We start from the raw sequence: 53,900 nt of genomic DNA on the forward strand, positions 1-53,900 counted from the left end.
GGGCCTCCGCGCCCCCGGCCGTCGACCCGCCGTCACACCGCGGCCGCGCCGCCCCGCGCGTCAGCCGGGCCCGCGGCGTCGGGGTCGCCCCCGGGAGCCCCGTTCACGTACTCCTCGCTGATCTCCTTCGGGCCGAACGGCCACACCTTCTCCGCCCGCGCCCACAGCACGAACGCCACGCACCCCGCCGCGACCCAGGCCAGCGACCATTCGATGGGGTGCCGCCCGGGGGAGTTCTTGTCCGCGTAGCCGTAGATGACCAGCCAGCCCACCAGCGCCACCACGCTCGGCACCGGATAGAGCCACATCCGGTACGGCCGTCGCAGCGTCGGCTGGCGGCGGCGCAGCACGGTGACGGCGAGGACCTGGGCCAGCGCCTGCACGATCACCATGACCGTCGTCAGCAGCTGGATGAGCGTGGCGAGATCGGTGTGGCGGCCGATGAGGAATCCGGCCGCGGTCACCACGCCCATCGTCGCCAGCCCCAGCACCGGGAAGCGGTGCCGCGGGTGGAGCGTGCCGTACGGGCGGAAGAAGACGCGCTCGCGGGCCGCGTCGTACGGCACCCGCGATCCGCCCAGCAGCCCGGCGAAGACGGACGCGAAGGCGGTGATGAGGATGAGGACGGTGACGACGTCCGCCGCGCCCTTCCCCCAGGTCTCCTCCAGCACCGCGGAGGCGACGGACTGGGACGCCACCGAGTTCGGGTCGAGCATCCGGTGCCAGTCGACGACGCCGAGCGTGCCGATCTGGAGCAGCAGGTAGATGCCCATGATGCCGAGGATGGAGGCGACGATCGCGCGTGGCAGGGTGCGGCCGGGGTCCTTGATCTCGGCGCCCATGTACGCGGCCGTGTTGTAGCCGAGGTAGTCGTAGATGCCGATGGTCAGCCCGGCCGCGAAGCCGGTCCAGAAGGCGCCGCTGCCCAGGTCGAAGGCGTGCGCGGGGTACGTGAACGCCTGCCCCGGGTCGAAGTGGCTGAACGCGGCGGCGATCACCAGCACCACCGAGGTGATCATCACGCACCACATCACGGCCGTGATCCGCGCGATGTGCTCGACCCCGCGCCACAGCAGCCCGACGACGAGCGCGATGACGCCGAGCCCGACCAGATCGCCCTGCGTCTGGCTCATGCCGTGCCACAGATAGCCCAGGTACTGCACGAGGCCGACCACGCCCGTGGACATGATCAGCGGGATGAACAGCATCGCCGTCCAGACGAAGAGGAACGGCATGAGCTTGCCGCTGCGGTACTGGAACGCCTGGCGCAGATAGACGTAACTGCCCCCGGCCCCGGGCAGCGAGGCGCCCAGTTCCGCCCAGATCAGCCCGTCGGCGAGCGCGAGCACGGCGCCCGCGACGAACCCGATGATGGCCTGCGGCCCGCCGAAGGCGGCGACCATGAGCGGGATGGTGACGAACGGCCCGATGCCGCACATCTGGCTCATGTTGATGGCGGTGGCCTGGAAGAGGCCGATGCGGCGGACGAAGCCGCCCTCGGTGCCGGACATGTCCACCTCCGTAGGATGGATTAAGTTAAGGAGCCTTACTTGATGCCGTCAAGGGTTGGGGAAGCACCCGAAGGGGGGCCGCGATGACCGATGTGGCCGGTGACGACGCCCGCCGCTGGAACCGGCAGCGACTGCGCAGCAACAACGAACGCCTCCTCCTCGCCCGGCTCCGCGCCGACGGCCCCGCCTCCCGCGCCCAGCTCGCCCGGGACACCGGCCTGTCCAAGCCGACCGTCTCCACCGCGCTCGCCGCCCTGGAGGAGGCGGGGCTCGTCCGGGAGGCGGGGCGGCAGGCGCCGCCGGACCGGGGGCGGGTCGCGGTGCTGTACGAACCGGACCCCACCGCCGGGTACGTCCTCGGCCTGGACATCGGCCGTTCCTGGCTGCGGGTGGCCGCCGCCGACCTGGACGGGACCGTCGTCGCCCGGTCCGACGTCCGCAACCGCGGCCGCAGCGCCGCCGCCATGGCCGACCTCACCGTCGCCGCCGCCCGCCAGGTCGTCGCGGACGCCGGGGTCGACCCGGCGCTGGTCGCACACACGGTCGTCGGCGCGCCCGGCGTGTACGACCCGGAGCGGCGCCGGGTGCGGTACGCGGTGAACCTCCCCGGCTGGGGGCGGGCGGGCCTGCTGGACCGGATGCGCGAGGAACTGGGCACGCCGCTGTCCGTCCACAACGACGCCAACCTGGCCGCGCTGGGCGAGTACACCTTCGGCGCGGGCCGGAGCAGCAGGCTCTTCGTCTTCGTCATGGTCGGCACGGGCCTCGGCATGGGGGTCGTCGCCGACGGCCGCCTCTTCACGGGCGCGCACGGCGCGGCGGGGGAGATCGGCTTCCTGCCGACGCTGCCGAACGGGGGGCGGGACCTGGAGGACGCGGTGGCGGGCGGCGCGGTCGTCCGGGCCGCGCGCGAACTGGGCATGGACCGTCCCGGTTCCGCCAAGGACGTCTTCGACGCCGCGCGGGAAGGCGTCGAACCGGCGGTGGCGGCCGTACGGCAGGAGGCGGAGCGGCTGGCCCATGTGATCGCCGCCGTCGCGGCCGTACTCGACCCGGACCTGGTGGTCCTGGGCGGCGGCCTCGGCGGCGGGGCGGACCTGCTGCTGCGCCCGGTGACCACGACCCTCCACCGGATCGGCCCCCTGCGCCCGAGGGTCCGCGCCAGCACCCTCGGCGAGGACGCGGTCCTGATGGGCGCGGTGGCGACGGCGACGGAAGAGGCCCGCGAGCGCGTCTTCACCCGCTCCCGCGAGACCCCCTGACGGCGCCCGGCCGCGGCGCGTACGGAGACCTCCGTAGGCGCCCGGCCGGCGCGTACGGACCGGTTCACCCGCCGCGCGGGGCCACCGCCTCCCAGCGCACCGTGATCTCGCCCTGGCGCCAGCGCCGGGGGCCGTCCGTCAGGGGCCAGCCCGCCGCGCGCAGCGCCTGGGCGCTGCGGATCCACCGCTGGCGGGCGCCCAGCGTCGCGTAGGGGGCGGCCGCGGCCCATGCGCGGTCGAAGTCGCGGAGGAAGGTGTGCACCGGTTCGCCCGGGACGTTGCGGTGGATGAGCGCCTTGGGGAGTCTTTCGGCCAGGTCGGAGGGGCGTTCCAGGGACCCGAGCCGGGCGGCGAAGGTGACCGTACGGGGGCCCGCCGGGCCGAGCGCGACCCAGACGTGCCGCCGCCCGATCTCGTCGCAGGTCCCCTCCACCAGGACGCCCCCGGGCGCCAGCCGGTCGCACAGCCGCCGCCAGACGTCGGCGACCTCGTCCTCGTCGTACTGCCGCAGCACATTGGCCGCCCGTATGAGCACGGGCCGCACCCCGCCCGGCAGCGGCACTTCGAACCCGCCGTGCGCGAAGGCGAGCCCGTCCCGCTCGTACGGCCGCGCGGCGGCGACCCGCACCGGGTCGATCTCCACCCCGACCACGAGGGCCCCGGGCCGTACGGTCCGCAGCCGGTGCAGCAGTTCCACGGCGGTCCAGGGCGCGGCCCCGTACCCGAGGTCGACGGCCACCGCCGTCTCGGCGCGCCGCAGCGCGGTGCTGTGGACGGCGGCGATCCACCGGTCCATGCGCCGCAGCCGGTTGGGGTTGGTGGTCCCGCGCGTGGCCGTTCCGATGGGGCGGGTCGGCGGAGGCACGCGGGCAGACATGGCGAGCAGCCTAGAGGGTGCGCGACCGCGCCCCGACCACACAGCGACACCACACAGCGACACCAACAGCGACACCACACAGCGACCCCCAGGCGATCTCCGCGCGAATCCCGAACGTCACACTTTGGCAAAGCGGAAATGGGAATGGCTGGTTCCGATGTTGTGGCCTCAGAGGGGAAGCAGGGAGAGAAAGCTCGCCCCGAAGAAGGAGGTATCGCGCGGTGAGCCAGTACGCGTCCCGGCTCGGCCTGCGTGGCCGGTCCCATACGCCCTTCGGCGGCCCGTCCCACCAGCGCCTTCGGCGCCTCGCACACCTACGGCGTCCACGGCGGATCGCCATGCTCAGCGTGCACACCTCGCCCCTGCACCAGCCGGGCACCGGCGACGCGGGCGGCATGAACGTGTACATCGTCGAGCTGGCCCGCCGCCTCGCCGCCATCGACATCGAGGTGGAGATCTTCACGCGGGCCACCACCGGCACCCTCCCCCCGACCGTCGAGCTGACGCCGGGCGTGCTCGTGCGGCACGTGGACGCGGGCCCGTACGAGGGGCTGGCCAAGGAGGAGCTTCCGGCGCAGCTGTGCGCGTTCACGCACGGGGTGATGCAGGCGTGGGCCGGGCACCGGCCCGGCTACTACGACCTCGTCCATTCCCACTACTGGCTCTCCGGCCACGTCGGCTGGCTGGCCGCCGAGCGGTGGGGGGTGCCGCTCGTCCACGCCATGCACACCATGGCCAAGGTCAAGAACGCCGCCCTCGCCGCCGGTGACACCCCCGAACCGGCCGCCCGCGTCATCGGCGAGCAGCAGATCGTCAGCGCCGCCGACCGGCTGATCGCGAACACCGCCGAGGAGGCCGAGGAACTGGTGCGCCACTACGAGGCGGACCGCGACCTGGTCGCCGTCGTCCACCCCGGGGTGAACCTGGACCGGTTCCGCCCCGCCGACGGCCGCGCCGCCGCCCGGGCCCGGCTCGGGCTGCCGCCCGACGCGCTGATCCCCCTCTTCGCGGGCCGCATACAGCCGCTGAAGGCCCCGGACATCCTGCTGCACGCGGTCGCCCGCCTCCTGGAGGAGCAGCCGTCGCTGCGCGAGCGGATCGTCGTCCCCGTGGTGGGCGGGCCGAGCGGCACCGGCCTCGCGAAGCCCGAGCGGCTGCACAAGCTCGCGGCGCGCCTGGGCATCGGCGACGTCGTCCGCTTCCAGCCACCGGTCGCACAGGACCAGCTGGCGGACTGGTACCGGGCGGCCTCGGTGCTGGTGATGCCGTCGTACAGCGAGTCGTTCGGCCTGGTCGCGGTCGAGGCCCAGGCCTGCGGCACCCCGGTCGTCGCGGCCTCGGTGGGCGGCCTTCCGGTGGCGGTACGGGACGGGGTGAGCGGCACCCTGATCGACGGCCACGACCCCGCCGACTACGCCCGCGCCCTGCGCCCCTTCGCGGACGACCCGGGGCGCGCGACCCGCATGGGCGCGGCCGCCGCCCGCCACGCCCAGTCCTTCGGCTGGGACACGGCCGCGGAGGCGACGGCGGAGGTCTACACGGACGCGATGCGCGAGCGGCGTCTCCTGCGGGCGGCCAACGGCTGACACCGTGGTCCCGCCGCGGTGCGTGGTCCGCCGTGGTCCGCCGTGGTCCGTGCGCGGTGCTTCGCGGTCTGCCGTGGTCCGCGCCGCCGCGCCGCGCGAGCGGCGTCGCCTACGATCGGCCCATGGCTGACACCACCCCCCAGGCCGACTCCCACGCCGTCATCGAGCGCACGCTGAACGACGCCGAGCTGGAGTGGGAGAGCCCGGAGGACGGCACGTACGTCGTCAAGCTCCCCGGCACCCGCAAGCTGTCGACGACCTGCTCCCTGCGGGTCGGCCGCCACTCGCTCTCCATCAACGCCTTCGTCGTCCGCCACCCGGACGAGAACCACGAGGCCGTCCACCGCTGGCTGCTGGAGCGCAACACCCGCCTGTACGGGGTGAGTTACGCGATCGACCAGCTCGGCGACATCTACCTGGTGGGCCGCCTCCCCCTCGCCGCCGTCACCCCGGACGAGCTGGACCGCCTGCTGGGCACGGTGCTGGAGAACGCGGACGGCAGCTTCAACACCCTGCTGGAGATGGGCTTCGCGACCGCGATCCGCAAGGAGTACGCCTGGCGCACCTCCCGCGGCGAATCCACCCGCAACCTCGAGGCATTCACCAACCTGACCCGCGACGTCGCCGCCGAGTGACCGTTCTCCGGTCCGAATGACCGGCTTCGTCCCGACCCCTTCCGCGCCGAGGGTTGCCGTGGCATGCTCACGCCCGTCGCTCATCTGAACGGCGTTCACATCCATGGAAGGTGTGGGCCTCATGGACAGGGAAATCGACAGACGCACGGTCCTCGGCGCGGCGGCGGGGGTGGCCGCGGGCACCGCGGCGGGCGTGCTGGGCGCGGCACCCGCGGCCGCGACATCAGGCCGACCGGCCTCCTCCGCGCTGTGGCGCGAGTTCCGCGCCGACCCGTACCGCCACCCCCAGATCCCCTACGTCGGCCGCGCCGGATTCCGCGGCGGGCGCGCGGAGCTGCCCCGCTACCCGGTCGCCGCCGACGTGCGGCGCTACGGCGCCCGGCCCGACGGCTCGGCCGACGCCGCCCCCGCGATCAACCGCGCCGTCGAGGCCGTCGGGCGGCGCGGCGGAGGAACGGTGGTGGTGCCGCCCGGGACGTACCGCGTCGACGGCGTCATCCGCATCGGCTACGACAACGTCGTGCTGCGCGGCGCGGGCAGCGGGCGGACCACGCTGCACGCGACCCGCAACCTCACCGAGCTGATCGGGCCGTACGGCAGCCGGTACGGCGGCACCAAGTCGTCCTGGTCCTGGGCCGGTGGCCTCATCTGGGTGTGCCCGGACGCCCGCTGGCGGTCCCTCACCGCCGCGATCAGGGCCCAGGCGTGGCCGTTCGAGGGCTGGACCGGCAACCGGCGCGACGAGTGGCGCACCCTGACCGCCGTCGACCGCCCCGCCCGGCGCGGCGACTGGACCGTGCCCGTCGAGAGCACCGCCGCCCTCCGGCGCGGCGACCGGGTGCTGTTCCAGCTCGCGGACGACGGCACGCACTCCCTGCTCCAGCACATGGCCGGGGACGTGGCGGGCGCCGCCGGGTATCCGTGGGCCGACAAGACCAAGCTGACCTCGTACGTCCCGTACGAATGGCCGTGCCGCATCACCGCCGTCGACCGGCGCCGCCGCCGGGTGACCCTGGACCGTCCGCTGCCGCTCGACGCCCGGCCCGCCTGGAAGCCGCGGTTCACCACCCTCGTCCGGCCGGTGACCGGCTCGGGAGTGGAGGGCCTCACCCTGGACTTCGATGCGACGCCACAAGCTCCGCACCTGCTCGACAAGGGCTACAACGGCGTCGCGCTCCAGTGCGCGTGGGACTGCTGGGTCGACGACGTGACCGTCAACAACGTCGACAACGGCTTCCTGCTCGTCGCCGCGAAGGCGTGCACCCTGCGCCGGGTCACCGTCTCGGGGCGCGGCAGCCACCATCCGTACTGCTGCCGCGAGGGCTCGCACGACAACCTGGTCGAGGACTTCGTCCTCGCGCAGCGCACCGTGCCCGCGCCCGCCGGGACCCAGCTGCACGGCATCAACGTCGAGGGCCTGTCCAGCTACAACGTCTGGTCACGCGGCCGGATGGAGATGGGCACCTTCGACACCCACCGCGGCATGCCGTTCGCCAACGTCCGCACCCAGATCACCGTGGACAACACCGGCGCGCACGGCGGAGACGCGGTCGCGGGCCCGCTGTACGGTGCCCGGTTCACCCACTGGAACGTCACTGTCACCAATCAGCGCGCGGGCTGCGTCAAGATCGACGGGGTCGCCCCGTACAGCGCGACGGTCGGCATCAGCGAGGTCCGGGAGTTCGGCCAGACCGACGTACCGGACTTCAGCGGTCCGCTCCACTCCCGCATCGAGTCCTACGGCCACCCCGAGGCCGTCCACCCGCGCAACCTGTACGAGGCGCAGCGCGCGCTGCGGTGACGCACGGGCGCGGTGCGCGCTGCGGTGACGCACGGGCGCGGTGCGCAGACCCCCGCCCTGCGCACCGCGCCCGTACGACCCCGCCGATCAGCCCGCCACCGCGGCGCCCTCGACCTGCGCGCCCTTCGTCCCCGCCGCTTCCACCGCTTCCGTTTCCACCGTCTCCCTCTCCACCGCCTCCGGTGCGTCGTCGGCCCGGAGCCGCCGCCCCATCACCGCGTAACCGACCGCGGCCACCGTGCCCACCACCGCGCTCGCCGCCCACAGCGTGGGCGCCCCGTAGCGGTCGATCACGGCGCCGCCCGCCAGCGGCGCGGTCAGCGAGGCGAGCGACCACGCCAGCACGTTCATCCCCTGGTAGCGGCCCCGCCCGTGGACCGGTGAGAGCCGGGCCACCAGCCCCATCTGGGTCGGCGAGCTGATGATCTCGCCGAGCGTCCAGACGGCCACGGCCAGCGCGTACATCCCCACCGATCCGGCGAAGGCGGTCAGCCCGAAGCCGTAGCCGGTGAGCAGCGAGGCGATGACCAGCAGCCGCGCCGGGTCCCGGTGCTCGATGTACCGCGTGACGGGGAGCTGGAGGACCACGATCAGCACCCCGTTCGTGGCGATCGCGAGCCCGAAGTCCGCGCTGGACAGCCCGTCCGCGCCCATCGCGACCGGCAGCGCCACGTAGCCCTGCTGGAAGAGGGTCGCGAGCAGGTACGTCAGCGCGACCAGGGCCATGAACCGCCGGTCCCGCAGCACCGTCCCGAGCCCGACCGCCTTTCCGCCCGCCCCGCGCGCCGCGCTCTCGCCCTCCGGGCGGGACTCCGGCAGCTTGGCGAAGATGATCAGCGCGCACAGCAGCGTCATCCCCGCGTCGGCGAGGAACAGCGTCAGATAGCCGTGCCGGGCGATCAGCCCCGCCGCCATCGCTGAGAACGCGAAGCCCAGGTTGATGGCCCAGTAATTGAGCGAGAACGCCCGCACCCGGTCCTCGGGGGCGACGATGTCGGCCATCATCGCCTGCACCGCGGGCCGCGACGCGTTGGTCGTCATGCCCACCAGGAAGGCCACCGCCGCGATCGCCACCGGATCCTGTACGAAGCCCAGCACGGCCACCGTGACCGCCGTCGACACCTGCGCCACCAGCAGCGTGGGCCGCCGCCCGAGCCGGTCGGTGAGCACGCCCGAGACCACCGCCGACACTGCCCCGCCCAGCCCGTGCAGCGCCCCGACCAGCCCGGCGAAGGTAGCCGAGTAACCGCGCTCCACGGTCAGGTACATGGCAAGAAACGTGGCCACGAATCCGCCCAGCCGGTTCACCAGCGTGGACGTCCACAACCACCAGAACGCCCGGGGCAACCCCGAAACGCTCTCCTTCGCAGCCAATCTCCACCCGGCGACGGACATCGCGAACCCCCCACGGTCACGCGCCCCCATGTAAGAGGCGCTAGCGGCATCCGCAACTTACGACCGCTCACCCCTCGCCCGCCACTCAATTGACCAGGTCCGTCAACCGACCGCCCCGAACCCGTCCAGTAGGCTCGACCGCATGGCCGACGCACCGTACAAGCTGATCCTCCTCCGCCACGGCGAGAGCGAGTGGAACGCGAAGAACCTGTTCACCGGCTGGGTGGACGTGAACCTCAACGAGAAGGGCGAGAAGGAGGCAGTCCGCGGCGGTGAGCTGCTGAGCGACGCCGGCCTGCTCCCCGATGTGGTCCACACCTCCGTCCAGAAGCGCGCGATCCGCACCGCGCAGCTCGCCCTGGAGGCCGCCGACCGCCACTGGATCCCGGTCGCCCGCAGCTGGCGCCTCAACGAGCGCCACTACGGAGCCCTCCAGGGCAAGGACAAGGCCCAGACCCTCGCCGAGTTCGGCGAGGAGCAGTTCATGCTCTGGCGCCGCTCCTACGACACCCCGCCGCCCCCGCTCGAGGACGGCGCCGAGTGGTCCCAGAGCGCCGACCCGCGCTACGCCACCATCCCCCCGGAGCTGCGCCCCCGCACCGAGTGCCTCAAGGACGTCGTCGTCCGCATGCTCCCGTACTGGTACGACGCCATCGTCCCCGACCTCCTGAGCGGCCGCACCGTCCTCGTCGCCGCCCACGGCAACTCCCTGCGCGCCCTGGTCAAGCACCTCGACGGCGTCTCCGACGCCGACATCGCGGGCCTCAACATCCCCACCGGCATCCCGCTCTCCTACGAGCTCGACGCCGACTTCCGCCCCACCAACCCGGGCGGCACCTACCTCGACCCGGAGGCCGCGAAGGCCGCGATCGAGGCGGTCAAGAACCAGGGCAAGAAGAAGTAACCCGCACTGAAGAAGCCCCCTACCTGCGGTTCCTCCGCGAGTAGGGGGCTTTCGCTGCCCTGGCCCGCGAGGGCCTTACGCGTGCGCTCCTGGCTGGCCGGGACCGGTGTCAGAGACGATGAATCCCCGGACCGGCCGGGCCTCGGACGGGTCCTGTTCGGAGGCGTCCGCCTGGGCTCGTCGCATGGTTGCGACCAGCTCGGCGTACTTCGGGTCGATCCACTCCATCGGTGTCCTCCTTCCGGCCCGCAGCCTACGCGGGTCAGCCCTTGGGCTTGGGGATGATGACGATCGGCCCGCTGTCGTCCGAATGCTGGCAACCGGCGGCGACCGGGATGCTCTGGTCGGCGGGCGCCAGCCACAGCGCGTCGTCCACGGGGAACCCTGCCTCGGCCATGCGCTGCCGGGTCCGCGTGAGCGCTTCGGGGTCTCGCCGATCCGGGTGCGGTGCCTCCGGGACGTGGTGGACGAAGGTGCCGATCCGCTCGCACAGTTGGCGGTATGTGTGTGTGCAGGATCAGGGCGTGCCAGCCTTCGTCCACGACTCGGGACGGGGCGAGTGGCCGGGAGGCCCCGGCCACCGCGGCGAGGAACTTCACCGCCTCGTCGACGATCCGGCCTGCCATGTCCTCGTCCATGCCGGGGTTGTTGCGCAGGATGGTTCCGATGACCTCGGCCCGCTGTGGCCGGTCGAGTAACGCAGTAACGTCTCGCATGTGCCTGCCTCTCTCTGAGTGGGGTGGTGCACGGTCTCCGTCCCGGTCGCCAGCCGTCCAAGCGCGCGAACCGGGGCGGGGCTTTGAGTTCGACGGCAGCGGCAGCTCCGCCGGCATGGGGCGGCGGTGAGGGCCTCCCGTACCGCGTGGTGCAGTCCGTTCCCGGCGGCGCAGCGCTGGCCCGCCCGGCAGTCGACGCAGCCCATGGCGTGGTCGAGGAACCGGCCCCAGGGCGTCGGCTCGGGTGGTGCGGGGCGTACGCCGCAGGCGGGCTCGCATGCCCAGACCTCGTACGTCGCCCGGGTCGTCCCGTGGTCGATCGTGACGGTGCCCAGCGGCCGGTCGATGGTGAGGTTCTCGCCGCAAAGTGCGCAGGTCCAGCCCTGGAGCTGTTCGCGGGTGAGCGCGGCCGGGTCCAGGTCGGCCGCGGCCGTCATCGCTGCCGCCTGGCGGGATGGGTCTGTTCGAACGGGTCGCGTTGCTTGGGGAAGCTGTCGGCGCACTGGCCCGGACAGGCGTAGACGGTGCCCCCGCCACCACTCGCACCATGCCCGATCGCGACGACGACCGGCTGCTTGGTGGTCGTCTGGCAGCGGGCGCAGATCTGAGGCGTCACCGGTCGCCCTCCTGGCCTTCCCCCGGCTCGGCGAGCAGGACGCTGATCAGCGCCTTGTACAGCAGGTGCGAGTCGGTGAGGTACCGGCCGCGGATGAACGGGACCCGCCAATACGTGCCGGGCGGGGTCAGCCGTTCCGCCGGAGGCACACCGAGATAGGTGGCGACGCCCTCGGTCTCGGCGAGGACGCAGACTCCGCGCAGGTTCCAGGACACGGCTGTACCGGGCGCGATGAGCCAGTACAGGGTGCTGCAGCGGTCTTTGATGACGGCACCGGACTGCTCGCCGAGAATGCCGAGGACGCGCTCGCCGACGCTCTCCTCCACCCGGACGGCATCCCACCACCTGCCCATCGGTAAGGCCGTGGGCTCCGGCCCGTTCGGCGGTGTCCACTGCTCGGCTCTGATCGTCATGAGCGCCCCTTGCGTCGTGCGGAGCTGGCTGCTGCCAGCGAGGCGCAAACTTATGGGCGCTGTGAGTGACCGGACAGTGACGTGCTGTCCCAACCTTCCGGTGAGGTAGGACGCCGCGTCCTACCCGTCCAGGCGCAGCCGGTCTGCGAGTTGGGTCACCGGGGAGGTGCGGCGGCGTTCACGGCCGCGCAGTTCGGCTACCAACTGGCGCGTCGTGGCGTGGTATCGCATCCACTCCGGTGCGTCCTGTTCGGCCGCCAGCAGGGCCCTTGTGGCCGGTTCGTCCCGTTGGAGATCGGCGTACGCGAGGGCGCGGTCCACATGGAACCTGGCCCGCCATGTCGGAGGCAGCGACCCGATGTCCGGCACCGTGCGCGCCGCGGCGACCGCCTCAGCACTTTTCGCCATCTCCACCAGGAAGTTCACCTTCGCCACCCCGGCGTTGGTGGGGCCGAACGGGGTGGCGTAGTCGAGCCGGTCGGTTCCGATGCTCGCCGCCGCGCCCGTCGACAGCCGCAGTAGCTCCTCCACCCTGTCGTACGTGCTCTCGCCCTGCCGCACGACCGCCGTGGCCGCGCGGAGCAGCAAGATCCCCCAGAGCGACAACTCAACCGGCCGGGAGCGGAAGCCGGGGTTGATCCGGTCGGCGTACGTCAGGGCAACACGCTCGGCGTCCTCCAGCCGTCCCTGCTTGGTGAAGATCCACGCCAGGGTGGAGGCGCCGATGGACTCCAGGTGGGGGTCGTCGGAGCGTCCGGCGGCTTCGACGGCGCGCTCCATGGCCGTGAACGCCGCGTCCTCCCTGCCCAGCGCGGTGAGCGTGGTCGCTGCCACCTGGTACGCCTCGGCAAGCACGGCATACGCGGTCGCCCGGTCACAGCCGTGGTGAGCGCGAGCGGCGGCGCGGGCGTCGCGGATGAGCTGGGGCAGCAGAGCGCCGATCTCGCCCATACGTCCCTCGCGGCGGATGACCTCGGTCGAGCGAAGTGACGCGCGCAAGGCGCCCACCGGGGGCGGATCTTCCGGGTCCGGATCCTCGCCGAGCAGGTCGGACAGCGGTGACACCGCCTGCCTGAGCGCGAGCACGGACGGGGCCTCGCCGTCGGACCGGGCCTCGAAGGACGTGGGCTGTCCGACCAGCATGGACGTCTCGACATCCAGCGCGCGGGCCAGCCGGTTCAGCGTGACTAGCCGCGCCGATAACCGGCGGTTCTGCTCAAGCTTGCGCACGGTGTCGACCGACACGCTCGCGCGCTCGGCGAGTTGCTCTTGAGTGAGTTTGCATCGCTCACGCAGTCGACCGATTCGATCGCCGATGCTTTCGTTCTGGTACCGCATGTGCACCCCCGCCCCGGTGGATGGTCCATCCACGCTACGCCGCGAGGAGTGCCGCCTACGAGTCGTTCACCCGTCGGGGGTACGAAGCCTGTAAGTAGCTCGCCCGATCTACGCGGCGGGCCAGTCGTCCGGGCCGCCGCCCTGACAAACGATGGCGTCGAGTCCATCATCAGCGTCGCCGAGCACGAACGCGCCAAGCTCCGACTGTCGAGTCCCAGCTGGTGCTTGACGGTGGGCCACCTGTACTCCGCCGTCCAGCTCGACGGTGAGCGTCGTCTCGGTGACGTAACGGTCACCGTGCGGCCTGCATACGCCTGGCCCAGCGAAACCGCTGTCGACACACCATGATCGCCCCTTGGCCGCCCACCTGCCGCTGCCCCGCACCGGCTCCCCACGCGGACGCGGTGGCGGCCCGGTCGGCCGGACATCCCCCAAGTAGTGGACCTCTTCCACGCCCAGCGGATTGGGCCGCACCCGCAGCAGATCCCGCGCCTGCGGGCCGAAGAAGGGACAGCGTGGCTTGCGGGGGAGGGAGGCGGTTCGGCGCCTTTGGTCGGCAACGGTTGCAGGGCTGCCCGTGGGGGCCCACGTCACTAGCCAGGTCATCGGCCGCCAGCCCTTCGGCATCTACATACGTATAGACGGTGTGCCGGATGCTGGCGCCGTTACGCGATAATCGAGGTATGGCATCAACGCCCAGCGTCTCCGAGATCCGCCGCGCCAAGTTCGCACGGCGGCTCCCCGCCCGGCTCTCGGAGCTCGTCGGCCCGGCCCACGGCACCGTCGGGCTGCCGCTGCACCTGGCCTGGTCCGGGCTGACTCAGTTCGACCTCGACCAGCCCCGACTGCGGATGAGCTGCTACCGGATCGTCCTGGCCGAGGGCATGCGCGACGACCTGGTCCAGTACCTCAACCAGGACCTGCTGATCAGTCTGTGGCCCGTCCTCCGCACCTTGATCAGCCGCGACATTCGCGACGCCTGGGAGGGCGCGTTCGCCGAACTGGCTCACCAGGCGACGGCTGCCGCGTGAACCTCACCGACCTGCATCGGCGGCTGCTCGCTGACGTGCTCGCGGTGGGAGGCCCGTACCCTCTCGTCCTCACCGGCGGCTACGCCGTACAAGCGCACGGGCTGGTCGACCGGCTCAGTCAGGACCTGGACCTGGCCACCGAGAATCCGGAACGGATGGAGAACATCGCGTCGACCGTACGCGCGGGGCTGGAAGAACGCGGCTGGCAGGTCCGGGCATTGGACGCCGACCTTTGTCCGCGCGGCTGATCGTCACCGATACCGGCAGTGGCGAAGAGTGCGAGGTCGACATCCTCAAAGAAGCACTCTGGCGTCCTCCGGTGGAGATGGAACACGGTCTGGTGATCTCTCTCGAAGACGCGGTCGGCACCAAAGTGCGCGCCCTGGCCGACCGCGGGCTCGCACGCGACCTGATCGACGTCCGAGCCGCAGCGGACCGCTGGAGCCACATCGAGCTGGAAACACTCGGCCGCCGCCACGCCCGTGACACCCTCGACCTCGACGACCTCCATGCCCGGCTCACCGGCATCGACTGGATCGACGACACCGAATTCGCCGCCTACGGCCTCGACGAAGAGGCAACCGCCGAGCTGCGCCGATGGGCACGGTCGTGGGCCGAGGACATCACAGAGCGGCTTCACGAGCTGGAAGTCGACAACGAAATCTGAGCCACGCGGCCACTAGCACTCCAGCGGCGCGCAGGTCTCGTCCTCGTGACCATTCAGGTGGAAGAGGAGCCATTCGAGCCCAACTGGTCCAGCCGAGGGCATTCAGCGAATGAAAGACCCGGGCGTCCAGGATCAGCGCCCGGTCACAGCGGGCGTCGCGGTCGTGAACGGCGGCCAAGTCGTCCCGGCTGATGAGGCGGTCACCGGGCCGCCCGCTCGGACATTCAACGCCGAGATCAAGTACGTATGCCACCGCCCGTGCGCCCCCGGCGATGCGCCGGGCCCACCGTTCGGGTGATTGCTCCGGCGGCGGGCATCGGCGGATATCCGGCCCACCGGGCAACCGGACATACTGTGCGAATGACTGCACAAAAGACAATTCCCCCTTTGATTCACCAGACGTGGAAAGACGCCGACCTCCCTCCGGCATGGCAGAAGTGGGCCGAGTCCTGGCGGCTGCACCACCCCGGCTGGGGTTACCGGTTGTGGACGGACGCGGATAATCGCGCCTTTCTTCAGGAGCACTATCCGTGGTTCCTGCCGGTCTACGACGGCTATCCCGAACCGATCATGCGGGCCGACGCGATCCGCTATTTTCTGCTCGACCATTTCGGCGGCCTCTACGTGGATCTGGACTTCGAGTGCCTGAAGCCGGTCTCCGGCCTCCTTGACGGGCGCGAGCTCGTGCTCGGCTGTGAACCCGAGGTGCACACCCGCTTGTTGCTGGCCCGGCAGCGTGGATTCAGCCGCATCGTCGGGAACGCGTTCATCGCGTCACGGCCGGGCCACCCCCTCTGGGCCCATGTGCACCGTCAGCTGGTCGGTGCCCACAAGCTGCCGGGCACGCTCGACACGACCGGCCCGTTCTTCCTCACCAGAGCGGTCGACAGTGCGCCGGAGCCGGACTCGATCACGGTGGTCGGCCCGGAGGTCCTGTACCCGGAGGTGAGCCCGTACGCGACAGAGCTGTTCGGCCCGCAGGAGGCCGACTACGACCGTGCGTACGCCGTGCACCACTGGTCGGGCAGCTGGGCCTGCGACACCGCGACCGCGCCGAGGGTCTCGGCGGGCAGACGGTTCCCGTTCTGGGCGAGCCAGGATCGGCAGCCGGTCGCCGACGGACTGCTCAGCCTGGAGGCGCAGCGCTGCCGTTGGGCCTCGGGCGCGCCGGCGCCGACCGTGTCCTGCCTGATGGTGACCAAGGACCGTTCGGCGACGGCACGCCGTGCGATCAGGTGCTTCACCGCTCAGACCTACCCGAACCTGGAGCTGGTCGTGCTGGAGGACGGCACCGACGACCTGCTCGAGCAGCACATCCGTGACCTGGGCGATCCGCGGATCCGCCATCACCGGCTGCCCCCGGAGCGACGGACCCTGGGGGAGCTGCGCAATGAGGCGGTGGACCGGGCCACCGGGCCGTACGTGTGCCAGTGGGACGACGACGACCTGTACGACCCGGAGCGGGTGGAGAGCCAGATGGCGGCGATTCTCGCGCTCGGTGCCGACGCGTGCTTCCTCGCCCGTGAGCGGCTGTGGTGGCCTGCCCGCCGCAAGCTCGCCGTCTCCTGCGCGCGGGTCTGGGAAGGGTCGATGGTGTGCGCGAAGGACCGGCTCCCGCGCTATCCGGCCGAGCGCCGTGGCGAGGACACCCCGGTGGCCGAGGAACTGGTCCGAAGCCGCCGGGTCGTCTCGGTGGACGCGCCCGACCTGTACACCTACGTGTGCCACGGGAACAACACCTTCGACGAGTCCCATTTCGCGGAGCACTTCGAGGTGGCGACCCAGGTGTGGGCCGAACCCGGCGCCTACACCGAGCAGTTGCTCGCCATGGCGGCCCGGCTGCCGCTCGAACCGGAGGACATCGCGCACGCCGAGACCGCCGCGGGTGCCGCGCGCACGGACGAGCGGAAGCCGCGGCCGGTCCCCGAGCCCGCCGTGGCACCGGCGAGCGAGCGGCCCCCGGTGCTGGTGCTCACGCCCCTCAAGGACGCGGCCGCGTTCCTGCCCGGCTATCTGGACCGTCTGCGCACGCTGGACTACCCGCGCGAGGCGATCTCGCTGGGCCTGCTGGAGGGCGACAGCAGGGACGGGACCCCGGAACTGCTCCGGCAGGTCCTGCCCGACCTCGAGGCGGAGTTCCGGCGGGTGACCCTCGTCCACCGTGACTTCGGCCTCCAGTTGGCCGGACCCCGCTGGGAGCAGGGCGTCCAGCGCCGGCGCCGGTCGGTGCTGGCCAAGGTGCGCAACCACCTCCTCGCCCGGGCCCTGGCCGACGAGGAGTGGGTGCTGTGGCTCGACGTCGATGTCACCGGCTACCCGGCGGACCTCGTCCAGCGCCTGCTCGGCGCGCGCAAGGACATCGTCGTCCCGCACTGCGCCACCGCACCCGGCGGGCCGACGTACGACCTCAACACCTTCGTCCTCAAGCCCGGAGCGGGCACGCTCAACTGGGCCCAGTGGCTGCGCGACGGCATCCTTCAGCCTCCCCGGGGTTTCGGCCGGACGTACCTCGACGAGCTGCGCGGCCGCGGACTCGTCCGCGTCGACTCGGTCGGCGGAACCGCGTTGCTGGTCCGCGCGGAGTTGCACCGCGACGGACTCACCTTCCCGTCCTTCCCCTACCGGCAGGTCATCGAGACCGAGGGGCTGGCCGCGATGGCCCTGGACATGGGAACCGCCTGCTGGGCCCTGCCCGATCTGGAAGTGGTGCATCCGCACCACGGCGCACCGCGGCCGGAGCCCGCCACTCTCGCCGTCACACACAGTGAGTAATCGTTTTGACGCATGGAGTGACCAAATTTACGGTGGCTTTACTGCCCGCGCCGCGAAGCACACCGGCGTTCCGGGCAGCTCCCCCGCACCCAAAGGAAAGGTGCCACCGTGAAATCCCGTGTCATGACCTCACTGGCTCTGCCTGCCGCGCTGGCCACGGCAGGACTGCTCAGCACCGCGGAAGCGGCCTACGCCGCCGTCGCTCCGGACACGCGGACGGAGACGGCGTCGTACGGGTACTCAGGACAGCCGATGAGCGGCGACGTCACCCTGACGCCCGGGACCAGTCACCCCTGCGAGCCGATAGGCAACGTCACGATCACCGACTACGGGCACTGCTGCCCGCCCGTGAACAACGTGACCATCACCGACTACGGGCACTGCTGCCCGCCCGTGAACAACATGACCATCACCGACTACGGGCACTGCTGCAACGTCGGCAACGTCACCATCCCCGACTGGGGATGGTTCTGCGAGGTCGATCACGACCGCGGACGCGACCTCGGGTTCGGCCACCACCGCGAGTACGCGGACGACGGCTACGCCCCCCAGCGTGCGGAGCACGAGCACAGCTAGCGCAGGATCCGTCGCAGTGCCCGGCCGTGGGCCCGCGGAAGCGGCCCCGGGGGACGGCCGGCGCCCGGAACCCCGGCTTGCGTCCCGCCGGATTCCCACGCCCACTCCCACTCCCACGCCCACTCCCCTCCCGTCCCGAACGGAAAGACCGCGCATGCCACACCAACCCGCCCCTGTGGTCTCGGTGGTCATCCCCTGCCATGACTACGCCCGCTATCTGCCCGATGCCGTGTCCAGCGTCCTTGCCCAGACCTTCCGGGACTGGGAGCTCCTCATCGTCGACGACGGCAGCACCGACAACACCGCCGAGGTGGCCCGGTCCCTGATCGCCCGCCACCCCGACCGGCGCATCAGGCTCGTCCAGCGGGCCAACGGCGGCGTCTCGGCCGCCCGCAACACCGGGATCGAGGAAGCCGCCGGCCGCTACGTCCTTCCGATGGACGCCGACGACGTGATCGCTCCCACGATGCTCGAGAAGACCGTCGCGGTCCTGGACGGCAATCCCGGCGTCGCGATCGCCTCCACCGATGTGTTCACCTTCACCGACGACGATCTGCCCCCGCAGGCGATGTCCCTCCCCGCCTACAGCCGGGAACTGATGCTCCAGCGGCTGATCATGTTCTACTGCTCGCTGTACCGCCGGGAGGTGTGGCAGACCGTGGGCGGCTACGACGAGAGCATGCGGGCCGGAGAGGACTGGGACTTCTGGGTCGGCTGCGTCGAGCACGGCTTCGATGCCCACCACATCCACGAGCCGCTGTTCGGGGCGCGCAACAAGGACACCGGACTGCACGTGGAGGCCGCCGAGAACGACCTGGCCATCCGGGCGCGGATCGTGGCCAAACACCCGAGCCTGTTCAAGCCGGTCACCCGCGGCTGGGCGCAGGCCGTGCTCAGCCAGGACGCGGAGGCCTGCCTGCGGGACGAACACGTGCCCGACGACATCCTCACCCGGGCCGCCGAGANGCCCGACGACATCCTCACCCGGGCCGCCGAGATGGACCATTTCCTCACCGCGGTCATGGCCCTACAGCGCACGGCGCGGGTGCAGCACTACCACATCCAGCGGCTGAAGAAGGAGCTGGAGGCGAGGGAGCTCACTTTGCGCCCATGAGTTCGAGGACCTTGTTGACGGCCTCGATGATCGGTACGCCGAGCGCACCGATCGTCGCGGCGATGCCCGCGACGGCGAGCAGGGCGCGGTGGCGCTCCTGTGGTGGGACATCCGCTTCGGCGCGGAGCGCCGGGAGCGAGTCGTCGAGGGCGCCGGCGCTGACCGGAGGCACCTGGGCGCGCAGTTCCTGGACCAGAGTGAGGAGCTCGCGGAGGGCCTCTTGGACGGCCTCGGGCTGCTCCTGGACCGGAGTGACGCGCTTGTCGATGCCGATGTTGCCCGAGCCCCCGTGCATGGTGACGTGGTCACCGCTGCCGAAGTAGTAGTGCTGGTCCCCGCTCATCAGCTCGCCATCCCCACGTTGCCGCTGCCGCCGTACATGTTGACGTTGTCTCCGAAGTAGTAGTGCTTGGGGCTGATGGAGATGGTGTCCACGTGCACCGTGAATTCCGCCTCCGGGTTCTCGATCGCGTCGGCGATCTGGTGGGCCAGCTGCCGCAGTTGGTCCGGTTGGCGGCCGGACACCACGGCGGTGGACGGGCCGGAGGTCTCGATGGCCAGGACGAAGTGCGCGGGCGCGCCGAGCACCGACACCATCTCCACGAGGGAGTAGATCAGCGCCGCGACAGCGGCGATCACGACGAGGACGGAGAGACCGCCGGAGCCACCGCTGTCGCCGCTGTCCAAGCCGCCGCGGCTGGAGCTGTCGATCATGGCGGCGAGCAGGGCCAGGATCGTCGTCACCGCCCCGATGATCAGCAGCCGCTTCACGAAGAGCAGTACGGCTTCCTTGCGCCGGGGGCGGATGGTGAGCGTGTACACCCGGGCGAGGTTGCGCAGCGGGTAGTAGGCGTCTCCGATCCAGAGCAGCCGCTTACTGACCCGCAGGCCGACTCCGATGATCGGCTCGGCCGAGGCCGCTGGTGCCACATCGGGGTACGGATCGGCGGCGGGCGGCGGACCGGCCGGGGGCTGCGGCGGGGCGGCGGACGGTGGAGTGGCCGGGGGCTGCGGCGGAACGGTGGGTGGTGGCGGGCCTCCGACTGCGGATACGGCCTCGGAAGGCCTGTTCCATGCCGGTCCCGCCGCGTCTGCTGATGTCACACGACCCCCCCTTTGGTCACCCTTGCCGAGTGAAATCCATTCACCTGGTTCAGCCCCGCTGATGCAAGTGGTTTCACCAGGAAAGGTGGTGCCCCGCACGGAAGTTGTGGGCGGGCCTCCGCGCAGCCCGGACATCGCCCTTCGGGGCGTCGTTCACCCGCCAGGCGTACGAAGACCGCCGGGCCTACGCGGCGGGCCAGTCGTCGGGGCCGCCGCCTTGCCAGTCGATCAGGCGGGGGTCGTCGACGGGGGTGTCCTCGTCCGTCAGGCCCGTGCGGGTCAGGAGGCGGCGGAGTTCTTCCGCGTTCACCACCACGCCCACGTCTTCGCCGTCGATCCGCACGCGGCGGCGGCCGTCGTGGGGTTCCTCCACCACCACGCGCGGCCGGGCCGGGGTCCCATCGTTCATAGGACCAGATTCGCCGGAGCGGCCGTCGCCCGCACCTCGGCAAAGGAAACGGGGCAAAGGAAACGGACAGGGCCCGGGACCAGTCCTCGGTCCCGGGCCCCGTCCGTGCGTTGCCGTGTGGCCGGGTCAGCCGCAGTTGCCGCCGCACGAGCAGGAGCCGCCGGACTGGCAGCCGCAGCTACAGCCCGAGCCGCAGCCGCAGGCGGCGATGGGGTGGGTGGGCTGGGGTTCGGGTCGGGTGATGTCCGCCATGAGTCGTCTCCTCGGGAGGGGGCACCTGCTGCTCATGGTCCCGGTCCACGGCCCGCCCACAGGGGCGCATCGACGGCGCGCGGAGGCACGCCGCCGTGACGCGGCCACGCCCGCTCAGGCCTCCTGGGCGCCGGCCGGGGCTATCTCGTCCGCGTGCTCGCCCGTCACCAGGTAGATGACGCGCTTGGCGACCGACACCGCGTGGTCCGCGAATCGCTCGTAGTAGCGGCCCAGCAGGGTGACGTCGACGGCCGTCTCGATGCCGTGCTTCCAGCGGTCGTCCATCAGGTGCTGGAAGAGGGTGCGGTGGAGCAGGTCCATCGCGTCGTCGTCCTGCTCCAGCTGCCCGGCGAGGTCGACGTCCTTGGTGACGATGACCTCGGCCGCCTTCGCCATCAGCCGCTGCGCGAGCTGGCCCATCTCCAGGATGGTGGCGTGGAGGTCGTGCGGCACGGCGTTGTCCGGGAAGCGGAGCCGCGTGAGCTTGGCGACGTGCTGCGCCAGGTCCCCGGAGCGTTCGAGGTCGGCGCTCATGCGCAGGCTGGTGACGACGATCCGCAGATCGGTGGCGACCGGCTGTTGCCGGGCGAGGAGCGCTATCGCCCGGTTCTCCAGGTCGCGCTGGAGGTCGTCGACCTTCTCATCGGCGGCTATGACGCTCTCGGCGAGCTTCAGGTCCGCGTCCAGGATGGATGTGGTGGCGCGGCCGATGGCCGAACCGACGAGCCGGGCCATATCGACCAGGCCCTCCCCGATCGAATCCAGCTCCTCGTGGTACGCGTCGCGCATCACTGACCTTCTCTCACTGACTCTCGCTGACGGATCTTCGTGGACTCGTGTGCCCCACCCTGCCACGTTCGGATCGGAACGCGTCCGGCGCGACCCCCCGCGGTTAACCGCCCAGGACGCCAAGGTGAACTCTCGGCAACGCTCCCCACGCCACCTCGTGCGGCGGTCGGCCGCCGCGGCGTCCGGAGTGAACCGCCGCCATCCCCCCGGTGAACTCTCGGCAACGTCTGTTCGAGAGGCCCTGTGCAGGGCTGTGGAGGCCGCTCGCCGCCCGCATAACCTGGATGCATGAACGTGAACGCGGCGATCGCCGCAGTGGCGGCGCTCGCCGGGTTGTGCACCGGTGTCATCGCCATGCTGGCGTTCCGCTGGAGCGAGCGCGAACAGGCGAAGCCTACGCGCTCATCGCTGCATACCGATGCCGCCCTGCCACCCGGTGTGGACACCGTGCTCTCGGTACTGCGTTCCTCGGCCGTCGTCCTCGACGAGGCGGACGCCGTCGTCAAGGCCAGCTCGGCCGCGTACGCGCTGGGGCTGGTGCGCGGCGGCAAGCTCGCCGTCGAGCCGATGCTGGCGATGGCCCGCGACACCCGGCGGGACGGCGAGATCCGGCAGATCGAGCTGGACCTGCCGCGGCGCGGCACCGGCCGGGGCGACGCCCTCGCCGTGTCCGCCAGAGTGGCTCCGCTCGGCTCCCGGCTGGTCCTGCTGCTGGTCGAGGACCTCACCGAGGCCCGCCGGATCGAGGCCGTACGGCGCGACTTCGTCGCGAACGTCAGCCATGAGCTGAAGACCCCGGTCGGCGCGCTCTCCCTGCTCTCCGAGGCCGTCATGGACGCGTCCGACGACCCGGAGGCCGTCAGCCGCTTCGCGGGCCGGATGCAGGTCGAGGCGACCCGGCTGTCCAGCCTCGTCCAGGAGCTGATCGACCTCTCCCGGGTCCAGAACGACGACCCGCTGGAGGACGCCGAGCCGGTACGGGTGGACGAACTGGTCGCCGAGGCCATCGACCGCTGCCGCCATCAGGCGGGCACCAAGCAGATCACGATGGCCACCGGCGGCACCGCCGATCTGCGGGTGTGGGGCAACCGGGGCCAGCTGGCCGCCGCCCTCGGCAACCTCGTCGAGAACGCGGTCAACTACAGCCCGGCCCGCACCCGCGTCGGCATCGCGGCCCGCCGCATCCCCGCGACGGGCGGCGATCTGATCGAGGTCGCCGTCACCGACCAGGGCATCGGCATCTCGGAAAGGGACCGTGAGCGGATCTTCGAGCGGTTCTACCGGGTCGACCCGGCCCGCTCGCGGCAGACCGGTGGAACCGGCCTCGGTCTCGCCATCGTCAAGCATGTGGCCGCCTCGCACGGCGGGGAGGTCACGGTGTGGAGCGCTGAGGGACAGGGCTCCACCTTCACCCTGAGGCTCCCGGAGGCCGGTGCGGCGCGGGGGGACCGGGATCGCCCGGCCGGCGGGCCGGGCGAGCCGTACGATTCCGGATCCGACCTCGATGGTGAGGACGGCGACCGACCGTACGAGACCTTCACCAACGATCAACTTTCTGCCCCGGAGGTCCTTCCGTGACCCGAGTTCTGGTCGTCGAGGACGAGGAATCGTTCAGCGACGCGCTGTCGTACATGCTCCGTAAGGAGGGATTCGAGGTCGCCATCGCGGCAACGGGACCCGACGGGCTCGACGAGTTCGAGCGGAACGGCGCCGATCTGGTGCTGCTCGACCTGATGCTGCCGGGGCTGCCCGGTACGGAGGTGTGCCGCCAGCTGCGTGGCCGTTCCAACGTCCCGGTGATCATGGTGACCGCCAAGGACAGCGAGATCGACAAGGTCGTCGGCCTGGAAATAGGGGCCGACGACTACGTGACCAAGCCCTTCTCGTCGCGTGAGCTGGTGGCCCGCATCAGGGCCGTCCTGCGCCGCCGCGGCGAGCCGGAGGAGGTCACCCCCGCGGCCCTGGAGGCGGGCCCGGTCCGGATGGACGTGGACCGGCACGTGGTCACGGTCGGCGGCGGCAAGGTGGACCTCCCGCTGAAGGAGTTCGACCTGCTGGAGATGCTGCTGCGCAACGCGGGCCGGGTGCTGACCCGGATGCAGCTGATCGACCGCGTGTGGGGCGCGGACTACGTGGGCGATACGAAGACCCTCGACGTCCACGTCAAGCGGCTGCGAGCCAAGATCGAGCCGGATCCGGGTGCTCCGCGGTACCTGGTGACGGTGCGCGGCCTGGGCTACAAGTTCGAGCCGTAAACCACCGGCCTCGGGCCGGGCCCGCCGGACGGAGTCCGGCGCAGCGCGCCGAAGCCCGTGAGGCCCCCGGGGCCGATCGGTGCGAGGTGCGCACGCGGGAGGGGGCTCGAGCCGGACCCCGGCGCTCCGCGGTACCTGGGACGGTGCGCGGCCCGGGCTACACGTTCGAGCCGCAAAACGGCCTCAGCCGCGCACAGCGGCGCTGCAACGCGAGGGCGGCCCCGGATCTCCGGGGCCGCCCTCGCGTGTGCTCAGTCCTCGTCGTTCGGCGTCGGCTCGCCGGGGGCGATGCCGTTGCGCTGGCCGCCGCCCGGCTTGTTGCTCGCCGAGCCGGAAGCCGTGTCGGACGGCTTGCCGCTCGGCTTCTGGTCACCCGGCTGCGCGGTCTGGCCCGGGGTGGTCCGGCCCGGCGTGCCGGAGGGCGTACCGCCCCGGGTGGCCGACGGGGTAGGGGTCGGCAGCTCGGACGGGCCCCAGCCCTTGAAGTAGCTCGTCGCGGGCACGACGAAGGCCGTGATCGGCACGTCGCCGGTCGAGCTGAGGTCGAAGACGACCCGCTGGGCGTCGCCGTCCTTGGCGGCCTCGCGCCCGTCGGAGACGACGGCCGAGGCGTTGCCCTCGCCGCCGAGGGCGACGGAGCCGCCCGCCGGGACGACGATCTTGCTCGCGGCCTTGCCCGCGCCCTTGGCCGGGTGCAGCTTCGCCGTCGCCTTCGCGTCGGGCAGCGTGATGGCCGTGAGGGTCTCGTCCCGGTCGCCGTTGTTGAAGATCCGGGCCGTGACCACGGCCGGGCCCTTCGCCGTACGGTCCGGCTGGGTCACCACGGTGGCGTTCTGGATCTTGATATCGCCGACGGACGTCGCGGCGTTGTCGGGCTTGACCTCCAGCGTCTGGGCGTCGTTACCGGCTCCGCAGGCGGAGAGCGGGGCGACCGAGACCACGATGGCGGCTGCGGCGAGGGCGCCGCGTCGAAGGCTGCTGCTCACGGCGGCGGCATCTCCTAGGACGAGGTAAAAGTTGGATCAGCGCGCTTAGGTTACCGATCCGCCCTTCTGGCCCCGCACCCGACCCGCCTTCGGGGGCGACGCGCCCGGCCCGCACGCCCCGCACCGCACATCCGTGACCACCCTCCCGACCACCCTGAATATCGGTTCGGTGACGGATCGGGGAGATTATCGGTAAGGAATCCGTGGACGTCCGAAAAATTGATCACGCACTTGACCACAGATGTCTCACAGACATGATCAGTGCGGCCGTGATCAATTCGGGAATCGGGGCCGGATCTGTCGCTCCTCGGCCGAACGGAGTAGCGGAAGTCCATCGACCGGACTCCGGCAAAACGGGACGTACGGCCACCTGCATGATGTTCTCCGGGCGTGTATCGCGCCGGTTTCAGGCCGCCCGGACAACCGCTCCCACCTGCGAATACCCGGTTCCGCCCACCGTGCCCAGCACGTCCCAGCCGCTGTTGTCAAGCCCCGAGATATGCCCTGACCTGCGAAAACGCCATTCAGAAGAAGGCGTTCACGTGTTACCCTGGATAGCCACGGAAGGGGTACCTGTCACATGACGTTCAAGGTTGGCGACACCGTGGTCTATCCCCATCACGGGGCCGCGCTGATCGAGGCCATCGAAACTCGTCAGATCAAAGGCGTGGACAAGACCTACTTGGTGCTGAAGGTCGCTCAGGGTGACCTGACGGTTCGTGTGCCGGCGGACAATGCGGAGTTCGTCGGTGTGCGTGATGTGGTCGGCCAGGACGGGCTGGACCGGGTCTTCGAGGTGCTGCGCGCACCGTATGCGGAAGAGCCCACGAACTGGTCCCGTCGCTACAAGGCAAATCTCGAGAAGCTCGCCTCCGGTGATGTGATCAAGGTTGCCGAGGTCGTGCGTGATCTCTGGCGCCGAGAGCGGGAGCGCGGTCTGTCCGCCGGTGAGAAGCGCATGCTCGCCAAGGCGCGCCAGATCCTGGTGAGCGAACTCGCCCTCGCCGAGAGCACCAATGAGGACAAGGCCGAGGCCCTGCTGGATGAGGTACTCGCGTCCTGACATATAAATGCCGCGGTGCCCGAGTGATTCAGACCTGCTCCTCGTAAGTAAGTCTGTTCGCCGGGCGCTGCGGCATGTGCGCGCACAGGCACCTCAGCCCACCACATCGCAGCCCTTGGCGCAAGACCGTTTGTGGTGTCGCTGTTGTGGTGCAAGGTGTGCCGGGCCCGGGCAGCTGGCACGACCAGTCGTCACGGAAGGGGCCGGTCGGGGCATCGCGCCCGGCACGCTGTGGCCATACCCATTTCGGCCGAGGAAGCAAACCTGAACGCCAACGCAATGTCCGTAACCCCACCCGGCGGCGAGTCCGAGCGCCCCGCCCGCACCGCCGCAGTGATCCCCGCCGCGGGCCGTGGCGTGCGACTGGGCCCGGGAGCCCCCAAGGCGCTGCGCCCGCTGAGCGGGACGCCGATGCTCGTGCACGCCGTTCGGGCGATGGCCGGATCCCGCGCCGTCTCGCTCGTGGTCGTGGTCGCCCCGCCGGACGGTGCCGACGAGGTCCAGCGGCTGCTCGACGCGTATCCGCTCACCGGGACCACCGAGGTGGTCGTCGTCCCCGGCGGTGAGACCCGCCAGGAGTCGGTGCGCCTCGGCCTGGCCGCGGTCCCCGACAGCGTCACGACGGTGCTGGTGCACGACGCGGCGCGGCCGCTCGTCCCCGTGGACACCGTGGACGCGGTCGTCGCCGCCGTACGGGACGGATCGCCCGCCGTCGTCCCGGCGCTGCCGGTGACCGACACCGTCAAGCGGGTCGAGCCGCGCACCGGCGACCGGGCCGGTGAGCCCGAGCCGGTCGTCGGCACCCCCGAGCGCGCCCTGCTGCGCGCCGTACAGACCCCGCAGGGTTTCGACCGCGCCACGCTCGCCGCCGCGCACGAGAAGATCGTCCTGGAGGGCGACGGCGCGACGGACGACGCGGGCATGGTCGAGCGGATGGGCGTCGAGGTCGTGGTCGTGCCCGGCCACGAGGAGGCGTTCAAGGTGACCCGGCCGCTGGATCTGGTGCTGGCCGAGGCGGTTCTCGCGCGCAGGAGGAAGAACGATGGCTTCTGAGCGGCCGCCCGCGGCGGGGCTCCCCGCGCTTCCCCTGGTCGGGATCGGCACGGATGTGCACGCCTTCGAGCAGGGCCGCGAGCTGTGGTGCGCGGGTCTGCTGTGGGAGGGCGAGGAGTACGGCCTGGCCGGGCACTCCGACGGCGACGTGGCCGCCCACGCCGCCTGTGACGCGCTGTTCTCCGCCGCGGGCCTCGGCGACCTCGGCGCCCACTTCGGCACCAGCCGCCCCGAGTGGTCCGGCGCGTCCGGGGTGACGCTGCTGGCGGAGGCGGCCCGGATCGTGCGGGCGGCGGGCTTCGAGATCGGCAATGTGGCGATCCAGGTGATCGGCGTCCGCCCCAAGATCGGCAAGCGCCGGGACGAGGCGGTGAAGGCGCTGTCGTCGGCGATCGACGCTCCCGTCTCGGTCTCGGGTACGACGACGGACGGGCTGGGCCTGACGGGCCGGGCCGAGGGCCTGGCGGCGGTGGCGACCGCGCTGGTGGTGCGGCGCTAGCCGCGCGGATGCCTGGCGGGCCCGGTGTGGCGGAGGGCATTCCTCCGCCGTACGGGCCGTTCCTCGGAGCGGGCCCCGCAATCTTGACGGTGTGTGGGGTACGGATCGGGTAACGCGCATCTCATCCGTACCACCGCCCAGCTCGGCGCGAGGAAAGGAAGCACCCCGTGGCCACCACACTCTCCGACGACCTCAAGCGCGTCCTCGACACCCCCGTCTTCGTCATCATCGGCACCACCCAGCCCGACGGCAGCCCTCAGCTGTCACCGGTGTGGGTGAAGCGCGACGGCGACGAGCTGCTGTTCTCGACCACCATGGGACGGCGGAAGCAGAAGAACATCGACCGCGACCCCCGCGTCACGGTCCTGGTGCAGCCCGCGGACGCGCCGTACACGTACGCCGAGATCCGCGGCACGGCGAGCTACACCACCGAGGGCGCCCAGAAGCTGATCGACGAGCTGTCGCTCAAGTACACGGGAAAGAAGTACGCCGAGTTCAACCCGGCCTCGGGCCAGGACGACGAGCGCATCGTCGTGCGGATCGCCGCCCGCAAGGTCGTCGGCAGCCTCTGAGAGAGGCGTCACGGTGAAGTGTCACGCTTCTGTGTCCCCGCGGCCGACGGGTCGCGGGGCACTACCGGGTTCCGACTACCCTTGACGCGTGACTATTCGCCTGTACGACACCGGTGCCCGGCAGATCCGTGACTTCTCCCCGCTCACGCCGGGCTGTGTCTCGATCTACCTGTGCGGCGCGACCGTGCAGGCTGCCCCGCACATCGGGCATATCAGGTCGGGGCTCAACTTCGACATCATGCGCCGCTGGTTCGCGTACCGCGGCTACGACGTGTCGTTTGTCCGTAATGTCACGGACATCGACGACAAGATCATCACCAAGTCGGCCGAGCAGGGCCGCCCGTGGTGGTCGATCGGCTACGCGAACGAGCGCGCCTTCACCAGCGCGTACGACGTTCTCGGCTGCCTGCCGCCGACGTATGAGCCGCGGGCGACCGGCCACATCCCCGAGATGATCGAGATGATGCGGGGCCTGATCGACCGGGGTCACGCGTACGCGGCCGAGGGCAACGTCTACTTCGACGTGCGCTCGTACCCCGAGTACCTCCGGCTCTCCAACCAGGACCTGGACGGGCTGCGCCAGCCCAGCGGCGAGGGCGAGACCGGCAAGCGCGATCCGCGCGACTTCGCCATGTGGAAGGCGGCCAAGCCCGGCGAGCCGAGCTGGGAGACCCCGTGGGGGCGCGGCCGCCCCGGCTGGCACCTGGAGTGCTCGGCGATGGCGCACAAGTACCTGGGCAGCGCCTTCGACATCCACGGCGGCGGCGTCGACCTGATCTTCCCGCACCACGAGAACGAGATCGCGCAGGCCAAGGGGTTCGGCGACGACTTCGCCACGTACTGGGTGCACAACGCGTGGGTCACCATGAGCGGCGAGAAGATGAGCAAGTCGCTCGGCAACTCGGTGCTGGTCTCCGAGATGGTCAAGCGCTGGCGCCCCATCGTGCTCCGCTACTACCTGGGCACCCCGCACTACCGCTCCATGATCGAGTACAGCGAGGAGGCCCTGCGCGAGGCGGAGTCCGCGTTCGCGCGCATCGAAGGCTTCATCCAGCGGGTCGTGGAGAAGGCCGGGACCGTCGAGCCCGCGGCCGACGTGCCGCTCGCGTTCGCGGAGGCGATGGACGACGACCTCGGGGTGCCGCAGGCGCTCGCGGTCGTCCACACCACCGTCCGCCAGGGCAACTCCGCCCTCACCGCCGACGACAAGGAGGCGGCGGTCGCGCGGCTGGCCGAGCTGCGGGCCATGCTCGGCGTGCTGGGCCTGGACCCGCTCGACGACCACTGGTCGGGCGGTTCGGACCGCGGCGAGGACCTGCACGGTGTGGTCGACTCGCTCGTCCGGCTGGTCCTGGAGCAGCGCCAGGCCGCGCGCGGTCGCAAGGACTACGCGACGGCGGACGCGATCCGCGACCAGCTCCAGCAGTCGGGGCTGGTCATCGAGGACACCCCGTCCGGTCCGCGCTGGGAGCTGGGCACCCGCTGACCTCGCTCTTTGTGCCGCCCGCTGAGCCGGGCGGCACACTGGTATGACCGTACATACGACCGTAGACGCGTGTGACGTTCGACGTTTTTCCGTTGCCCGTTGCCCGTTGCCGTTTGCCGAGCAGCGCTGAGCAGTGAAGAGATAGGTGACATTCATGGCCGGCAACAGCCAGCGCAGGAACCGCCGTACCAGCAACAAGAAGGGCGCGACGGTCGGCAGCGGCGGCAAGCGGCGCCGGGCCCTGGAGGGCAAGGGCCCCACCCCGCCCGCCGAGGCGCGCAAGGGACACGCCAAGCAGCGCATCGCCAACGCCCGCGCCCGGCAGGCCGCCAAGCGCCCGGCCCCGCGCCGCGGCGGCGCCAAGGGCACGAACGAGCTGGTGGTGGGCCGTAACCCGGTGGTCGAGGCGCTGCGCGAGGGCGTCCCGGCGAACACGCTGTACGTGCAGCAGTTCATCGACAGCGACGACCGGGTGCGCGAGGGGCTGAAGATCGCCGCCGACCGCGGCGGCATCCACCTCATGGAGGCCCCGAAGGCCGAGCTCGACCGGATGACCAACGGGCTCAACCACCAGGGCCTCGTGCTCCAGGTCCCGCCGTACGACTACGCCCACCCCGAGGACCTGAGCGCGGCCGCCTTCGACGACGGCGAGGACCCGCTGATCGTCGCCCTCGACGGCGTCACCGACCCGCGCAACCTGGGCGCCGTGGTGCGGTCCGTCTCCGCCTTCGGCGGCCACGGCGTGGTCGTACCGGAGCGGCGCGCGGCCGGGATGACCGCCGGGGCCTGGAAGACCTCCGCGGGCACCGCCGCCCGCACCCCGGTGGCGCGCGCCACCAACCTGACCCGGGCGCTGGAGTCCTACCAGAAGGCAGGCCTCACGGTCGTCGGCCTCGCGGCGGACGGCGAGACGGAGCTTCAGGACCTGGAGGCGCTGGACGGCCCGGTCGTGATCGTCGTCGGCAGCGAGGGCAAGGGCCTGTCCCGACTGGTCGGCGAGACCTGCGACTTCCGGGTCCGCATCCCGATGCCCGGCGGCGCGGAGTCGCTCAACGCGGGTGTCGCGGCGGGCGTGGTGCTGTACGAGGCGTCGCGGCGCCGGGCGTAACCCTTCGTACGACGCACGGTCTCCTCCGCCCCGCCGGTCCACTGGGACCGGGCGGGGTGGGGGACGCTGGACGATCTTGACGGTCCCCCGACAGATCACACCGTCCCCGGCAGTGTCTTTCCCGCCGGTCACTCGGTTAGTTGAGCGTGGAGACCAGAAAATTCCGCACGCCCCTGGCGGGACGCGCGTCGGGATTCGACGACGAGCCGCAGCTGACCATGGCCAAGGTGCCGTGTGACCCTGCGAAGGTCGCCGTCAATCCCCCCAGCTTCCGGGTGCAGCTCTCCTCCCCGGTCGTGAGCAGCGCGCTGGCGGACACGGCCCGGCTCGCCGGTATCGGGACCGGGGCCGCGCCCCGGCGCCGCCCGCCCGTGGTGTGGAGCGGGCGCACCCGGCCCGGCGGGGACACGGCGGCGACCCGACTCCTCCAGGCCGTGCGGTACTCCGAAACCGTGGACGGCCCCGAGGACGTGGGCACCACCCAGGTGCTGCCCCGGGTCACCTTCGACGACGGCCCGCCCGCGGTCACCGGCCCGCCCACGGTCATCGGGCCGCGCAACCCGCGCCGGGACCCGGCGCCGGAGACCGGGCGGCCACCGCGCCCGCGGGAGTCGGACGCCACGCACCGCACCGGCCCGACGCCACGCGTCCCCCGGCCCTCGCACGCCGCCCACCACCAGACCCGGCAGGCCCACCACCGGACCCGTCAAGCGCCGCAGACCCACCAAAGTCCCCAGGTCCCGAGCCCGCGGCGCCCCTCCGAGCAGGTGCGGCACGCGTACTACCCCGACCGCCGGATGAACCTCGGCGTCGTCCTCCTCCCGCTCCGCATCTTCCTCGGCTTCATCTCCGTCTACGCGGGCATGGGCAAGCTCTCCGACCCCGTCTACTTCGACGGCGGCGAGCGCGGCTCGATGGTCACCTGGCTCCAGTCCCTGCACCCCTGGCCGATCGCCGAGCCGCTGCGCGACCTCGCCCTGGAGCACCCGGTGGGCGCCGGGCTGACCGTGGCGTTCCTCCAGATCGTGGTCGGCGTGCTCACCGTCCTCGGGCTGTGGCAGCGGCTCGCGGCCTGCGTCGGCGCGGTGTTGTCCGCCGCGCTGATCCTCACCGTGAGCTGGCGGACCGTACCGGTCTACGACGCGCCCGACATCATCTACCTCGCCGCCTGGAGCCCGCTGATCATCGCGGGCGCCCCGGTGTACTCGACCGACGCCCGTCTCGCGGGCGAGGCCTGGCGGCGGCTCGGCCCGCGCGTCGAACTGTGGGCGCTGCGGCGGCGGGTGCTGCGCCGCGGCACCGTCATGGCGATGGTGGTGGCCGGGCTCACCCTGCTGCTCGGCTCGACGATCGGCGGCGCCGTACGGTCCTCGGAGACGGTCCGGGCGCCCGAGCCGCGCGAGGTGCCGAGGAACAGCCTCCCCGGCTCGCCGCTGCCCCGGAAGCCCGAGACCAGCCCGCGCGGCGGGGTGGGCGGCGCGGTGGAAACGCCCGGATCGCCGTCGTACCGCGCCCCGTTGAACCGTCGGACCCCCTCCGCCTCCCCGTCGGCGTCCGCCACCTCGGGCAGGCCCAGCGCGACGGGTTCGGCGAGCGGCACCGGCAGCCCCGGCCAGGCGCGGCGCCACCGTACGACCCCCCGCACCCCGAGCCGCCCCGAGGCCCCGATGACGGAACCGGGCCCGCCGGCCCTCGGCGGCGGGGGCGGCGCGGGCCTGGGCGGGACGAGTTCGGAGGGCGGCGGCATGGGCGGGGGCGCCCCGGCGGCCGATTCCTACGACGAGGGCGAACCGGCGCAGGAGGAGGCCGCGCTGGGCGGTCTGCTGGGCTGAACCGTACGGAGGCGGAAGGCCCTCCGCGCAGACGTGAGCGCGGAGGGCCTTCGGCGTACCGGGACTTAGTCGTGCAACGGCCGCACGGGCGTTGACTCCAGCGAGCCGCGCCCGGACGGCGGGGGACCCGAGGAGAGTTCCTTGGCGGCCTCGGTGAGGTCCTTGGCGGTGTCGATGGCCCGCCAGTACGCCCCGTGGGGCAGCGGAAACCCGGCCAGCCGCCGCTCGCGCGCGAGCCGCGGGAACGTCGTCCGCTCGTGGTCGCCGCGCTCCGGCAGCAGCGAGGTGAAGGCGGCGGAGAAGACGTACACGCCCGCGTTGATGAGATACGGGGAGGGCGGCGACTCGATGAAGTCGAGGACGTGACCGAACTCGTTCGTCTCCACCGCCCCCCAGGGGATGCGCGGCCGGGCCAGCGCGAGCGTCGCGACGGCGTCGCGTTCATGGTGGAAGTCGGCCATCTCGCGCAGCGAGAAGCGGGTCCAGATGTCGCCGTTGGTGGCGTACCAGGGCTGATCGGCGTGGGGGAGCCGGGCGGCGGCGAACTTCAGGCCCCCGCCGCGGCCGAGCGGTTCCTTCTCGACGACGGTCGTCACGCGCAGCGGCAGCTCCGCCGACTCCAGCCAGTCCTGGAGGACGGCGGCGAGATGACCGCAGGAGACGACCGCGTCGGTGACCCCCTCGGCGGCCAGCCAGGCCAGCTGATGGCCGATGATCGGGGTCCCGGTACCCGGGATCTCGACCATCGGCTTGGGACGGTCGTCGGTGTACGGACGCAGCCGCGAGCCCTGGCCCCCGGCCAGGACGACGGCCTGTGTGGGGCGCGGGGCATGCGGGTGGTGAGCGTGGTGCCCGGGCCTGTGGAGGTCATCGGTCATGGATCGCACCATATGCGGTGGCGCGGTGACCGCACGGGGAGTGGGGCCCGGACGTGATCAGCGGTACGCCTGGGTGATGCCGGACGCGAACGAGGTGTCGCAGACGGGACGGGCGTACGCCTGGGCCCGGTTCGTACCCCCGTACTTGGCGACCGCGGCGCGGCCGAGCGCACGGGCGATGTCCGCGCAGTGCCGCGCCAGCGACGGCCGTTCGTTGGTGGCGACCTGGAGGTGGGTGAGGGCCACTCCCGGGTCCTTCTCCTGCAACTCCGCGAGCAGCCGGTCGCGCAGCAGCTCGTGCGGGGCACGGTGGACGGCGTGGGTGGAGGCGCGGTCGGAGGAGGCGGTGAGGATCTGCGACTCGGCGCTCGGCGAGGCCCACGGGACGCGGGTGACGGCGAGCGTTCCGGAGAGGACGAGCACGACGGGGAGGACGAGCGCGAGGGTTCTGCCGATACGGCGGGCTGCGGTGTTCACGGGAGGGATCGTAGCGAGGAGCGATGATTTGGCGACATTGAGTCACCGACCCGGGTGATGGAAACCCGTTCTTGCGCGCGGGGGCGTTGACGAACGGAATCGAAAAGACCGGAATGTCGAGGAATTTATCGACAATGCCACAACGCGACAGTGGGCTGCCGCGGACATGAGTGAGGCGCCGCCCCCGCACAGCGGAAGACGGCGCCTCACCTCACGGACATCAGTCGCTGAGCCGCTCCCCGGTGGAGGTGGAGAAGACGTGGGCCTCGCCCGGCTGCGGCACGACGTGCAGCTGTGCGCCCTTCTCCGGCACCTGGCGGCTGCCGACCCGGATCACCAGGTCCTTGCTCTCGCCGCCGACCTCGGCCGAACCGAAGACGTACGCGTCCGCGCCCGTCTCCTCGACCACGTTGACGGTGATCGCGAGACCGGCCGGGGCGTCGTCGGAGGCCTTGGTCAGCGACTTCGCCGCCCCGCCGTTCGCCTCCACCACGTCGAAGTGCTCGGGCCGGACACCCACGGTGACCGTACGGTCGCCCTTGTCGGCCGCGGCGCCCAGCGCGTCCCGGTTCACCGGGACCACGCTGTTGCCGAACTTCACACCGCCGTCGATGATCGGCACCTCGACCAGGTTCATCGCGGGCGACCCGATGAAGCCCGCCACGAAGAGGTTCGCCGGCCGGTCGTACATGTTCCGCGGAGTGTCGACCTGCTGGAGCAGCCCGTCCTTGAGGACGGCCACCCGGTCGCCCATGGTCATGGCCTCGACCTGGTCGTGGGTGACGTACACCGTCGTGATCCCCAGCCGCCGCTGGAGGCTCGCGATCTGCGTACGGGTCTGCACGCGCAGCTTGGCGTCCAGGTTCGACAGCGGCTCATCCATCAGGAACACCTGCGGCTCCCGCACGATGGCCCGCCCCATCGCCACGCGCTGCCGCTGACCACCGGACAGCGCCTTCGGCTTGCGCTCCAGGTACTCCGTGAGGTCCAGGATCTTCGCCGCGTCCTCGACCTTCTGCCGGATCTCGGTCTTGTTGACCCCGGCGATCTTGAGCGCGAAGCCCATGTTCTGCGCGACGGTCATGTGCGGGTACAGCGCGTAGTTCTGGAACACCATCGCGATGTCCCGGTCCTTCGGCGGCAGGTGCGTCACATCGCGGTCGCCGATCCGGATCGCCCCGCCGTTGACGTCCTCCAGCCCCGCCAGCATCCGCAGCGACGTGGACTTCCCACAGCCCGAGGGGCCGACCAGAACGAGGAACTCGCCGTCTTCGATGCCGATGTCGAGCTGGTCGACGGCGGGCTTTTCGGTGCCCGGGTAGATCCGGGTCGCCTTGTCATACGTGACCGTAGCCATGGTGATCTGGTCCCTTCACCGGCAGGAACGTGCCGGACGATCCGAGTAAAGGTAGGGGTCTAGTCCACTGCACGTGGATTGGCGTGACGCTATACCGCCCACCCCCGCCCTGTCTCTACTCCGGACACCAGAATTTTCGAACGGAGCACCCCGGTGTGGTGGGTACACTGCTGGGGACGCCGACTTAGCTCAGCTGGTAGAGCACCGCTCTTGTAAAGCGAAGGTCGTCGGTTCGAACCCGACAGTCGGCTCTGTGCCTCACCAGGCCGAACGCCCCCGCGATCTTGGATCGTGGGGGCGTTGACGGCAGAAGTTGACGGCAGTCTCCTACCTTCGGCGCCTCAGCAGCCGGTCCATGTGGCCCATCGCCTCACGACGGCTGTCGTCGTTCACGTGGGTGTAGACGTTCATGGTGACCGCGATCTGCGAGTGGCCCAAGATCTCCATCACGACGCGCGGGGCGATCCCGGCCGCGAAGAGTAGCGAGGCGCATCCGTGCCGGGTGTCGTGCAGACGCACCCGAGGCAGCTTGGCGGCTTCCGTGATCCGGTCGAAGGACCGGTTCAGGTTGCGCGGCTCGATGGGCCGACCGCTGCGCGTGGTGAACACGTAGCCGCCAGCCTGCCAGTCCTTTCCGGCAGCGGTGCGCTGGTTGGCCTGCCGGAGGCGCTGCCACCGGAGCGGGGCGACGCACATCAACGGGATCGGGATCGTCCGCGCACGCCGGTTCTTGGTGCTGTCCACGTACAGCTCCTTGCCACCGCGCTGGAGCTGGGACCGCACGGTCAGCGTGCGCCGCTCCAGGTCCACGTCTCGCCAGTGCAGGCCCAGGATCTCCCCACGGCGCAGTCCCAGCGCGACCGCCAGGACGAACGCCGGGTACAGGGGGTCCGAACGCGCCGCCTCCAGGAACGTCAGGGTCTCGTCCAGCGTCCACGGCCGCAGCTCCCGGGGCTCGACGCGCGGCGCGGGAACCAGCTGCGCGACGTTGCGGCTGATCAGTTCCTCACGGCAAGCCGTCGTCAGTGCCGTACGGAGGACCCGATGCGCCTCCTTCGCGGTCGCGGCCGACGCCTGAGCCGTGACGTTCTTGAGCATGCGTCGCACGTTCGCCGTGGTGAGCGATTCCAGCCGACGCGTGCCCAACTGCGTTATGAGGTACAGCCGTACGTGCATCTCGTACTTGATGTACGTGGTGCGCTTGCGCTGCGGCTTGATGTGCTCTTCCAACCAGTACGGCAGCCATTCGGAGAGCTTGGCGGACCGGGAAGGCGTGGGGATTCCCTGGCGGTCCCGCCGGACGAGTTCCTGACGCTTCTCGTCGCACTCTGTCCAGGTGGCGCCGTAGACGGTTTTGCGCTTGCGGGTGCCGTCAGGCTGAGGGACGTAGACCCGCGCCTCAAAGCGTCCGTCCTTGCGCTGCCAGATGCTTCCGGCGCCGTTGGGGTTCCTCTTCTGGGATGCCATCAGGCCGCGTTCTCCTCGATCTGTTCCTGAATGAAGGCGCGCAGGCTGTCCGGAGACACACGCCGGGCGCGCCCGACGGTGAAGCTGGCCAACTGGTGGGTTCGTATGAGGTCGTAGACCTTGCTCCGGCTCAAGCGCAGGGCAGTCATGACCTCGGGGATGGTCAGGGCCGTGTGCGTCGATGACAGGCACCTACTCACAGCCACGGGTCTCCTTCTGTCTTGCGGCGTTCGGCTTGGGCGAGGTCGTGGCGTACCTGTGCGGCGAGGAGTTCTTCGCCGGGGCTGTAGCCGGAGGCCAGGTATTGCCAGTGGGAGACGACGAGGGTGGTTTCCTCGTCCAGCTCGGTCCGGTCGTCTGCGGCGCGGGCTTGCTCGGTGCGCCAGGCTCGGCGGATGTCGCGGAGTGCGCCGAGGGTGGTGGAGTAGCGGCGGGATTTGCTGGAGAAGTGGCCCCGGAAGCCGAGCATGTGTGCCCACTTCCAGAGCTTGAGGTCGGCGAATTCCGGCAGGTGGCCGAGGTCCCAGGCGGTGCGGATCATCTGGCGGACGTGGCTGTGCACGCGCAGATCCGCAATCGGCTCGAACTGCCCGGTGCCGTCGCACTGATCGCACAGGTCCCGGAAGCTGTCCGGGCCGCGCTGGTAGCCGCGTCCGGCGCAGTGGGCACAGCGCAGGGAGTGATCCACGGTGCCGGAGTCCTCGGCGCTCTTGGTGGCGTACTTGGCGACGTAGGCGGCCACCTTCTGGTCGGTCAGTTCGCCGTCGCCCAGGGCCGTGATTTCGCGGATGTCGATCTGATCGCCCCAGGCGATTTCGCGTTCGCCGATGGCGTCGGACGTCACGGTGAGCACGGCCCGTTCGGCCGCCTTGGTGACCGCGTGGGTGAGAGCGTCGACCGTGGCCCAGGTGGGCGGGGGCTGGTTGCTGCCTTCGGGGCCATCGAGGCGGATCACGGCGTGGAAGTGGACCAGGCCGCGCCGCTGGTACTCGGCGACCTTGGCGAAGGAGACGCGTAGCGCGGCGTTGAGCGCCTTCTGGGTGATGCCGAGGTGCGCGGCCAGCTCGCGGCGCAGGTAGGTGGTGAAGCGGGCCCACAATGCTCCGGCATGGGCGTTCCACAGCACGGCTCCGGCGTAGTCGTAGGTCGCCGGGGACAGCGGCGTGCCCAACGACGGGTCATCGGGCCCGTGGCGTTCGCCGCAGCGGCAGGTCAGGGTCTCGCCCGCGTCGGTGGTGAGGCGGTTGTGGACCGGCCCGAAGGACGGCGCGGTGAGGGTGACGAACAGCCGAGGGTGGCTGCGGACGGTCTCCGGCACGTTCTTGCCGCCGGAGAGTCCGGCCCGGATCAGGTGGTAGGTGTCAGCGGCGTACAGCCGCGAGCAGGACGGGCAGCGGGAGGAGCGGCGATTGCCGCACGCCGTGAGCAGCCGCCCAGTGGGTTCGTCAGCGGTGCGGTACGAGCGGACAACGGCGTTCGTCGCCGCGTCCCGGGTTTCGGTGGAGCCGACGAGTTGCACGGGTCGGGTGCAGCCGCGGACTTGGCTGATCTGGTCTTGGACGCGTTCGAAGTCGGGGAGGTGGGCAAGGTGGATGAGGTCCCGCAGGGCCAGGCTCGCCACGTGGCGCAGGTCCAGGGGGGCTTTCACGGGTGACGCATCCTTTCAAGGTGAGGGAGGGCCCCGGGCAGCACTGGGCCAGGGCTGCGGGTGCTGCTCGGGGCATGACGGACTAAGCCCGGTGGGGCTGAGGGTCTGGGTTGCCGGAACGGCCGGCGGGGGGATCAGGCGGAGAGCTGTGCGTGGGCGGCCGTGGCCAGGGGCAGCGCGACGCCGAGCCGGGTCCGGAGCTGGGCCGCAGTGATGGGTTCGCCGTGTTCGGCCTGGTAGTTGTCGGCGATGGTGCGGGCTGCCTTCAGCAGCGGCGCGGGCACGGTGACCGCCGGGGAGGTCTCCGACTTGGGCGTGACGGGGCGCGCCGCCGGTTCGGGGGCCGGGCCAGGCCCAGGCTCGGGGACCGGGTCCTTCTCAACCGGAGCGGAAGGCGCTGCCATGGTCGGAGCGGTGTGGGCCACGGTGTTGAAGTGGCGGAGGAGTTGCGGGCCGACGGCTCCCCAGCCCAGGAGGAGGAGCGGGGCGACCGCGTCCACGGCGGCGCGGCCGTAGTGTCCGGCGGCGATGGGTTCGGCGATGTTGAGGGCCAGCGTCAACAGCCCAGACAGATGCATCAGCCGCGTTGCGGCCTTGATGTGCTCGGCGGGGACGCCGCGCAGGGACAGGTAGCGCAGGGCGACCAAGAGGCCGACCACAGACAGGTCAACCATGGGCGCGATCAGCGGAGCGATCGGGGCGGGTACGCCGAGGCGCAGGGCCAGGGCCCAGACGTTGCCGAAGGAGAAGACGAAGGCCAGGGCCGCGATGATGCCCATGACCACGGTCACGGTGCGCTGAGTGATCCGGTCCTCAGACATAGGGATTCACCTCCTTCCGGGTGTCGGTTGCTCGAAGATCGTCACTTGGTGAGGAGGACCGGCGCCCCAGGGCCGTTGGTCAGTTGATCGTTGAGGAGGTCGGCGGGGTCGCGGGTCAGGTGTGCGGTGGCGGTGGCGATGCGGGCCGCGTCGTCGTCGGCCACGTACGGGGTGCGGATGCGGGTGAAGCCGGGTCGGCCCTGGTGGGCCATCGAGGCCACGCCGACGTAGGCCGGGTCCTGGAGGGCAGTTGGATTGGCGTCCGGCCAGTTCCGGATGTCCTCGCCCAAGGCGACCACGGCCGCCTCAGCGGTCTTCTGCGCGAAGGACAGACCCACCGGGCACACGTCCCGGATGAAGGTGGGGATGGCATCCCCGGTCGCCTTCTGCGTCGCGATGATCACCAGGATTCCGACGCTCCGGCCCTTCTTCACCAGGTCCTCAACCAGCCGCGCGTTCTCGGCGGCCAGGGCAGCGAGTTTCTTGGTCTGCGGGTCCGATCCCTTGTAGTCACGGAAGTAGGTGTGCGCCTCATCCACGATGAGCACGGTCAGCGGCCAGGTCTCCGAGGGCCCGACGTGCCACATGTTCTTCACGCCCAGCAGAGCACGGATGGACGCCGAGCGGTCCCGCCGCAGCCTCACCAGCCGCTTGAACAACACGTTCGCCTCGGCCAGGTCATCGCCGACGAACGCGAACGCCCGCTGTGCCAGGTCGGCGTAGTCGCCCTCATCCGAGTAGGTCACCTTGCCGTCGGCCACCGCGTACTGAATCGCCGCCGACGGAGCGGTGTCGCACAGGAGCCGGTTCACCAGAGACGTTTTGCCGAAGCCGGGCAGTCCGGCCACGGTGACCCCGGGCACGTCGGACAGGCTGACGCTCACCGGCTGTGCGTACTCGTCCAGCCCCAGATGCCACACCGCCAGCTCCTCTGGCACCCTGCCGGTGGGAGTGTGCTCGGTGCGGACGACCAGTGGGTCAACACGCACGCCACGGATGACCAGCTGCCCCGGCTTGTCGGGGAGGACCGAGACTCGTGTGCAGCGCCAGGCGTCGGCCAGGTAGGGGGCCGCCCTCTGGAACTCCGCCAGGCTGACCTTGGGCAGGCACACCGCCCGTACCAGGACGCCGTACCGGTCGGCGGTGACTTTGATCTTCGGGATGAGGACCTTGGGCTTGGGCACCTTCCCGTCCGGCGCCACGATCACGGCCGGGGGCGTCTTGTCGGTCACCGACAGTCCGGCCATCGGGGCCAGTCGACGCCAGCCCCGGCGGACGCGTATGGCCTGCCGGATGCTGGCCCGCGTCATCGTGTCGGCGCGTATGTAGCGCACCAGCCACCACAGGGCCCATCCGAGGGTCAGGGCCAGGGCCGCCCCGGCCAGAGCCGGGGCGGACCCGATGATTTCTCCCAGAGTCACAGTGCGTCCTTGTAGAGGAATCGGTACAGGGATATGCGCAGTTCCAGCAGGTCACGGCCGGAGGTGAACTTGGGGTAGCCGTGCGCCTCGATCACCTCGGCCACGTCCAGCGCCAGGCCGTTGGTGAAGCGCGAATCGTGGTCCCCGCTCTCCGGGGCGACCGGGTAAGCCCGTTCGCGAGCGGGCGTCACTTGGCCACCGCCGCAAGCTCCAGCTTCGCCGCCCGGTAGGCCACGCCCTCGGAGAGCTGGCCGTTGAAGACGCGGGCCCACGGGGTGGCGAACAGGTCCGTCACCCGCACCGGGGTGCCCGGCTGGAGACCGTCCGGCAGACCGCTTTCCGGAACGGTGAGCTTCATCTGCTCCGCCCGGCCTTCCTCCATGAGGAAGACGGTCAGGGTGTGCAGGAACTCGCCGGTGTCGCGGTCGGTGGCGAGGGCCCCGGACTCCGGGTCCTTGATCTTCGGCACCGGGGCGGTGCCAGCGATGAACATCGTCGAGGGCAGCAGCCCCACGCGGATACGGGTCATAGCCATGCCTTTTGCTCCCTTTCGTTGCCAGCCGCTTGTGCGGCCGGGCCACCAACTATGAGCTAGCCAGGCTAGCTAGGTCAAGTGAGCTAGATGTCTGAGTTCAAAGGTCTGGGTGTGTTAGGTGGGCTAACACGGCTACCCTTGGACCATGACGCCGCCGACGCACGACGCCCGCCCGCCGTACCAGCAGGCAGCCGAGGCCATCCGGAGCGACATCAAGGCGGGCAAGATCAAGCCGGGCGAACAGCTTCCCTCGCACCGCGAGCTGCAAGAGCGGTTCGGCATCGCCAACATGACCGCCCGCAGCGCACTGCGCGTGCTCCGCGAAGAGGGCTTGATCTACACCGTGCAGGGGCGCGGCAGCTACGTTGCGGACGTAATCGGCCCCGAAGGCAAACTGATCGAGCCCAAGCGCATCGAGAGGCCCCGAGCGACCTCCGAGGAGGAGACGGGCCCGGCCAGCGCGGAAGCTGCCGGGAACCTCGCCGACGCGCTCCTAGGGGTCCGGGAACAGCTCCGCACACTGAACGCGGAGGTGCAGACCCTCAAGCAGGAAGTCGCCGAACTCAGGTCGCGGCAGGAGCCGTAGACCGTCCCCTCAGAGCCCTGTCGGCGAGGTCGATCGCCCCTTGACCTCAACTGAGGTTCAACTTCTAGCGTTTCCAGTCATGGAAACGGAACCCGAACACCTTGATGTCTCGGCCCTGGCAGCCCAGCCCATCGCCTATTGGACATGGGCCACCACCCGTGCGCTTCTCCAACATGTCCGCAGCTCATTAGCTCGCGTAGACGTCACCCAGCAGCAGTGGTGGACGCTCAACTACGTCGATGCCGCCGAGAACGGTCTTACACGCGCGCAGGTCCGCGACCGGCTGGATGCGTTCCTCGATGAGGTGAGCCCCGAAGACATGGGCCACGCTGTTGACAGCCTCCTTCACCGTGAATGGCTCACTGCCGACGACGCCGACCGTCTGACCCTCACAGACGCCGGACGAGACGCCAAGGTCCGGATCAAGGACCTTGTTGCCGAACTGCGCTCGGAGATCCACGAAGGCATCACCGACGAGGAGTACGCGGCCGCCCTCACCATTCTCCAGCGCATGATCCGCAATGTCGGCGGCACGGCGACGCCGCGTTGACACTGACGGGAGGGTGTCCGGTGGGTTGTGGGTGACTCGCTGAACACCGCCTGACCTCCGCCACCTCCGAGCGAACCTCCTCCAGCTCCCCGCGTAGGCGCTCGGCCATAGTTGTGATCTCTGCCAGCAGTGCCCGCTCCTGCTCGGTCAGCACCAGTTCCCCCTTGTTCGCTGCGCGTTGGCTGCGCGCACCCCGCATTACGATCTTTCCTGGCCTTCCTTGCCCGAGCTGTTCAGAGTTTCTTTACTGGATCAAGGCGGCCCGCTGGCGCGGGCCGCGCGCGCTGGCGGCCCGTGGCCGCCGCCCGCTCCTGTCTTCCGCCCCGCTCAGCGGCGCCCCCGGGCCACTCAGCGCGCCACCCCGATTCAGCGACCCACCAGACACAGTCAGCACCGGGAACAGCCGAACCGGTACGCCCTGCCGATCGCAGCGGACACGCAGAAGCAGCGGCACGACCAGGACCACGTGCCCGACCGGCCAGCCGTCGAAGGGCGGCTACGCGAGGCGGCTTACATGGCCAGCCGTCCGCCGACTGCGGCCCTCGCTGTTGTGCGCGTAGGAACGGCCAGCAGCGAGGGAGGGGAGCCCGGGCATGAAGCAGGTCGGTCGTCGTCCCCTGTTCGATGTGGTCGGCCGCCGTACTGCCACCGTTACGGATGCGGCCGCGTGAGCAGACGTGCTGCCCCGGACGTGGCGGGCGGGGAGCAGCTGCTGCCGCGCGGTGGTTGAGCCCGTCGTGGTCGCTCCGCGTCGGTTCCCGTATCGCTGTGGCTGGGCAGCGTGTCGTAGACGCTTCGGCCATCGCCAGCGTCGAACCCACCTCGCCGTGCATGCCTCGCACTTGTCACGATCCCTTTCTTCACCTGGACTCATCCGGGGCAAGGCGGTGCCGAAGCGCGCACGACGACGTCCCCGGTACCATCGGCACCGGGGTCCTGAACAGGGACTTCCGACCGGACCACCCCGCTCCTGCCAAGGTTTGAGGGGTGGTCCGGTTTGCTTGTGCGGTTGTTGTGCGCGGCCCGGCCCCCTTCCCGCGGAACGGGTTGGAGCGAGAACGGGAGCCGGACCGCTGACAGCGGACGGTGCAGTGTCCGCCGCCGCCCCTGGGCGCGATGGGTGACATCTGCGGAATGGCGAACGGGACGATGTCCGCCGCACAGTCACCACGCCCCGGGGCTGGGGGCGGGAGCTGCGGGTCCTTCCCATGGGCAGCAGCTCCCACCCGGTCTTCAGGTCACCGGTCGCGCTCCTGCGCGAGCCCGGAGTTGTTGAGCAGGAACTGCACCGTGTAGCCCAGGCTTCGCACGTGCCAGTCGGCCGATTGCAGGCCGGAGCCAAGGCCCTGGGCGAGCTCGTGGGGGATGGTGTTTAACCTGCTGCGCTTCTCGTACCAAGCCACGGTGCCCCGGTTCAGCCTGTCGACCTGCTTCTCTGCCAGCGGCATCAGCGTCTGAACGTGTTCCAGCAGCGTCTTGTGCAGGGCACGCAGTTCCTCGTACGGGGGAAGTGCCGTCCGCTTGACCAAGGCACGGGCGATCGCCTCCCCGATCTGGGCTACGTCTACTTGGTCAACATCCACGGGCGGGCAACCTCCCCAGGCGCAAGCGGGCTTGGATGAGGAAACCGTAGGAACCAAACACGGGGTGGACCCGGAGAAAAATTCCGGGTCCACCCCGCGATGTCGAGAAGTCAGCGACTAATCGAGTGCGCCGAGCCCCAACGCGAGTTCACGCACGTCACGTCGCGGACTGCGCTTGTACAGCCGACGTGCCAGGTCGCGGGCGAACCCATGCGCCCGCATCTGCTCAGGGGCGTTCTTGTAAGCACGCTTCAGGTGATCGATTGCGTCATCTGTCCTTCCGGCCTCCCCGTAAGCCCGGGCGACGTCGAGACGCGCCCGCGCCCGCCGCTCCAGGGGAAGTCCGGCGGGCTTCACCCTTGGAGCTATATCGACGGCCAGTTGCACGTCTTCGAACTCAAGCGCCAGCGCCAGGCGGTGAATCTCGACGTTGGATGGACCGAAGGACGTCCACATCTCGTTGGCGTCGCCACCGAGCCGATCGGCTGCCTGCTGGGCCTTATCGATCATGCGGTCGGCCAGAGGGCGGTCACGCAGCCGTGCAGCCGCAACAGACCCGTTCAGCAGAAGCGTCCCGTACAGGGACAGCGAAACGGGTGACGCCTCCCACCAGCCCGTGGGCAAGTCATCGGCAGCATCTTGCGTGACGCTCACTGCCTCCGCCGCCAGCCCGGCACCGAGCTGGACGTGCGCGACGCACCGACGCAGCGCGACGATGGCGGTCAGGTCCCCTGACGCGCTGGCCGCGACATCTCCCTGATCCGCAGCCGTCCAGGCGAGGTTGGTCTCACCCAGCTTGCGGAGGAATGCTGCTGTGACGTGGCACGTGAGGGCGAACAGCCTCAGAGCCTCGGCCTTGTCCTTCCCTGCGGCATGTTTCTGCGTGGCCACACGTGCATCTGCCAGCAGCGACGGGAGGCGCGAGGCCAGCTTCGCGTACTGGGCATGCTGGTACAGGTCCCAGGCATCGTTGACCTCGACGGCAAGGCGCTCCAGGCGCAGCGGTTCACGGGCGTCGTACAGGGAGCCAGCCAGCCGTCTGGACTGCATGAGGGCGGCGCGGATGGCGGGCACACTGCCCGCGTGGTCTTCGTGATCGTCCAGGAGCGTCGGGGCCCCTTGCAGATCTTCCACGTGGACCCGGAGGGCGTCCGCCAGGTCCGCCAGCATCTTGACGTTGTTCACCGGGATGGTTCCGGCCTCGACCCGGTACACCCAGTCTTCGGAGCGATTGAGCAGTTCGCCGAGCTGCCATTGATGGAGGCCGCGACGCTCGCGGTAGAACTTCACGCGTTTGCCGAACGGACGGCGGTCAGTCATGCCACGCACCGTTTTGATCCCCTCACTCTGGTCAGCCGAGTGTCACACGCTGAGCTACGTCCCTGGTAGGTGGCCACACCGGCCCCGGGGGCTCGGGCCCACGGCCAGTAGGCTCGCGGCATGTCCGAGAACGAGCAGGTACAGCGGATGGCACGGCCGCGCATGGCAGCAGGCGCCTTGTTCTTCGACGCTCAAGGCCGCGTTCTGCTGGTCCGGCCCTCGTACAAGCCGATGTGGGAGATTCCCGGCGGCTACATCGAGACGGGTGAGTCGCCTCTGTCCGCGTGCCGTCGTGAGGTCGAGGAAGAGCTAGGCATCAAGCCCCCCATCGGCCCGCTCTTGGTGGTCGATTGGGCCCCGAACGACGCCGAGGGGGACAAGGTCCTGTACCTCTTCGACGGCGGAGAGTTGAGCCCGGACACGGCAGCGTCGATGAAGCTCGCCTCTGACGAGCTACTGGCCGCCGAATTCCACATGGTGGAAGACTTCGGCCAGCTCCTGATCCCGCGCCTCTCCCGCCGAGTGAAGCAAGCTGTGGCGGCCCGAACCCATGGGCCCCCTGTGTATCTGGAACACGGTGAACCGCCCGCCAAGTAGCCCGCACGGTACCTACACCGACAGCTTTGGCGCGGCGCGGGCGACAGCGACATCCATACGGGCACGCTTCAGGGGCGGCGGGCCAGCAAGTGGGCGTCGAGGAAGCCTCGCTCGGAGGCCGGATCGTGGAGCAGCCGGGCGAACGGGACCAGCCCGGCCCCGGCCAGCAACTCGGCGAACCGGTCCACCGGCCAGCTGTACGCGGGCGTCACCTTGTGGTCGAAGCGGACCGGCTCCGGTCCGTCGGTCGCGAAGAACGAGACCAGGAGCAGGCCCCCTGGCGCCAGGACACGTACCTGCTCGGCGAGCAGCGCGGGCAATTCCCCGGGCGGGGTATGGATCATCGAGTAGTGGGCCAGCACTCCGCCGAGCGCGCCGTCCTCGACCGGCAGGGCCTCCATCCGCGCCTCGTCGAAGCGCAGCGCCGGATGGGCCCGCCGGGCGTGGTCGATCATGGCTGGGGAGAGGTCGAGTCCGAAGGCGTCCAGCCCCAGGTCGTGGAGCATGGCCGTCAGATGTCCAGGACCGCACCCGACGTCGGCTGCTCGCGTGTTCCCCGTCCCGCGCACCAACTCGGCGAAGGTGCCGATCATGTTGCGCGAGAACGGATGCGTCTCCAACCGATCAGCGAACAACGACGCATACAGCTCGACGACCCCGTCGTAGGCCGCCCTGGTCTCGTCCTGATGCTCCATCACGGCAAAGGAAGCTAGCATCCGCGCACGTTCGCAGCTTCTCCGGCCCCATGGGTCTGGGCAATGCGCCCCGGCAGGCTGACATCAGCAACCACACAGGGCATCCGTCGCCGACCCTCTACTGGCACCAGGCCGAACCGCCTCCGAGGCCCGCACCAGCCGTGTGCCCGAACCTACGGATCAAGAGGTCTGAAGCCGGGGCTGTTGCCCGCTGAGCTGGTGGCCTGACGGCAGTCGTTGACGGCAACAGGGGTGCACATCGCCGTATCGCGAGACCCGTTCGCGCACCGGCCAGGCTGGGGCGAGGCGTCACCGGACTGATCGCCACGTCAGGGGTGACGAACTTGTAAAGCGAAGGTCGTCGGTTCGAACCCGACAGTCGGCTCTGTGCCTGAGCACGGACAACGCCCCGGACGGTCTGCCGTCCGGGGCGTTCGACATCCATCACTGACATCAGCCGGACGCCATACTGGGCCCATGTCCGGTGATCGCGACTCCCGGCCCGGCGGCTCCGCTCTGGACGAGCTGATCGCCGCCTTCGACGAGGTCAACGGACCGGCCGCCCCAGTGGCCGTGGCGGACAAGCAGGCCAGGCTCACCGCCGAGCCGCCACCCGGTGCCAGGGCGGCCGTGTGAGGTCCCTTGGTCCGGTCCGTCGCCCGTGACGGTGACATGCTGGATGTCCCGTCGGCGAGAGGGAGTTGGCTTCTTGCGGTACGGCGTCCAATTGCGACCTGCGCAGATCCTCAGCGGCTGGCGTACGTGTAGGACAGCAGCGCGACCGGCATTGCCGCGCAGGCCACCAGACAGATCACCCACGCCGGTACCCCGAAGAAGCGAGTGCCCTCGTCGTCCTCGTGCGGTTCAGCGCCCACGCACTCCGGTCGCTGGCATGCCCCAACGGTCCTGATCTTCATGGTCGTCTACCGCTTCCGCGTCCAGGTGAGAACCACCGCCATCAGTGCTCCGAGCGTAGTGACCGGTAAGGCCGCCACCATGCAACCGCTCGACCCTCCCGCCACGCCCTGATCGCCACCTGGAGGCAGCTCACGGTGCTTCCCGGCGTTGTTGTTCTTGCTGTGCTTGCCCTTGCCTATGCCGTTCGCCTTGTCCTGGTACTCGCTGTAGTCGCTCACGATGCCGTCTCCCCGGATGGACCAGGGCGGTGTCGACGGGACTCCCGCGTGGGTGCCTGACCGGGGCCGTAGCGGTCCGGGAGGCTCTGCTCGAACGGATCGCGTAGCTTCGGGAAACTTTCGGCGCACTTGCCCGGGCAGGCGTAGAGGGTGCGGCCGCCGACGCTGGCGCCGTGCTCGATGGCGACCACGACCGGGGAACTGGTGGGCTTGTCGCAGCGGGCGCAGACCTGGGGCATCATCGGGCCGTCGCCCCCCTCGGCGGCCTCGGAGACAGCTCGTGACAGGGCCTCGCACAGCCGGTCGGCGTCGGTCAGGTACCGGTCGGGGCCGACCGGGATCTGCCAGTGGAGGCGGGGGCCGGTGGTGTGTGCGGCCGGAGGTACGCCGACGTAGGTGACTCCGGCGCGCTCGGCGCCGAGGGCATGGATCTCCCGCCGCAGGAGCTGCCAGGTCTGGGCGTGGCCCGCAGGGATGAGCCAGTACATGAGGCCGTAGTCGGCCATGATGGCGCCGGTCTCGTCGCCGAGTAACGCGAGTGCGCGTTCACCGATGTCGGCGGGGGCGCGTACGACGTCCCAGTACTCACCGACCTCGATCATCTCAACGTCGTCGCCGCGCGGGGGCGTCCAGACGGGGGTTCTGGGTTGGACCTGCACAGGCTCTCCCTGCGTCATCGGTAAAGGGGCTGACGCATCGAGATTGGCCGCGTGACTGCGATCACGGGATAACCGGCGGGTGTTACCGAGGCGGTAATACGCTCGTTCCTGGTTCGGGACACAGCATCGGTGCGCCTACGATCGACCGGAAGTTGGACCCATGGACGCCACCACCCCCGGCCCGCTCGCCCCGGACGTCCTCGACAGGGACGACCTTCGACGAGCTCTGGAAGAGCACGACTTCGCCGCAGCGTTCTCCCTGATCAAGAAGTGGGGCGGCCTGTCGCAGAACCGGATCGCCGCGGCCTGCCAGCTCACCCCCGGCAAGGTCAGCACGATCATGACCGGTGTCAGCAGAGTCACCTCTATCGAGGTCATCCGCCGGATCTCCGACGGGCTGCGCATCCCCGGCCACCTCGTCGGCCTCGCCCCACGGCCCTGGGAGCGCACGGACACCGCACCGGAACAACTCGAGCCGCCCGGCCCTCACTCCGGGAGAACAGACAACGAGGCCGTACCGTGGCGGCCGGACGCCGCCAGCGGCATGGCCGCAGATCTGACCAGGAGCGACCTCGTGATGGACCGCCGAGCCGCGACGCGCGCCCTTGCAGGTGCGGCCGTCACCGGCGCCCCACTCCTCGACGCCCTCGACGGATGGCGCTCACCCGCCGCTGCTGATGTCCGGGCGCGCCGCCCCGGCCGCTTAGGCGCGCGTGAAGTGGAGGAGCTGGAGGCCACCGCCCGCGCCTTCCGCCAGTGGGGCCGCACCGGTGGAGGCGGGCTTCGTAGAAAGGCGGTCGCCGGGCAGCTCGCCGAGGTAGTGGCTGCTCTCGACGAACACCAGGCCCCGGCCATCGAACGGCGCCTCTACGGGGTCATGGCCCAACTCGCCGGAACGGCCGCCTCGATGGCCTGGGACGTCGGCCAGCAGCGCCGCGCCCAGGACTACTACCGCCTTGCTCTCCGCGCAGCGCACGCAGGTGGCGACACCCAATTCGGTGCCAACGTGCTGGCCAATATGGCCCGGCAGATGCTGTACAACGACCGCCCACATGACGCCCTCGAACTCGTCCGACTCGCCCAGGACGGGGCCCGCCACACAGCGGGTCCGCGGCTTCGGGCGATGCTCCACACACGGGAGGCGTGGGCCCTGGCCCGCATGGACCGGCCATCCAGTTTCCACCGCGCAACCGGACAGGCCGCCGAGGCCCTCAGCGACGCCGGTCGACTCGACAACGAGCCCTACTGGATCGGCTACTTCGACGAAGCCGAGCTCGCAGGAGTCACCGGCGGCAGGCTCCTGGACCTGGCCCGCTCAGAACCGCGCGCCTACTCCGACCAGGCCGCCAGCCACATCCGTACAGCCCTGGACCAGCGCAACGCGAAGACTGGCCGTGGCCACGCTCTGGACTGGATCGGGCTCGCCGAATGCGCCTTCCTGATCGGCGACATCACCAGCGCTGCCGACTACTCACGCCGCGCCGTCGAGGTCTCGTCCGGCATCCGCTCCGGGCGTGTGCGCACCCGACTGGCGCAGCTGTATCCGTACACGGTGGGCAATGGCTCGTCCCGGGCCGTCGCCGAGGTGCGCGGTAGCATCCGCACTCTGCTCACCACATGACGAGGAAGGCGCGATGACGACGATCGCTGTGACCGGGCACATGGACCTCACCGACGAGTCGGTGCCCTTGGTGCGAGCCGAGTTGGACAAGGTCCTCGCCGCCTACGAGCCTTCCGGTCTGGTCGGTGTGTCATGCATCGCGAAGGGCAGCGACAGCCTGTTCGCCGAAGCGGTCCTGGCGGTCGGCGGGAGCCTGGTCGTGGTGATTCCGTCGCAGGACTACCGACAGGTGAAGGTGAAGCCCGACCACGCCGAGACCTTTGACCGGCTGATGGAGGCTGCGAACGAGGTCCTGGTGATGCCGCACGAAACCGCGAACCGACAGGCGTACGAAGCGGCGAACGCGGTGCTGTTGGAACGTGCCGATCGGCTGGTAGCGGTGTGGAACGGGCAGCCGCCGGGCACCAAGGGCGGCGGTACCGCGGATGTGGTGTACCAGGCCCGCGAGGCTAGCGTCCCAGTGGACATTGTCTGGCCGGACGGGGCGTCCCGCCGGGCATGACGAACGCCTTCTGGCCTGGCTCGCAGGCCGGATGAGTGGGGCACAGACCTACGGCTTGTGCCCCATCCACGGATATCCCCGCCAGACTCACCGAACTCCCGACGGTGACAAACCCCGAACACGCCGGGCTCGACGGCGACGAGCGCGCCGCCCAATGGAAGCGCTGCTCCGACGCCGTCGCGGCGAGCCAAAGATCACTCTTCCGGCGCGGTGGGGCGGAACAGCGCCAGGAATCCGCCAACCACAGCGAACGCCGCGAAGAACGACTCCGTTTCCAACCTGCTGGCGCTGCCATCGGGCATCTGAGTGTTGAGGACGAGCCACATCGCCCATCCCATGGTCACCAGCAGGTGATTGTCTCGCTCCCCTAACAGCCGCATCCCCGCCCACAGGAGCAACGGCACCAGCGTCACCAAGGCGATTAGGCCCAGCACGCCTTCGAAGAACCCTGCGCCGATCCCCCCGTCCGGGTTGGCCTGTTGTGCCTCCCCCGCCCCCTGCTCGGCGGCCTGCCAGACCCAGTACGTCGCATGGGCTGCGGCCGCCGAGACACCAACGCCCTTTATCCAACGGCATAACCTGCTGCTCGACATGGCCTCACCATGCACAGCACAGCACTCGCAGGCCTGAGTACCCATACTCAAAATGGATCAGAAGGTGCGCGGACGGGGCCTGGACGGATCATCGCTGCTGGCCATGCCGGATCTCTATCACCTGTGCACGCACCTACTCCAGCTCCCCGTGCAGACGGTCAGCCATTGCCGCAATCTCTGCCAGCAGTGCCCGCTCCTGCTCGGTCAGCACCAGGCCCCCCTTGTCTGCTGCGCGTTGGCTGCGCGCACCCCGCATTGCGGTCAGTCCGGCGTGTGCGGTGCGGCCAAGCTGGGGACTGGACGTTGCTACAGGACCAACGGCAGTGTTCCCGTGACCGTCTGCGCCAAAAGGAAACGGGGAACGTCGTGAGTGCTTACGTCATCGTCAACGTCGATGTGCTCGACGAGGAGGCCGGCCTGGCCTACGCACGCGTGGCCCAGAAATCCATCCTCAGTCACGGCGGCCGTTACCTGGTCGCGGGCCCCACGCCCGAGCCCGTCGAGGGCGCCTGGGACTCCTCCCGGTTCGTGGTCATCGAGTTCCCCGACATGGAGCGGATTCGGGAGTGGTACGACTCCCCCGAGTACCGCCGGGCACGGGAGATAAGGGAGGGCAAGGTTCGGGTGCAGATGCTGTTCGCCGAGGGCGCGCCGCCGGAGGGCTTCTCCCTCCCGGCCTAGCTGTGCTGTTGGTGCCGTGGGCGGGGGCGGTCCTGTACGCGTCCAGGTTCGTGATCGAAGGGGACCCCCTCGTGTTCTGGCATCACCAATTGACGTCAACGTCGGCGGTAGCCGCTGAGCAGGTCGGCCCCTCGCCCGGTAAAGCAGATGCCGCCGGATGCATGGCGACGTAATGTGTGCTCCCGGCATCTGGCTATTACTGCTTCGGGAGGGCTTGATGGTTGCGGACATGGTCAGGACCTGGGTGGCGGGCTGGGCTGTTTCGCGGCAGACGGTGCCGCCGGTCGAGAAGTCCTGGGGGTACTACATCGAGGTGGCCGACAACCCCGACGAAGTGGGGCGGCATGTTCTGCCCGAGGTCAGGGAGTCGTTGGTCCGCAGCGCCGCCCGCTCGGTGTCCGTTCCGCGGACCTGGATGAAGACGCCCGCGGAGCCGGGGGAGATCGAGCCTTGGCTGTCGCCCGGGTGGGTGGTGGCCTGGGAGGAGACCGGGCATCTGATGGCCGTAGACCTGATGGCCACGCACCCGGACGCGCCCGAGGGGTACACCGTGACCATGGAGACCGCCGGGGCCGTCACGTACGTCCGGGTGATGGATGCGGCGGGCGGGCAGGCGGCCCAGGGGCAGATGGCGTCCCTTGGGGAGGCCGTGGTCGTGGACCGGGTGATGACCTCGGAGGCCCATCGGCGGCGCGGGCTGGGTCACTTCGTGATGCGTACGCTCGCCGATCGGGCCGTGGAGGAGGGCGCGGTCCTCGGTGTTCTCGGCGCGACCGACGCCGGGCGCGCGCTGTACGAGACGCTGGGCTGGAAGAAGCACACGACGTTGGGGGAGTGCGTCTACCGGCCCTGACGTCAGGCGGCGGTGGGCGGGGAGCCGACCTTGAGGAGTAGGTCGGTCAGCTCGGTCGGCATGGTGATCATGCAGTCGTGGCCGGTCGGCAGTTCCCAGACCTGGGACGGGGTGCCGTTGGGCTGGGTCGGGGGGACGGGGCGGCGGGGCCAGCCTTTGGGCTCGCCGCCCACGCAGTGGATGTGGGTCCGGGGGATCGTGTTCACGGCCGGGTTGTCCAGGCGGACCGGTTGCTGGAGGCAGCGGACCGACTGGTCCGACAGGGTCGTGCGCAGCCAGGCGGCGTCTGCCGGGTCGGTGATCCCGAACAGGCCCGTGGGCGGTGGCATTTCGGGCAGGGGCGGGACGCGCCAGCCGCTCTCGGACCGCAGGGCGCCGTCGATCAGGTCCTGGGTTATGGGCATGACGTCGGCCGCGCTCTCGCCGTCCTGCGGGACCATCGCGTCGAGGTAGACCAGATGCGCGATCCGGTCCGGGACGCGGTTGGCCGCGGAGGAGATGACCAGACCGGCGTAGCTGTGGCCCACGAGGATCACCTCGGTGAGGTTCTCGTCGGTGATCAGCCTGACGATGTCGTCGACGTGGGTGTCGAGGCCTACGTCGCGGTTGAGCAGGTGTGCCCGGTCGCCGTGGCCGGTGAGGGATGGCGCGAGCGCCCGGTGCCCGGCAGAGGCGAGTAGCGGGACCACTCGCTCCCAGCACTGTCCGCTGTGCCAGGCGCCGTGTACCAGCAGATACGTTGACATGGGTGTCGCTCCTCGCTGTGGATGTCGGTCCGAGGGCCACGCTGCCGCCCGGGTGCCGAGCGAGCCAGAGTCTCCGTGATCCTGGGGGTGGCAGGACCAGGCACGTGCGCGACGGCGCGATTACCGTCGACGCATGAGCGACGAACCGAACCTGCTGGGCGATTACGTACGCGCCCGACGCGAGCTCGTCACCCCGGAGCAGGTCGGCCTTCCCGCCGTGGGGCTGCGGCGCGTGCCGGGGCTGCGCCGGGAAGAGGTCGCGATGCTCGCGGGCATCAGCGCCGACTACTACCTGCGCCTGGAGCAGGGTCGCGACCGCAACCCCTCCGTGCAGGTCCTCGAGTCCCTCGCCCGCGTGCTGCGGCTCGACGACGAGGCGACGGCGCACCTGTTGCGCCTGGGTGCCGCCAAACCCCGACGGCCCCGGCGGCGGCCCCGGCGGGAGACCGTCCCGGCGGGCATGGCCCAGCTCGTGGCCGCGCTCCCGCTCCCCGCGCACGTCGAGGGCCGCTACTTCGACGTGCTCGCCGCCAACGCCTTGGCGACCGCCCT

At 70.5% G+C, this 53,900-nt stretch carries 60 protein-coding genes, 1 tRNA gene and 2 pseudogenes (1 of these 63 running past the window's edge); 29 read left to right on the forward strand and 34 right to left on the reverse strand.

Features of this window, described 5'->3' with window-relative positions:
* Positions 1–32 precede the first annotated feature (32 nt).
* Positions 33–1,511 (reverse strand): APC family permease, encoded by a 1,479-nt coding sequence (locus EEJ42_RS30505; RefSeq protein WP_123105057.1) that lies wholly within the window; start codon positions 1,509–1,511, stop codon positions 33–35.
* A gap of 83 nt (positions 1,512–1,594) precedes the next feature.
* Between EEJ42_RS30505 and EEJ42_RS30510 the strand changes: the two genes are divergently transcribed.
* Positions 1,595–2,773, forward strand: a complete 1,179-nt coding sequence (locus EEJ42_RS30510) for an ROK family transcriptional regulator (RefSeq protein WP_123105059.1) — start codon at positions 1,595–1,597, stop codon at positions 2,771–2,773.
* Between the two features lie 64 nt (positions 2,774–2,837).
* Here the strand turns inward: EEJ42_RS30510 and EEJ42_RS30515 are convergent, their stop codons facing one another.
* Positions 2,838–3,650 (reverse strand): class I SAM-dependent methyltransferase, encoded by an 813-nt coding sequence (locus tag EEJ42_RS30515; RefSeq protein WP_184503347.1) that lies wholly within the window; start codon positions 3,648–3,650, stop codon positions 2,838–2,840.
* 221 nt (positions 3,651–3,871) lie between these two features.
* Here EEJ42_RS30515 and mshA point away from each other — a divergent pair, with 221 nt between their 5' ends.
* The 3 genes from mshA (at position 3,872) to EEJ42_RS30530 (ending at position 7,672) form a co-directional block, all read left to right on the forward strand.
* Positions 3,872–5,236: a D-inositol-3-phosphate glycosyltransferase gene (gene mshA / locus EEJ42_RS30520; RefSeq protein ID WP_123105061.1), complete on the forward strand. Its 1,365-nt coding sequence runs from the start codon at positions 3,872–3,874 to the stop codon at positions 5,234–5,236.
* Between the two features lie 122 nt (positions 5,237–5,358).
* On the forward strand, positions 5,359–5,871 hold the full coding sequence (locus tag EEJ42_RS30525; protein WP_123105063.1) for a type III secretion system chaperone family protein: 513 nt from the start codon (positions 5,359–5,361) through the stop codon (positions 5,869–5,871).
* A gap of 121 nt (positions 5,872–5,992) precedes the next feature.
* Positions 5,993–7,672: a glycoside hydrolase family 55 protein gene (locus tag EEJ42_RS30530; protein WP_246097500.1), complete on the forward strand. Its 1,680-nt coding sequence runs from the start codon at positions 5,993–5,995 to the stop codon at positions 7,670–7,672.
* 87 nt (positions 7,673–7,759) lie between these two features.
* Here the strand turns inward: EEJ42_RS30530 and EEJ42_RS30535 are convergent, their stop codons facing one another.
* Positions 7,760–9,067 carry an MDR family MFS transporter gene (locus EEJ42_RS30535; RefSeq protein WP_123105066.1) on the reverse strand — a complete coding sequence of 436 codons (1,308 nt, stop codon included), beginning with the start codon at positions 9,065–9,067 and terminating at the stop codon, positions 7,760–7,762.
* 142 nt (positions 9,068–9,209) lie between these two features.
* Here EEJ42_RS30535 and EEJ42_RS30540 point away from each other — a divergent pair, with 142 nt between their 5' ends.
* Entirely contained in the window at positions 9,210–9,971 is a 762-nt protein-coding gene (locus EEJ42_RS30540; protein ID WP_123105068.1) for a phosphoglyceromutase, read from the forward strand.
* A gap of 75 nt (positions 9,972–10,046) precedes the next feature.
* Here the strand turns inward: EEJ42_RS30540 and EEJ42_RS51195 are convergent, their stop codons facing one another.
* From EEJ42_RS51195 to EEJ42_RS54755, 7 genes and pseudogenes are all read right to left on the reverse strand, one after another.
* On the reverse strand, positions 10,047–10,199 hold the full coding sequence (locus tag EEJ42_RS51195) for a hypothetical protein (protein ID WP_184503348.1): 153 nt from the start codon (positions 10,197–10,199) through the stop codon (positions 10,047–10,049).
* 34 nt (positions 10,200–10,233) lie between these two features.
* Positions 10,234–10,368 (reverse strand): hypothetical protein, encoded by a 135-nt coding sequence (locus EEJ42_RS53960; protein ID WP_281291539.1) that lies wholly within the window; start codon positions 10,366–10,368, stop codon positions 10,234–10,236.
* 198 nt (positions 10,369–10,566) lie between these two features.
* On the reverse strand, positions 10,567–11,124 hold the full coding sequence (locus EEJ42_RS53270; RefSeq protein WP_246097501.1) for a hypothetical protein: 558 nt from the start codon (positions 11,122–11,124) through the stop codon (positions 10,567–10,569).
* Entirely contained in the window at positions 11,121–11,303 is a 183-nt protein-coding gene (locus EEJ42_RS30555; RefSeq protein ID WP_123105070.1) for a hypothetical protein, read from the reverse strand. The genes EEJ42_RS53270 and EEJ42_RS30555 overlap by 4 nt, the downstream gene beginning before the upstream one ends.
* Entirely contained in the window at positions 11,300–11,716 is a 417-nt protein-coding gene (locus EEJ42_RS30560) for a hypothetical protein (RefSeq protein ID WP_123105072.1), read from the reverse strand. Before EEJ42_RS30560 ends, EEJ42_RS30555 begins: the two co-directional genes overlap by 4 nt.
* Before the next feature lie 120 nt (positions 11,717–11,836).
* Entirely contained in the window at positions 11,837–13,054 is a 1,218-nt protein-coding gene (locus tag EEJ42_RS30565; RefSeq protein WP_123105074.1) for a helix-turn-helix domain-containing protein, read from the reverse strand.
* 108 nt (positions 13,055–13,162) lie between these two features.
* A pseudogene (locus tag EEJ42_RS54755) lies at positions 13,163–13,561 on the reverse strand (hypothetical protein); the annotation flags it as partial.
* A gap of 176 nt (positions 13,562–13,737) precedes the next feature.
* Between EEJ42_RS54755 and EEJ42_RS30570 the strand changes: the two are divergent.
* The 5 genes and pseudogenes from EEJ42_RS30570 (at position 13,738) to EEJ42_RS30595 (ending at position 19,214) form a co-directional block, all read left to right on the forward strand.
* Positions 13,738–14,085, forward strand: coding sequence for a transcriptional regulator (locus EEJ42_RS30570; RefSeq protein WP_123105076.1), 348 nt, complete (start codon positions 13,738–13,740; stop codon positions 14,083–14,085).
* Positions 14,082–14,752, forward strand: a pseudogene (locus EEJ42_RS30575) (nucleotidyl transferase AbiEii/AbiGii toxin family protein). Before EEJ42_RS30570 ends, EEJ42_RS30575 begins: the two are co-directional and overlap by 4 nt.
* Before the next feature lie 387 nt (positions 14,753–15,139).
* Positions 15,140–17,524: a glycosyltransferase gene (locus EEJ42_RS30585; RefSeq protein ID WP_246097502.1), complete on the forward strand. Its 2,385-nt coding sequence runs from the start codon at positions 15,140–15,142 to the stop codon at positions 17,522–17,524.
* Between the two features lie 123 nt (positions 17,525–17,647).
* Entirely contained in the window at positions 17,648–18,100 is a 453-nt protein-coding gene (locus EEJ42_RS30590) for a hypothetical protein (RefSeq protein ID WP_184503350.1), read from the forward strand.
* A 154-nt stretch (positions 18,101–18,254) separates the two neighbouring features.
* Positions 18,255–19,214 (forward strand): glycosyltransferase family 2 protein, encoded by a 960-nt coding sequence (locus EEJ42_RS30595; protein WP_184503351.1) that lies wholly within the window; start codon positions 18,255–18,257, stop codon positions 19,212–19,214.
* Here EEJ42_RS30595 and EEJ42_RS30600 read toward each other — a convergent pair.
* The 5 genes from EEJ42_RS30600 to phoU form a co-directional block, all read right to left on the reverse strand.
* Positions 19,198–19,557, reverse strand: a complete 360-nt coding sequence (locus EEJ42_RS30600) for a hypothetical protein (RefSeq protein ID WP_123105082.1) — start codon at positions 19,555–19,557, stop codon at positions 19,198–19,200. The two genes, EEJ42_RS30595 and EEJ42_RS30600, sit on opposite strands and share 17 nt — an antisense overlap.
* On the reverse strand, positions 19,557–20,144 hold the full coding sequence (locus tag EEJ42_RS30605) for a DUF6232 family protein (RefSeq protein WP_123105084.1): 588 nt from the start codon (positions 20,142–20,144) through the stop codon (positions 19,557–19,559). The genes EEJ42_RS30600 and EEJ42_RS30605 overlap by 1 nt, the downstream gene beginning before the upstream one ends.
* Before the next feature lie 358 nt (positions 20,145–20,502).
* Positions 20,503–20,727, reverse strand: a complete 225-nt coding sequence (locus EEJ42_RS30610) for a hypothetical protein (protein ID WP_123105086.1) — start codon at positions 20,725–20,727, stop codon at positions 20,503–20,505.
* A gap of 126 nt (positions 20,728–20,853) precedes the next feature.
* Positions 20,854–20,979, reverse strand: a complete 126-nt coding sequence (locus EEJ42_RS53965) for a hypothetical protein (RefSeq protein WP_257231966.1) — start codon at positions 20,977–20,979, stop codon at positions 20,854–20,856.
* Positions 20,980–21,093: 114 nt separating this feature from the next.
* Positions 21,094–21,768, reverse strand: coding sequence for a phosphate signaling complex protein PhoU (gene phoU, locus EEJ42_RS30615; RefSeq protein WP_123105088.1), 675 nt, complete (start codon positions 21,766–21,768; stop codon positions 21,094–21,096).
* Between the two features lie 288 nt (positions 21,769–22,056).
* Here phoU and phoR point away from each other — a divergent pair, with 288 nt between their 5' ends.
* Positions 22,057–23,346, forward strand: a complete 1,290-nt coding sequence (gene phoR / locus EEJ42_RS30620; protein WP_123105090.1) for a two-component system sensor histidine kinase PhoR — start codon at positions 22,057–22,059, stop codon at positions 23,344–23,346.
* The gene (phoP, locus tag EEJ42_RS30625) at positions 23,343–24,023 is read left to right on the forward strand and encodes a two-component system response regulator PhoP (RefSeq protein WP_037795450.1); all 681 of its coding nucleotides are present in this window, start codon (positions 23,343–23,345) and stop codon (positions 24,021–24,023) included. Before phoR ends, phoP begins: the two co-directional genes overlap by 4 nt.
* A gap of 251 nt (positions 24,024–24,274) precedes the next feature.
* On the opposite strand, the gene EEJ42_RS30630 is transcribed toward phoP, so the two are convergent.
* Complete coding sequence (locus EEJ42_RS30630) at positions 24,275–25,009, reverse strand: copper chaperone PCu(A)C domain-containing protein (protein ID WP_123105092.1); 735 nt, start codon at positions 25,007–25,009, stop codon at positions 24,275–24,277.
* A gap of 580 nt (positions 25,010–25,589) precedes the next feature.
* On the opposite strand from EEJ42_RS30630, the gene EEJ42_RS30640 reads away from it, so the two are divergent.
* The 7 genes from EEJ42_RS30640 to EEJ42_RS30670 all read left to right on the forward strand — a co-directional run bounded on the left by EEJ42_RS30640 (position 25,590) and on the right by EEJ42_RS30670 (position 32,622).
* Positions 25,590–26,072, forward strand: a complete 483-nt coding sequence (locus EEJ42_RS30640; protein ID WP_009716930.1) for a CarD family transcriptional regulator — start codon at positions 25,590–25,592, stop codon at positions 26,070–26,072.
* A 279-nt stretch (positions 26,073–26,351) separates the two neighbouring features.
* Positions 26,352–27,125 (forward strand): 2-C-methyl-D-erythritol 4-phosphate cytidylyltransferase, encoded by a 774-nt coding sequence (gene ispD, locus EEJ42_RS30645; RefSeq protein ID WP_123105094.1) that lies wholly within the window; start codon positions 26,352–26,354, stop codon positions 27,123–27,125.
* Positions 27,115–27,624 carry a 2-C-methyl-D-erythritol 2,4-cyclodiphosphate synthase gene (gene ispF / locus EEJ42_RS30650; protein WP_123105096.1) on the forward strand — a complete coding sequence of 170 codons (510 nt, stop codon included), beginning with the start codon at positions 27,115–27,117 and terminating at the stop codon, positions 27,622–27,624. The genes ispD and ispF overlap by 11 nt, the downstream gene beginning before the upstream one ends.
* A 167-nt stretch (positions 27,625–27,791) precedes the next feature.
* Positions 27,792–28,196: a PPOX class F420-dependent oxidoreductase gene (locus EEJ42_RS30655; RefSeq protein ID WP_123105098.1), complete on the forward strand. Its 405-nt coding sequence runs from the start codon at positions 27,792–27,794 to the stop codon at positions 28,194–28,196.
* A gap of 88 nt (positions 28,197–28,284) precedes the next feature.
* Positions 28,285–29,682: a cysteine--tRNA ligase gene (cysS, locus tag EEJ42_RS30660; RefSeq protein ID WP_123105100.1), complete on the forward strand. Its 1,398-nt coding sequence runs from the start codon at positions 28,285–28,287 to the stop codon at positions 29,680–29,682.
* 154 nt (positions 29,683–29,836) lie between these two features.
* Positions 29,837–30,790, forward strand: coding sequence for a 23S rRNA (guanosine(2251)-2'-O)-methyltransferase RlmB (gene rlmB, locus EEJ42_RS30665; RefSeq protein WP_123105102.1), 954 nt, complete (start codon positions 29,837–29,839; stop codon positions 30,788–30,790).
* 146 nt (positions 30,791–30,936) lie between these two features.
* On the forward strand, positions 30,937–32,622 hold the full coding sequence (locus EEJ42_RS30670) for a DoxX family protein (RefSeq protein WP_425472982.1): 1,686 nt from the start codon (positions 30,937–30,939) through the stop codon (positions 32,620–32,622).
* A 65-nt stretch (positions 32,623–32,687) separates the two neighbouring features.
* Here the strand turns inward: EEJ42_RS30670 and EEJ42_RS30675 are convergent, their stop codons facing one another.
* The 3 genes from EEJ42_RS30675 to EEJ42_RS30685 form a co-directional block, all read right to left on the reverse strand.
* Positions 32,688–33,500, reverse strand: a complete 813-nt coding sequence (locus EEJ42_RS30675; protein ID WP_123105104.1) for a nucleotidyltransferase family protein — start codon at positions 33,498–33,500, stop codon at positions 32,688–32,690.
* Positions 33,501–33,557: 57 nt separating this feature from the next.
* Positions 33,558–33,977: a hypothetical protein gene (locus EEJ42_RS30680; RefSeq protein ID WP_123105106.1), complete on the reverse strand. Its 420-nt coding sequence runs from the start codon at positions 33,975–33,977 to the stop codon at positions 33,558–33,560.
* A 220-nt stretch (positions 33,978–34,197) separates the two neighbouring features.
* The gene (locus EEJ42_RS30685) at positions 34,198–35,334 is read right to left on the reverse strand and encodes an ABC transporter ATP-binding protein (RefSeq protein WP_123105108.1); all 1,137 of its coding nucleotides are present in this window, start codon (positions 35,332–35,334) and stop codon (positions 34,198–34,200) included.
* A gap of 178 nt (positions 35,335–35,512) precedes the next feature.
* Between EEJ42_RS30685 and EEJ42_RS30690 the strand changes: the two genes are divergently transcribed.
* Positions 35,513–35,585: transfer RNA gene (locus EEJ42_RS30690), tRNA-Thr, on the forward strand.
* Positions 35,586–35,661: 76 nt separating this feature from the next.
* Here the strand turns inward: EEJ42_RS30690 and EEJ42_RS30695 are convergent.
* The 7 genes from EEJ42_RS30695 to EEJ42_RS30725 all read right to left on the reverse strand — a co-directional run bounded on the left by EEJ42_RS30695 (position 35,662) and on the right by EEJ42_RS30725 (position 41,226).
* Positions 35,662–36,801, reverse strand: coding sequence for a site-specific integrase (locus EEJ42_RS30695; protein ID WP_123105110.1), 1,140 nt, complete (start codon positions 36,799–36,801; stop codon positions 35,662–35,664).
* Positions 36,801–37,001 (reverse strand): helix-turn-helix domain-containing protein, encoded by a 201-nt coding sequence (locus EEJ42_RS30700; RefSeq protein ID WP_123105112.1) that lies wholly within the window; start codon positions 36,999–37,001, stop codon positions 36,801–36,803. Before EEJ42_RS30700 ends, EEJ42_RS30695 begins: the two co-directional genes overlap by 1 nt.
* On the reverse strand, positions 36,998–38,449 hold the full coding sequence (locus EEJ42_RS30705) for a replication initiator (RefSeq protein WP_123105114.1): 1,452 nt from the start codon (positions 38,447–38,449) through the stop codon (positions 36,998–37,000). Before EEJ42_RS30705 ends, EEJ42_RS30700 begins: the two co-directional genes overlap by 4 nt.
* A gap of 134 nt (positions 38,450–38,583) precedes the next feature.
* Complete coding sequence (locus EEJ42_RS30710; RefSeq protein ID WP_123105116.1) at positions 38,584–39,270, reverse strand: DUF2637 domain-containing protein; 687 nt, start codon at positions 39,268–39,270, stop codon at positions 38,584–38,586.
* Between the two features lie 41 nt (positions 39,271–39,311).
* Positions 39,312–40,691, reverse strand: a complete 1,380-nt coding sequence (locus tag EEJ42_RS30715) for a cell division protein FtsK (protein WP_123105118.1) — start codon at positions 40,689–40,691, stop codon at positions 39,312–39,314.
* Positions 40,688–40,882 (reverse strand): hypothetical protein, encoded by a 195-nt coding sequence (locus tag EEJ42_RS30720; RefSeq protein ID WP_123105120.1) that lies wholly within the window; start codon positions 40,880–40,882, stop codon positions 40,688–40,690. Before EEJ42_RS30720 ends, EEJ42_RS30715 begins: the two co-directional genes overlap by 4 nt.
* On the reverse strand, positions 40,879–41,226 hold the full coding sequence (locus tag EEJ42_RS30725; protein WP_123105122.1) for an SCO3933 family regulatory protein: 348 nt from the start codon (positions 41,224–41,226) through the stop codon (positions 40,879–40,881). The genes EEJ42_RS30720 and EEJ42_RS30725 overlap by 4 nt, the downstream gene beginning before the upstream one ends.
* Before the next feature lie 145 nt (positions 41,227–41,371).
* Between EEJ42_RS30725 and EEJ42_RS30730 the strand changes: the two genes are divergently transcribed.
* Positions 41,372–41,812, forward strand: coding sequence for a GntR family transcriptional regulator (locus EEJ42_RS30730; protein WP_123105124.1), 441 nt, complete (start codon positions 41,372–41,374; stop codon positions 41,810–41,812).
* Between the two features lie 79 nt (positions 41,813–41,891).
* Positions 41,892–42,362: a MarR family winged helix-turn-helix transcriptional regulator gene (locus tag EEJ42_RS30735; RefSeq protein WP_123105126.1), complete on the forward strand. Its 471-nt coding sequence runs from the start codon at positions 41,892–41,894 to the stop codon at positions 42,360–42,362.
* A gap of 1,238 nt (positions 42,363–43,600) precedes the next feature.
* Here EEJ42_RS30735 and EEJ42_RS30740 read toward each other — a convergent pair.
* Both EEJ42_RS30740 and EEJ42_RS30745 read right to left on the reverse strand, forming a co-directional pair.
* Entirely contained in the window at positions 43,601–43,945 is a 345-nt protein-coding gene (locus tag EEJ42_RS30740; RefSeq protein ID WP_123105128.1) for a DUF6415 family natural product biosynthesis protein, read from the reverse strand.
* Positions 43,946–44,062: 117 nt separating this feature from the next.
* On the reverse strand, positions 44,063–45,265 hold the full coding sequence (locus tag EEJ42_RS30745) for a helix-turn-helix domain-containing protein (RefSeq protein WP_184503352.1): 1,203 nt from the start codon (positions 45,263–45,265) through the stop codon (positions 44,063–44,065).
* A 120-nt stretch (positions 45,266–45,385) separates the two neighbouring features.
* On the opposite strand from EEJ42_RS30745, the gene EEJ42_RS30750 reads away from it, so the two are divergent.
* The gene (locus tag EEJ42_RS30750) at positions 45,386–45,862 is read left to right on the forward strand and encodes an NUDIX domain-containing protein (protein WP_123105132.1); all 477 of its coding nucleotides are present in this window, start codon (positions 45,386–45,388) and stop codon (positions 45,860–45,862) included.
* Between the two features lie 68 nt (positions 45,863–45,930).
* Here the strand turns inward: EEJ42_RS30750 and EEJ42_RS30755 are convergent, their stop codons facing one another.
* Positions 45,931–46,557, reverse strand: coding sequence for a class I SAM-dependent methyltransferase (locus EEJ42_RS30755; protein WP_425472985.1), 627 nt, complete (start codon positions 46,555–46,557; stop codon positions 45,931–45,933).
* 477 nt (positions 46,558–47,034) lie between these two features.
* On the opposite strand from EEJ42_RS30755, the gene EEJ42_RS51200 reads away from it, so the two are divergent.
* The gene (locus EEJ42_RS51200; protein WP_184503353.1) at positions 47,035–47,193 is read left to right on the forward strand and encodes a hypothetical protein; all 159 of its coding nucleotides are present in this window, start codon (positions 47,035–47,037) and stop codon (positions 47,191–47,193) included.
* 110 nt (positions 47,194–47,303) lie between these two features.
* On the opposite strand, the gene EEJ42_RS53970 is transcribed toward EEJ42_RS51200, so the two are convergent.
* The 3 genes from EEJ42_RS53970 to EEJ42_RS53275 are packed head-to-tail and all read right to left on the reverse strand — an operon-like array spanning position 47,304 to position 48,352.
* Complete coding sequence (locus EEJ42_RS53970; RefSeq protein WP_281291540.1) at positions 47,304–47,432, reverse strand: hypothetical protein; 129 nt, start codon at positions 47,430–47,432, stop codon at positions 47,304–47,306.
* 48 nt (positions 47,433–47,480) lie between these two features.
* Complete coding sequence (locus EEJ42_RS30760; RefSeq protein ID WP_123105136.1) at positions 47,481–47,693, reverse strand: hypothetical protein; 213 nt, start codon at positions 47,691–47,693, stop codon at positions 47,481–47,483.
* The gene (locus tag EEJ42_RS53275; protein ID WP_246097503.1) at positions 47,690–48,352 is read right to left on the reverse strand and encodes a hypothetical protein; all 663 of its coding nucleotides are present in this window, start codon (positions 48,350–48,352) and stop codon (positions 47,690–47,692) included. The genes EEJ42_RS30760 and EEJ42_RS53275 overlap by 4 nt, the downstream gene beginning before the upstream one ends.
* Positions 48,353–48,512: 160 nt before the next feature.
* Between EEJ42_RS53275 and EEJ42_RS30770 the strand changes: the two genes are divergently transcribed.
* Positions 48,513–49,973: an NsdA family TPR-like regulatory protein gene (locus EEJ42_RS30770; RefSeq protein ID WP_123105138.1), complete on the forward strand. Its 1,461-nt coding sequence runs from the start codon at positions 48,513–48,515 to the stop codon at positions 49,971–49,973.
* Positions 49,974–49,986: 13 nt separating this feature from the next.
* On the forward strand, positions 49,987–50,475 hold the full coding sequence (locus EEJ42_RS30775) for a hypothetical protein (protein WP_123105140.1): 489 nt from the start codon (positions 49,987–49,989) through the stop codon (positions 50,473–50,475).
* A gap of 194 nt (positions 50,476–50,669) precedes the next feature.
* On the opposite strand, the gene EEJ42_RS30780 is transcribed toward EEJ42_RS30775, so the two are convergent.
* Positions 50,670–51,068: a hypothetical protein gene (locus tag EEJ42_RS30780; protein WP_123105142.1), complete on the reverse strand. Its 399-nt coding sequence runs from the start codon at positions 51,066–51,068 to the stop codon at positions 50,670–50,672.
* A gap of 366 nt (positions 51,069–51,434) precedes the next feature.
* Here EEJ42_RS30780 and EEJ42_RS30785 point away from each other — a divergent pair, with 366 nt between their 5' ends.
* Positions 51,435–51,749 (forward strand): DUF1330 domain-containing protein, encoded by a 315-nt coding sequence (locus EEJ42_RS30785; protein ID WP_123105144.1) that lies wholly within the window; start codon positions 51,435–51,437, stop codon positions 51,747–51,749.
* A 229-nt stretch (positions 51,750–51,978) separates the two neighbouring features.
* Positions 51,979–52,602 carry a GNAT family N-acetyltransferase gene (locus tag EEJ42_RS30790; protein WP_246097504.1) on the forward strand — a complete coding sequence of 208 codons (624 nt, stop codon included), beginning with the start codon at positions 51,979–51,981 and terminating at the stop codon, positions 52,600–52,602.
* A gap of 2 nt (positions 52,603–52,604) precedes the next feature.
* Here the strand turns inward: EEJ42_RS30790 and EEJ42_RS30795 are convergent, their stop codons facing one another.
* Positions 52,605–53,348, reverse strand: a complete 744-nt coding sequence (locus tag EEJ42_RS30795) for an alpha/beta hydrolase (protein ID WP_123105146.1) — start codon at positions 53,346–53,348, stop codon at positions 52,605–52,607.
* Between the two features lie 133 nt (positions 53,349–53,481).
* Between EEJ42_RS30795 and EEJ42_RS30800 the strand changes: the two genes are divergently transcribed.
* A protein-coding gene (locus EEJ42_RS30800) for a helix-turn-helix domain-containing protein (protein ID WP_123105148.1) crosses the window boundary here: on the forward strand, positions 53,482–53,900 show its 5' end (the start). It continues 454 nt past the right edge of the window; 419 of the gene's 873 nt are visible here — the first part of the coding sequence; its start codon is at positions 53,482–53,484; its stop codon lies beyond the right edge, outside the window.

It is taken from the genome of Streptomyces botrytidirepellens, from assembly GCF_003721215.1.
Taxonomy (GTDB): domain Bacteria; phylum Actinomycetota; class Actinomycetes; order Streptomycetales; family Streptomycetaceae; genus Streptomyces; species Streptomyces himastatinicus.

Coding starts and splice junctions, on each gene's coding strand:
- EEJ42_RS30505 (WP_123105057.1), bottom strand. CDS start 1,511: ATGTCCGGCACCGAGGGCGGCTTCGTCCGCCGCATCGGCCTCTTCCAG.
- EEJ42_RS30510 (WP_123105059.1), top strand. CDS start 1,595: ATGACCGATGTGGCCGGTGACGACGCCCGCCGCTGGAACCGGCAGCGA.
- EEJ42_RS30515 (WP_184503347.1), bottom strand. CDS start 3,650: ATGTCTGCCCGCGTGCCTCCGCCGACCCGCCCCATCGGAACGGCCACG.
- EEJ42_RS30525 (WP_123105063.1), top strand. CDS start 5,359: ATGGCTGACACCACCCCCCAGGCCGACTCCCACGCCGTCATCGAGCGC.
- EEJ42_RS30530 (WP_246097500.1), top strand. CDS start 5,993: ATGGACAGGGAAATCGACAGACGCACGGTCCTCGGCGCGGCGGCGGGG.
- EEJ42_RS30535 (WP_123105066.1), bottom strand. CDS start 9,067: ATGTCCGTCGCCGGGTGGAGATTGGCTGCGAAGGAGAGCGTTTCGGGG.
- EEJ42_RS30540 (WP_123105068.1), top strand. CDS start 9,210: ATGGCCGACGCACCGTACAAGCTGATCCTCCTCCGCCACGGCGAGAGC.
- EEJ42_RS51195 (WP_184503348.1), bottom strand. CDS start 10,199: ATGGAGTGGATCGACCCGAAGTACGCCGAGCTGGTCGCAACCATGCGA.
- EEJ42_RS53960 (WP_281291539.1), bottom strand. CDS start 10,368: ATGGCCGAGGCAGGGTTCCCCGTGGACGACGCGCTGTGGCTGGCGCCC.
- EEJ42_RS53270 (WP_246097501.1), bottom strand. CDS start 11,124: ATGACGGCCGCGGCCGACCTGGACCCGGCCGCGCTCACCCGCGAACAG.
- EEJ42_RS30560 (WP_123105072.1), bottom strand. CDS start 11,716: ATGACGATCAGAGCCGAGCAGTGGACACCGCCGAACGGGCCGGAGCCC.
- EEJ42_RS30565 (WP_123105074.1), bottom strand. CDS start 13,054: ATGCGGTACCAGAACGAAAGCATCGGCGATCGAATCGGTCGACTGCGT.
- EEJ42_RS30570 (WP_123105076.1), top strand. CDS start 13,738: ATGGCATCAACGCCCAGCGTCTCCGAGATCCGCCGCGCCAAGTTCGCA.
- EEJ42_RS30590 (WP_184503350.1), top strand. CDS start 17,648: ATGACCTCACTGGCTCTGCCTGCCGCGCTGGCCACGGCAGGACTGCTC.
- EEJ42_RS30600 (WP_123105082.1), bottom strand. CDS start 19,557: ATGAGCGGGGACCAGCACTACTACTTCGGCAGCGGTGACCACGTCACC.
- EEJ42_RS30610 (WP_123105086.1), bottom strand. CDS start 20,727: ATGAACGATGGGACCCCGGCCCGGCCGCGCGTGGTGGTGGAGGAACCC.
- EEJ42_RS53965 (WP_257231966.1), bottom strand. CDS start 20,979: ATGGCGGACATCACCCGACCCGAACCCCAGCCCACCCACCCCATCGCC.
- phoU (WP_123105088.1), bottom strand. CDS start 21,768: ATGCGCGACGCGTACCACGAGGAGCTGGATTCGATCGGGGAGGGCCTG.
- phoR (WP_123105090.1), top strand. CDS start 22,057: ATGAACGTGAACGCGGCGATCGCCGCAGTGGCGGCGCTCGCCGGGTTG.
- EEJ42_RS30640 (WP_009716930.1), top strand. CDS start 25,590: ATGACGTTCAAGGTTGGCGACACCGTGGTCTATCCCCATCACGGGGCC.
- ispD (WP_123105094.1), top strand. CDS start 26,352: ATGTCCGTAACCCCACCCGGCGGCGAGTCCGAGCGCCCCGCCCGCACC.
- ispF (WP_123105096.1), top strand. CDS start 27,115: ATGGCTTCTGAGCGGCCGCCCGCGGCGGGGCTCCCCGCGCTTCCCCTG.
- rlmB (WP_123105102.1), top strand. CDS start 29,837: ATGGCCGGCAACAGCCAGCGCAGGAACCGCCGTACCAGCAACAAGAAG.
- EEJ42_RS30675 (WP_123105104.1), bottom strand. CDS start 33,500: ATGACCGATGACCTCCACAGGCCCGGGCACCACGCTCACCACCCGCAT.
- EEJ42_RS30685 (WP_123105108.1), bottom strand. CDS start 35,334: ATGGCTACGGTCACGTATGACAAGGCGACCCGGATCTACCCGGGCACC.
- EEJ42_RS30695 (WP_123105110.1), bottom strand. CDS start 36,801: ATGGCATCCCAGAAGAGGAACCCCAACGGCGCCGGAAGCATCTGGCAG.
- EEJ42_RS30710 (WP_123105116.1), bottom strand. CDS start 39,270: ATGTCTGAGGACCGGATCACTCAGCGCACCGTGACCGTGGTCATGGGC.
- EEJ42_RS30725 (WP_123105122.1), bottom strand. CDS start 41,226: ATGGCTATGACCCGTATCCGCGTGGGGCTGCTGCCCTCGACGATGTTC.
- EEJ42_RS30730 (WP_123105124.1), top strand. CDS start 41,372: ATGACGCCGCCGACGCACGACGCCCGCCCGCCGTACCAGCAGGCAGCC.
- EEJ42_RS30735 (WP_123105126.1), top strand. CDS start 41,892: ATGGAAACGGAACCCGAACACCTTGATGTCTCGGCCCTGGCAGCCCAG.
- EEJ42_RS30745 (WP_184503352.1), bottom strand. CDS start 45,265: ATGACTGACCGCCGTCCGTTCGGCAAACGCGTGAAGTTCTACCGCGAG.
- EEJ42_RS30750 (WP_123105132.1), top strand. CDS start 45,386: ATGTCCGAGAACGAGCAGGTACAGCGGATGGCACGGCCGCGCATGGCA.
- EEJ42_RS30755 (WP_425472985.1), bottom strand. CDS start 46,557: ATGGAGCATCAGGACGAGACCAGGGCGGCCTACGACGGGGTCGTCGAG.
- EEJ42_RS51200 (WP_184503353.1), top strand. CDS start 47,035: ATGTCCGGTGATCGCGACTCCCGGCCCGGCGGCTCCGCTCTGGACGAG.
- EEJ42_RS30770 (WP_123105138.1), top strand. CDS start 48,513: ATGGACGCCACCACCCCCGGCCCGCTCGCCCCGGACGTCCTCGACAGG.
- EEJ42_RS30775 (WP_123105140.1), top strand. CDS start 49,987: ATGACGACGATCGCTGTGACCGGGCACATGGACCTCACCGACGAGTCG.
- EEJ42_RS30780 (WP_123105142.1), bottom strand. CDS start 51,068: ATGTCGAGCAGCAGGTTATGCCGTTGGATAAAGGGCGTTGGTGTCTCG.
- EEJ42_RS30790 (WP_246097504.1), top strand. CDS start 51,979: ATGGTCAGGACCTGGGTGGCGGGCTGGGCTGTTTCGCGGCAGACGGTG.
- EEJ42_RS30795 (WP_123105146.1), bottom strand. CDS start 53,348: ATGTCAACGTATCTGCTGGTACACGGCGCCTGGCACAGCGGACAGTGC.